Source organism: Bradyrhizobium sp. CCBAU 11361 (genome assembly GCF_028128935.1).
Lineage (GTDB): Bacteria > Pseudomonadota > Alphaproteobacteria > Rhizobiales > Xanthobacteraceae > Bradyrhizobium > Bradyrhizobium niftali.
In genome coordinates this window covers 1-43,829 of sequence record NZ_LBJZ01000158.1, presented here as the reverse complement: position 1 = coordinate 43,829, position 43,829 = coordinate 1, and the positions used below count along the sequence as shown (strand labels likewise).

General features: G+C 61.0%; 40 protein-coding genes, 1 tRNA gene and 2 pseudogenes. 18 read left to right on the top strand and 25 right to left on the bottom strand.

Annotated elements, in window-relative coordinates; all coding sequences use genetic code 11:
* Positions 1 to 177: 177 nt before the first annotated feature.
* Together XI08_RS14790 and XI08_RS14785 are read right to left on the bottom strand one after the other, a co-directional pair.
* Positions 178 to 762 (bottom strand): annotated as a pseudogene (locus tag XI08_RS14790) (transposase); the annotation flags it as partial.
* A gap of 394 nt (positions 763 to 1,156) precedes the next feature.
* Complete coding sequence (locus tag XI08_RS14785) at positions 1,157 to 2,065, bottom strand: GntR family transcriptional regulator (RefSeq protein ID WP_271574941.1); 909 nt, start codon at positions 2,063 to 2,065, stop codon at positions 1,157 to 1,159.
* A gap of 88 nt (positions 2,066 to 2,153) precedes the next feature.
* Between XI08_RS14785 and XI08_RS14780 the strand changes: the two genes are divergently transcribed.
* The 5 genes from XI08_RS14780 to XI08_RS14760 are packed head-to-tail and all read left to right on the top strand — an operon-like array spanning position 2,154 to position 7,088.
* Entirely contained in the window at positions 2,154 to 3,089 is a 936-nt protein-coding gene (locus tag XI08_RS14780) for a hydroxymethylglutaryl-CoA lyase (protein ID WP_271574940.1), read from the top strand.
* Positions 3,086 to 4,300, top strand: a complete 1,215-nt coding sequence (locus XI08_RS14775; protein ID WP_271574939.1) for a CaiB/BaiF CoA transferase family protein — start codon at positions 3,086 to 3,088, stop codon at positions 4,298 to 4,300. The genes XI08_RS14780 and XI08_RS14775 overlap by 4 nt, the downstream gene beginning before the upstream one ends.
* A 42-nt stretch (positions 4,301 to 4,342) precedes the next feature.
* The gene (locus XI08_RS14770) at positions 4,343 to 5,389 is read left to right on the top strand and encodes an ABC transporter substrate-binding protein (RefSeq protein WP_271574938.1); all 1,047 of its coding nucleotides are present in this window, start codon (positions 4,343 to 4,345) and stop codon (positions 5,387 to 5,389) included.
* Positions 5,386 to 6,234 carry an ABC transporter ATP-binding protein gene (locus XI08_RS14765; protein WP_271574937.1) on the top strand — a complete coding sequence of 283 codons (849 nt, stop codon included), beginning with the start codon at positions 5,386 to 5,388 and terminating at the stop codon, positions 6,232 to 6,234. Before XI08_RS14770 ends, XI08_RS14765 begins: the two co-directional genes overlap by 4 nt.
* Before the next feature lie 2 nt (positions 6,235 to 6,236).
* On the top strand, positions 6,237 to 7,088 hold the full coding sequence (locus XI08_RS14760) for an ABC transporter permease (protein WP_271574936.1): 852 nt from the start codon (positions 6,237 to 6,239) through the stop codon (positions 7,086 to 7,088).
* 91 nt (positions 7,089 to 7,179) lie between these two features.
* Here the strand turns inward: XI08_RS14760 and XI08_RS14755 are convergent, their stop codons facing one another.
* The 7 genes from XI08_RS14755 to XI08_RS14725 form a co-directional block, all read right to left on the bottom strand.
* On the bottom strand, positions 7,180 to 7,353 hold the full coding sequence (locus XI08_RS14755) for a hypothetical protein (protein ID WP_271574935.1): 174 nt from the start codon (positions 7,351 to 7,353) through the stop codon (positions 7,180 to 7,182).
* Between the two features lie 120 nt (positions 7,354 to 7,473).
* Complete coding sequence (locus tag XI08_RS14750; protein ID WP_271574934.1) at positions 7,474 to 8,973, bottom strand: CoA-acylating methylmalonate-semialdehyde dehydrogenase; 1,500 nt, start codon at positions 8,971 to 8,973, stop codon at positions 7,474 to 7,476.
* Between the two features lie 37 nt (positions 8,974 to 9,010).
* The gene (locus XI08_RS14745) at positions 9,011 to 10,525 is read right to left on the bottom strand and encodes an ABC transporter ATP-binding protein (RefSeq protein ID WP_271574933.1); all 1,515 of its coding nucleotides are present in this window, start codon (positions 10,523 to 10,525) and stop codon (positions 9,011 to 9,013) included.
* A gap of 40 nt (positions 10,526 to 10,565) precedes the next feature.
* Positions 10,566 to 11,492: an ABC transporter permease gene (locus tag XI08_RS14740; RefSeq protein ID WP_271574932.1), complete on the bottom strand. Its 927-nt coding sequence runs from the start codon at positions 11,490 to 11,492 to the stop codon at positions 10,566 to 10,568.
* A gap of 3 nt (positions 11,493 to 11,495) precedes the next feature.
* Positions 11,496 to 12,506, bottom strand: a complete 1,011-nt coding sequence (locus tag XI08_RS14735; RefSeq protein ID WP_271574931.1) for an ABC transporter permease — start codon at positions 12,504 to 12,506, stop codon at positions 11,496 to 11,498.
* Positions 12,507 to 12,581: 75 nt separating this feature from the next.
* Positions 12,582 to 13,694 (bottom strand): BMP family ABC transporter substrate-binding protein, encoded by a 1,113-nt coding sequence (locus tag XI08_RS14730; RefSeq protein ID WP_271574930.1) that lies wholly within the window; start codon positions 13,692 to 13,694, stop codon positions 12,582 to 12,584.
* A gap of 23 nt (positions 13,695 to 13,717) precedes the next feature.
* Positions 13,718 to 14,686, bottom strand: coding sequence for a dihydrodipicolinate synthase family protein (locus tag XI08_RS14725; protein WP_271574929.1), 969 nt, complete (start codon positions 14,684 to 14,686; stop codon positions 13,718 to 13,720).
* Between the two features lie 173 nt (positions 14,687 to 14,859).
* Between XI08_RS14725 and XI08_RS14720 the strand changes: the two genes are divergently transcribed.
* Positions 14,860 to 15,672 (top strand): FadR/GntR family transcriptional regulator, encoded by an 813-nt coding sequence (locus XI08_RS14720; protein ID WP_271554379.1) that lies wholly within the window; start codon positions 14,860 to 14,862, stop codon positions 15,670 to 15,672.
* 60 nt (positions 15,673 to 15,732) lie between these two features.
* Here XI08_RS14720 and XI08_RS14715 read toward each other — a convergent pair whose 3' ends face one another.
* Complete coding sequence (locus tag XI08_RS14715) at positions 15,733 to 15,900, bottom strand: hypothetical protein (protein ID WP_271574928.1); 168 nt, start codon at positions 15,898 to 15,900, stop codon at positions 15,733 to 15,735.
* Between the two features lie 636 nt (positions 15,901 to 16,536).
* Between XI08_RS14715 and XI08_RS14710 the strand changes: the two genes are divergently transcribed.
* The 6 genes from XI08_RS14710 to XI08_RS14685 all read left to right on the top strand — a co-directional run bounded on the left by XI08_RS14710 (position 16,537) and on the right by XI08_RS14685 (position 23,844).
* Complete coding sequence (locus XI08_RS14710; RefSeq protein ID WP_271574927.1) at positions 16,537 to 17,973, top strand: ABC transporter substrate-binding protein; 1,437 nt, start codon at positions 16,537 to 16,539, stop codon at positions 17,971 to 17,973.
* Between the two features lie 62 nt (positions 17,974 to 18,035).
* Positions 18,036 to 18,959: a carbohydrate ABC transporter permease gene (locus tag XI08_RS14705; RefSeq protein WP_271574926.1), complete on the top strand. Its 924-nt coding sequence runs from the start codon at positions 18,036 to 18,038 to the stop codon at positions 18,957 to 18,959.
* Positions 18,956 to 19,795, top strand: coding sequence for a carbohydrate ABC transporter permease (locus tag XI08_RS14700; RefSeq protein WP_271574925.1), 840 nt, complete (start codon positions 18,956 to 18,958; stop codon positions 19,793 to 19,795). The genes XI08_RS14705 and XI08_RS14700 overlap by 4 nt, the downstream gene beginning before the upstream one ends.
* Before the next feature lie 10 nt (positions 19,796 to 19,805).
* Positions 19,806 to 20,909 carry an ABC transporter ATP-binding protein gene (locus XI08_RS14695; protein ID WP_271574924.1) on the top strand — a complete coding sequence of 368 codons (1,104 nt, stop codon included), beginning with the start codon at positions 19,806 to 19,808 and terminating at the stop codon, positions 20,907 to 20,909.
* A gap of 34 nt (positions 20,910 to 20,943) precedes the next feature.
* Positions 20,944 to 21,834, top strand: a complete 891-nt coding sequence (locus tag XI08_RS14690) for an SMP-30/gluconolactonase/LRE family protein (RefSeq protein WP_271574923.1) — start codon at positions 20,944 to 20,946, stop codon at positions 21,832 to 21,834.
* A gap of 366 nt (positions 21,835 to 22,200) precedes the next feature.
* Positions 22,201 to 23,844 carry a tannase/feruloyl esterase family alpha/beta hydrolase gene (locus tag XI08_RS14685; protein ID WP_271574922.1) on the top strand — a complete coding sequence of 548 codons (1,644 nt, stop codon included), beginning with the start codon at positions 22,201 to 22,203 and terminating at the stop codon, positions 23,842 to 23,844.
* Between the two features lie 49 nt (positions 23,845 to 23,893).
* On the opposite strand, the gene XI08_RS14680 is transcribed toward XI08_RS14685, so the two are convergent.
* From XI08_RS14680 to XI08_RS14660, 5 genes are all read right to left on the bottom strand, one after another.
* On the bottom strand, positions 23,894 to 25,747 hold the full coding sequence (locus tag XI08_RS14680; RefSeq protein WP_442869610.1) for a TRAP transporter large permease: 1,854 nt from the start codon (positions 25,745 to 25,747) through the stop codon (positions 23,894 to 23,896).
* 35 nt (positions 25,748 to 25,782) lie between these two features.
* Complete coding sequence (locus tag XI08_RS14675; protein ID WP_271574921.1) at positions 25,783 to 26,808, bottom strand: TRAP transporter substrate-binding protein; 1,026 nt, start codon at positions 26,806 to 26,808, stop codon at positions 25,783 to 25,785.
* Positions 26,809 to 27,001: 193 nt separating this feature from the next.
* Positions 27,002 to 28,012 carry a transketolase family protein gene (locus XI08_RS14670; protein WP_271574920.1) on the bottom strand — a complete coding sequence of 337 codons (1,011 nt, stop codon included), beginning with the start codon at positions 28,010 to 28,012 and terminating at the stop codon, positions 27,002 to 27,004.
* On the bottom strand, positions 28,009 to 28,860 hold the full coding sequence (locus tag XI08_RS14665) for a transketolase (RefSeq protein ID WP_271574919.1): 852 nt from the start codon (positions 28,858 to 28,860) through the stop codon (positions 28,009 to 28,011). Before XI08_RS14665 ends, XI08_RS14670 begins: the two co-directional genes overlap by 4 nt.
* Positions 28,861 to 28,884: 24 nt before the next feature.
* On the bottom strand, positions 28,885 to 29,634 hold the full coding sequence (locus XI08_RS14660; RefSeq protein ID WP_271574918.1) for an SDR family NAD(P)-dependent oxidoreductase: 750 nt from the start codon (positions 29,632 to 29,634) through the stop codon (positions 28,885 to 28,887).
* Positions 29,635 to 29,742: 108 nt separating this feature from the next.
* On the opposite strand from XI08_RS14660, the gene XI08_RS14655 reads away from it, so the two are divergent.
* Positions 29,743 to 30,639, top strand: a complete 897-nt coding sequence (locus XI08_RS14655) for a LysR substrate-binding domain-containing protein (protein WP_271574917.1) — start codon at positions 29,743 to 29,745, stop codon at positions 30,637 to 30,639.
* Between the two features lie 50 nt (positions 30,640 to 30,689).
* Here the strand turns inward: XI08_RS14655 and XI08_RS14650 are convergent, their stop codons facing one another.
* The 4 genes from XI08_RS14650 to XI08_RS14635 form a co-directional block, all read right to left on the bottom strand.
* The gene (locus XI08_RS14650) at positions 30,690 to 32,036 is read right to left on the bottom strand and encodes an alpha/beta hydrolase (protein ID WP_271574916.1); all 1,347 of its coding nucleotides are present in this window, start codon (positions 32,034 to 32,036) and stop codon (positions 30,690 to 30,692) included.
* 12 nt (positions 32,037 to 32,048) lie between these two features.
* A complete protein-coding gene (locus tag XI08_RS14645; protein ID WP_271574915.1) occupies positions 32,049 to 33,113 on the bottom strand; it encodes a S1 family peptidase in 1,065 nt (354 codons plus the stop codon).
* 110 nt (positions 33,114 to 33,223) lie between these two features.
* Positions 33,224 to 33,799 (bottom strand): M12 family metallopeptidase, encoded by a 576-nt coding sequence (locus tag XI08_RS14640; protein WP_271574914.1) that lies wholly within the window; start codon positions 33,797 to 33,799, stop codon positions 33,224 to 33,226.
* A 103-nt stretch (positions 33,800 to 33,902) separates the two neighbouring features.
* Positions 33,903 to 35,006 (bottom strand): hypothetical protein, encoded by a 1,104-nt coding sequence (locus tag XI08_RS14635; protein ID WP_271574913.1) that lies wholly within the window; start codon positions 35,004 to 35,006, stop codon positions 33,903 to 33,905.
* A gap of 423 nt (positions 35,007 to 35,429) precedes the next feature.
* Between XI08_RS14635 and XI08_RS14630 the strand changes: the two genes are divergently transcribed.
* Positions 35,430 to 35,903, top strand: a complete 474-nt coding sequence (locus tag XI08_RS14630; protein WP_271574912.1) for a hypothetical protein — start codon at positions 35,430 to 35,432, stop codon at positions 35,901 to 35,903.
* A 1,219-nt stretch (positions 35,904 to 37,122) separates the two neighbouring features.
* Here the strand turns inward: XI08_RS14630 and XI08_RS46290 are convergent.
* The 4 genes from XI08_RS46290 to XI08_RS14615 form a co-directional block, all read right to left on the bottom strand.
* A complete protein-coding gene (locus XI08_RS46290; RefSeq protein WP_442869819.1) occupies positions 37,123 to 38,010 on the bottom strand; it encodes a hypothetical protein in 888 nt (295 codons plus the stop codon).
* Positions 38,004 to 38,288 (bottom strand): hypothetical protein, encoded by a 285-nt coding sequence (locus XI08_RS14625; protein ID WP_245570273.1) that lies wholly within the window; start codon positions 38,286 to 38,288, stop codon positions 38,004 to 38,006. Before XI08_RS14625 ends, XI08_RS46290 begins: the two co-directional genes overlap by 7 nt.
* 72 nt (positions 38,289 to 38,360) lie before the next feature.
* Positions 38,361 to 38,720, bottom strand: coding sequence for a helix-turn-helix domain-containing protein (locus XI08_RS14620; protein ID WP_271574911.1), 360 nt, complete (start codon positions 38,718 to 38,720; stop codon positions 38,361 to 38,363).
* A 24-nt stretch (positions 38,721 to 38,744) separates the two neighbouring features.
* On the bottom strand, positions 38,745 to 40,178 hold the full coding sequence (locus tag XI08_RS14615) for an IS4 family transposase (protein ID WP_271574910.1): 1,434 nt from the start codon (positions 40,176 to 40,178) through the stop codon (positions 38,745 to 38,747).
* A 102-nt stretch (positions 40,179 to 40,280) separates the two neighbouring features.
* On the opposite strand from XI08_RS14615, the gene XI08_RS14610 reads away from it, so the two are divergent.
* Both XI08_RS14610 and XI08_RS14605 read left to right on the top strand, forming a co-directional pair.
* Positions 40,281 to 40,736 carry a hypothetical protein gene (locus XI08_RS14610; protein WP_271574909.1) on the top strand — a complete coding sequence of 152 codons (456 nt, stop codon included), beginning with the start codon at positions 40,281 to 40,283 and terminating at the stop codon, positions 40,734 to 40,736.
* A 246-nt stretch (positions 40,737 to 40,982) separates the two neighbouring features.
* Positions 40,983 to 41,049: transfer RNA gene (locus XI08_RS14605), tRNA-Ser, on the top strand.
* A gap of 273 nt (positions 41,050 to 41,322) precedes the next feature.
* Here the strand turns inward: XI08_RS14605 and XI08_RS14600 are convergent.
* Positions 41,323 to 41,808: a hypothetical protein gene (locus XI08_RS14600; protein ID WP_271574908.1), complete on the bottom strand. Its 486-nt coding sequence runs from the start codon at positions 41,806 to 41,808 to the stop codon at positions 41,323 to 41,325.
* A gap of 543 nt (positions 41,809 to 42,351) precedes the next feature.
* Between XI08_RS14600 and XI08_RS14595 the strand changes: the two genes are divergently transcribed.
* Both XI08_RS14595 and XI08_RS14590 read left to right on the top strand, forming a co-directional pair.
* Complete coding sequence (locus XI08_RS14595; protein WP_097669953.1) at positions 42,352 to 42,597, top strand: hypothetical protein; 246 nt, start codon at positions 42,352 to 42,354, stop codon at positions 42,595 to 42,597.
* Between the two features lie 15 nt (positions 42,598 to 42,612).
* Positions 42,613 to 42,903, top strand: a complete 291-nt coding sequence (locus tag XI08_RS14590; RefSeq protein WP_143279434.1) for a hypothetical protein — start codon at positions 42,613 to 42,615, stop codon at positions 42,901 to 42,903.
* Positions 42,904 to 43,282: 379 nt separating this feature from the next.
* Here XI08_RS14590 and XI08_RS14585 read toward each other — a convergent pair.
* Positions 43,283 to 43,710, bottom strand: a pseudogene (locus XI08_RS14585) (transposase); the annotation flags it as partial.
* Between the last annotated feature and the right edge of the window lie 119 nt (positions 43,711 to 43,829).

Below are 43,829 nucleotides of genomic sequence, written 5' to 3'. Positions count from 1 at the left end.
CAGTGGGTGTCGCCTATGTGCCGCTCCCGAAATGGGCTGCTGTTGTCCCGACGCAGAGAGCAAAGATGGTCCATAAAATGAATGTCGTCATTCCGTAGTTAATCAGAGTTCTCGCGCGAGTGTGTCATTCGGCCTGCAATATTGGCTCTGACGCATATTCGATGATCGTGTTTGTTTTTATGGCGCGCCAATCAGCCTAGCCTGAAGGAGATCGAGCTTAGCGCGCCCGTACATTTGCCGTTTGACCAGCTTGAGCTTGGTGATCTGAGCTTCCACTTGGCCATTGGACCATGGTTGCGTGATAGCCGCGTGCACCGCGCCCTTATCGTTGGCAATGCCGTTCGCGAACGAGCCAATGAGGCTCTGCTTGGATTCATCTATCCAAGGTTCGAGCTCGATCTCGGCCCTCTTTCGGATCATCGCGTGGAAGCGGCCAACGAGAGCGTGGGCATCGGCCAGCATAGGAACGCTTTGTTCAATAGCGGCAACCGTGACGGTCTCGGCCTTAGTTAGGTGGTCGCGCCTCGTCGTCATCAACTGCGCTATCGTCCTGGCGGCGGGGACCTTCTGCAATTGTTGACGGCTGATAGTCTCGGCGCGTCGCCGTCGCGTGGCCCATTCCGCCACCACGCGCAGCGATCCCTTAAAGCCTTGCCCTCTCAAACGGCGCCAGAGTTCGGCACTGTTGCGACAGCCGCCTGACCACTGCGCGTCCCGCAGAAAAAGACGTTGTGTCGTAGACAACATATCCTGCCGGCTTCGTCCCGAATGCAGCCGTGTGACATCCGGGCCGCCCGCAGCGATCAGTTTTGGTTCAATCTTCAGATAATCCCATGGCCTGTCCGTTCCCGGGACGGCCGCATCAGCATTCACCTTGGCGATCGCATTGGCGATAGTCTTGCCGAGGACCGGGTCCACGATGCCAGTAGATACGACCATCACGGCGGACGCCTTGTTCATTTCGGCGAGCCAGTAAAACTCATCACGCTCGGTCTGTGCGAAGGCGGATGAGCTGCAAACAGCAAGCCAGAGGACGCTGAGGAAGATCAGGAGGAAAGGATTCATAGTACATGCCCTTCGTACCCGACCGAAGCAGGCGTTTCCTGCGGCCGCGTTCTGCACGATATCCAATTTACTTGCCGATCGCACTCAGGTGTCAAGACAGACCCGCCACCAGCGTGCGCTGCAGGTGTTTGGCCATAAGATCGGCCGCCTCCGCATAACGCCGCGCTTCCAAAACATCGAGCAGACGCAAATGCTCGCGCACGTGTCGCCGCATGCCGTCGCGGTTGGCGAAACTGCGATAAGCGAACAGCCGGCGGATCGAATTCACGCGCTTGAGCGCTTCAACGAAGAAGGGATTGCCGGCACCGCGGATGATTTCTTCGTGGAAGTCGCAGCCGGACTGATAGATCTCGCCGATCGTCATCTTCTCGAACTCGCCGTCTAAGATCCGTTGCTGGCGTTCCCGCAATCTCGTGATTACCTCGGGCGCCAGGGCATAATCGGGCTGCGCGATCGCAGCCGGTTCTATCACTGCGCGAAATGCCGCCGCCTGGAACTGCGCTTCGGGGCTGGAGACCGTTTCCGCAAAGCGCCAGCCGTAGCCAGGCAGGCGCGCGATCCAGCCTTCGGCCGCGATGCGGTCGAGCAACCGCTGCAGCTCGGCCCGGCTCAGATCATAGCGGCGCATCAGCTCGGCCTCGGTCACGTCTGCCGGTAGCCGGCTCGCGAGTACGTCGCCTGCAATCGTCGCATAGATCTGCTCGGCGCGCCTGACGGCCGCGAGCGCCGGTTGGGCTGCGCCGCTGGTCGGATTCTTCGCCAGCACGAAGCCGCGGTTCGGCTCGCCGCGCGCCAGCCCCGCCGCTTCCAGAGCCTTCAGGCCGAGCCGGATCGGAGCGCGCGAAAGATCCAGCGCGTCCGCAAGCCTTTGTTCAATCAACCGATCGCCGGCCTTCATGCCCTCGCGCCGAGCAAGCGCCATGATCAGGCCAGCGAGATGTTCGGCTCGCTCGGCACCACCGTTTCGGACGGCGCGCAGTCGGGAACTGTCGGACGTCATTGCAGTGCACACACGTTTTAGAGCTTGACACAATGTCTCACAAATTGTTCTTTAACGCAATAATATACAATCAAGCAGGGAGATCCCGATGGCGCGCGAGCCTGAAGTCCATATTTGCGAAGCCGCTCCCCGCGATGGCCTCCAGAACCTGGACATGTTCGTTCCCACCGAAACCAAATGCGCGTTGATCGACATGATCGCCGCCGCTGGTGTGCGCGAGATCGATGCCGGATCATTCGTGCCGCCCAAGGTCGTGCCACAATTCGCCGATGTCGATGCGGTGATGGCGCACGCACTCGCGCACAAGACCGCGGCCATCGGTGCACTCGTGCCGAACGTGAAGGGCGCCGAACGCGCCATTGCCGCTGGCGTCGACGCCATCTACTTCGTCATCTCCGCCAGCGAGACGCACAACCGCGCCAATGTGCGCCGCTCGATCGAAGAGCAGCTCGAGGGGTTTCGCGCGGTCCGCGCCGCGATCGACGCTCAGCCCGTGGACCGCCGGCCGCACCTGATGGGTGCGATCTCCACCTCCTTCGGCTGCTCGTTGGAAGGCGAGGTCAGCGAAGCGGCCGTGTGCCGGGTCGCGCGCGCCTTTGCCGAGGCCGGTACCGACGAGATCGGGCTCGCCGACACCGTCGGCTACGCCACTCCGAAACTGACCAGGCAGATCGTCGAAGCCGTCAGGCGCGAAGTCGGATCGCAGATGACGCTGCGGCTGCATCTGCACGACACGCTCGGTGCTGGCCTCGCCAATGCCGTCGCCGGTCTCGAAGCGGGGATCCGGCGTTTCGACGCCGCGGTATCCGGCCTCGGCGGCTGCCCCTTTGCTCCCGGTGCGCGCGGCAACATCGTCACCGAGGATCTCGTGTTCATGCTGGAGCGCATGGGCCTCTCCACCGGCATCGACCTCGACCGCCTGATGCAAACGCGCGCGATTCTCGCCCGCCATATCCCGGCAAAACATCTGACCGGGCATCTGCACGAGGCCGGCATTCCCAAGGTCCTGCGGAGAGCGGCGTGACGGCGGCTGCGCACCAGGCGGCATCGGATCTTCGTCCGCTCGCCGGCATTCGCGTCATCGAGTTCAGCCAGATGGTGATGGGGCCGAGTTGCGGCCTGATCCTCGCCGATCTTGGCGCCGACGTGATCAAGGTCGAGCCGCCCAAGGGCGACCGCACCCGCTATTTCAAGGGGGCCGCCGCCGGCTTCTTCGCCACCTATAGCCGCAACAAGCGCAGCATCGCGCTGGATACATCGACCGCGGAAGGCCAGAACGTCGCGCGGCGGCTGATCGAGAGCAGCGACGTCCTGATCGAGAACTTCCGGCCGGGCCTGCTGAAGCGGATCGGTCTCGACTACGAGTCGGTCGCCGCTTTTGCGGCACACCTGATCTACTGCTCGCTGAAGGGCTACCTGCCGGGCCCTTACGAGAATCGTCTCGCGCTCGATGAGGTCGTGCAGATGATGGGTGGTCTTGCCTACATGACCGGCCTGCCGGGGCGGCCGATGCGCGCCGGCGCCTCGGTCAACGACATCATGGGCGGCATGTTCGGCGTGATCGCGATCCAGGCTGCGCTGGCCGAACGGCAGCGCACCGGCCGGGGCCGCTACATCCAGAGTGCGCTGTACGAGAACAACGTGTTCCTGATGGCGCAGGCCATGATGTGCGAGGTGGTCAGCGGCCAGCCCTCGATTCCCTATTCGATCAAGGACAGCCCGTGGCCGGTCTACGATCTGTTCGACACCAGGGACGGCTCGAAGCTATTCGTCACCATCGTGGGCGAAGAACAGTGGGAGGCGTTCTGTCGGGCCTTCGATTGTGAAGGCTGGCTGAATGATCCGCGCTTTGCCACGAGCAACGGCCGCGTCGATCACCGCAGCTGGCTGATTCCCGAGATCGCAAAGATATTCAAGCAATGGGACAAGGCCGATCTCGCCGCGCGCCTGGAGCAGCTCGAGCTGCCCTATGCGCCCGTGAACAAGCCCGGCGATCTCTTCGACGATCCGCATCTCAACCAGTCGGGCGGGCTGACCAACATTCATTTGCCTGACGGCCGCGTGGCAAAAACGCCGCTATTGCCGATCTCCATGGAAGGTCGCCGTCTGCCCAACCGCTACAATCCCCCTCAGATCGGCGAGCACAGCCGCGAGATCCTGAGCGAGATCGGCATGTCGCCGAATGAGATCGAAACGCTGCGACAAGCAGGGACGATCAAGGCCGCGCCGTCCTAATCGATCGGCGCCATCGAACAAGAATCAAGGGAGGAGGAGCACATGAGCATTACCAGGCGACAGGCGTTGATCGCGGGCTCCGCATGGGCCGGCGCATCGCTGCTGCCGGGGCAGTCGCGCGCCGAGCCCAAGCAGGTCTCGCTCGCGTTCGGGCCGGTCTCGCCGGTCTACGCCATCGGAATGATCGCGGAGCTCAAGGGGTACTTCAAAGACGAAGGACTCGATTCCAAGCTCGTCACCGGCAATGCCGGCACATTCGGTCGTCAGACGCTGGCGGCTGGGCAGGCAACGTTCGCCCATGGCGATGCTAGCCATCCGCTCCAGCTCGGTGCGCGCGGCAAGCCCTGCAAGATCCTGCTCGCGACCGAGATGGTGTGTTCCTACGCCAACATCATGGTCCGGCAGGACCTCTACGAAAGCGGCATCAATTCGGTCGAGAAGCTCGCCGAATACAAGCGGGCGGACGGCGCCAAGCCGATCGTCGCCGCGACCGCGATCGGGTCGGGCACCTGCGTGTTCGGCACCTATGTGTTCGAAGCGCGGGAGCTGGGCGGCAAGGTGAACTGGGTCGCGGGTGGCGGGCCCAATACGATGTTTCCTTCGCTTCAGACCAAGCAGTTCGACGCCATCATGGCGCCGCCGAGCTGGATCGTCGAGGTCGAGAAGAAGGGCTTTGGCAGGACGATTTACGACGCGTCGAAACCCGGCGTGTTCGAGAAGGATTTCGGCGGCACGCTGCCCGTGCTCGTGATCTACACGCTCCAGGACACGGTCGAGCAGGACAAGGCAATGGTGCAGGCCTATGTCAACGCGATCCACCGCGCGATGGCTTTCGTGAAAGCAGCGCCGCTCGCAGACGTGCAGGCACTGGTCACGCCAAAATATTTCTCCGGCATCGATCCCGATGCGGTCAGCGCCGAGCTCGGCTTCGACAAGTCGACCTGGGCCTATGACGGCATCATCGACAAGCCCTCCTTCGAACGCGGGGCCAAACCCTGGTACCGCAAGGGGACCGACATTCCGGAGACCAAATATGAGGATGTCGTCGACATGAGCTTTCTCCAGGCGGCTAGAGCGAAATACAAATGACGCCCGCACTCAGCCCGGGCCTGGCGCGCGCGAGAGACGACGATGACACGGCGGCGGCGCGCACGCGCATCGCCGTGCAAGGTCTCGCAAAACGCTTCAACGCGAGCGGCCGCGAGTTCGTGGCGGTCGATGACGTTTCCTTCGAAGTCAAGCCGGGCGAGTTTGTCGCGCTGCTCGGTCCGTCCGGCTGCGGCAAGAGCACCATCCTCAACATGGTCGCGGGGCTGTTGCCGCGCTCGGGCGGACGCATCCTGATTGATCAGGACACGGTCGAGACCGGCAAGGTCAACCCCAGGGTTGGCTATGTCTTCCAGCGCGACACGCTGTTTCCCTGGCGAACAGTGGAGCAAAACATCGGCTACGGGCTGGAGATCGCGGGACTGCCGAAAGCCGAGCGCGCCGGGCGCGTCGCATCGGCCGTCGAGAAGGCCGGTCTTTCCGGCTTTGCGCAGAGCTTTCCGCGCATGCTGTCCGGCGGCATGCGCCAGCGCGTCGCCTTGATGCGCACGCTGATCCTTGAGCCCGAGATCCTGCTCATGGACGAACCGTTCGGCGCGCTCGACACCCACACCAAGCTCGAGATGCACAAGACGCTGCTGGAGATCTGGGAGCGCGAGCGGCAGACTGTTCTATTCGTGACGCATGATCTCGGCGAAGCCTTGACGCTGGCGAGTCGCATCATCCTGCTCTCGGCCCGGCCCGGGCGGCTCAAGGAAGATTTCGACGTCACGATCCCGCGGCCGCGTGATCCTGTGGCCGTGCGCGAGACTGCCGAATTCGGCCGTCTCTACTCTCACATCTGGCATTCACTCGGCGAAGAATTCCGCCGCACCAGGGCCGACTGACCATGTCCAGCAGCCGTACCGTCATCCTGTTCTGGCAACTGGCCATCCTCGCATTGGTTCTCGTTGTCTGGCAGTGGGGCTTTGAATGGAGCAAGGCGCTGTTGCCAAAGGCCTATGTGCCGAAAATCCTCGATCCGTATTTCGTAGCTAAGCCATCGTTGATCTGGCAGAGCTTCCTGCGGCTTGGCTGCTTTGCCGATTCCGCCGGCTTCACCGCCTGCATCAAGGGCAACGACAACAATCTATGGCTCGCCACGCTCGTCACGCTGAAGAACACATGGTGGGGGTTTCTTTTCGGTTCAGCGAGCGGAATCGCGGCTGGCCTGGTCCTCGGCCGTTCGGACTTCCTTGCCCGCGTATTCGGCCCCTACATCGTGGCGCTCAACTCGATACCGCGCATCGCGCTGGTGCCGCTCGTCATCCTGATCTTCGGCCTCGGTGATCTCTCCAAGATTGCCACTGCCTGGCTGGTCGTGTTCTTCGTGGTGTTCTTCAACACGTTCGAGGGAACCCGCGCGGTTGATCGAGACCAGATCGCCGCCGCCCGGCTGCTGGGGGCCGGCGAGTTCACCGTGCTGCGCACCGTTGTGATCCCCTCTGCACTCGCCTGGGTGTTCGCTTCGCTCCTGCCGGCGGTCTCTTTCGCGCTGATCGGCGTCATCGTCGGCGAGTTCATCGGCGCCGAACGCGGGCTCGGCAAGCTCATCATCGAAGCCGAAGCACGCGCCAACGCCAGCGAGATGATGGTAGCCATCTTCGTCATGATGTTCGTCGGGATTCTGCTTGCGGTCGCCGTGCGCTCGCTGCAGTCCTACCTCTTGCGATGGCAGCCGCAATTCGAGCCTTCGGCATAATGCCAATCGATAACCGGCATAGACTCTACGAGCTTAGCAAGGCTGTTGAAGAATACAGCTGCGCTCGCAAACGAAGTCTGAATCGTCGCCGTTATATACGGCCGACGAGCCTGGCAGCGGTGCCGATCAGCGCGGCGGACGGGTCACGTTCCGACGGCTTCAGGATGAATGTGCTTTCGCAGGCGAGCGCGACCGGCTGGCGCATGCCGCCTGAAGGGGACGATGGTTTGGAAATCTCGAGGCTACGCCGGGCAAAGGTCGCCAATCGACCGCTGAGCTCCCGACGCCGGCGTGCGCTCATGTGGCAATGGCCTGGTCGAAAAAAAACGAGGGCCGATGGCCCTCGCAGTTTGGGAGAACAGACAAACGCGGTACCCGGGCGCCATCATGACATGGTTGGCATGACGAATTCCGCCCCGGCTCGTATCCCGGTTGGCCAGCGGCTTGTCACTGTCTTCATTCGCGTGTTGAAGCGGACGCCTTCCGGTCCATGCATGTGATGATCGCCGAAGATTGACGCTTTCCATCCACCGAAGGAGTGGAAGGCCATCGGGACCGGAATCGGAACGTTGATGCCGACCATGCCGACCTTGATCTGGTGAGCAAATTGACGCGCAGCATCGCCGTCACGTGTGAAGATCGATGTACCGTTGCCGAATTTGTGTTCATTGATCAGGCGCGCGGCCGTTTGGTAGTCCGGCGCTCGCACCACCGACAGCACGGGCCCAAAGATCTCCTCTCTGTAGATCTTCATGCTGGGCTTGACCTGGTCGAACAAGGTCCCGCCCATGAAGAAGCCGTTCTCATAGCCCTGCATGTTGAACTTGCGTCCGTCCACGAGCAGCTTCGCACCATCCGCGACGCCCGCATCAATGTAGCTCCGGACCTTCTCAAGATGCTGCTTCGTGACAAGAGGGCCCATCTCAGCTTCGGGATCGGTACCCGGCCCGACCTTCAGCCCGCGGACCTTCGGCTCCAAGGCGGAGATCAGCTTATCTGCCGTCTTCTCGCCGACCGGTACGGCAACAGAAATCGCCATGCAGCGTTCGCCGGCGGAGCCGTAAGCGGCGCCTATCAGCGCATCGACCGCCTGGTCCATATCGGCATCGGGCATCACGATCATGTGGTTCTTGGCGCCACCAAGCGCCTGGCAACGTTTTCCGTTGTTCGCGGCGGTCGAATAGATGTACTGCGCGATGGGCGTGGACCCTACGAAGCTGATCGCCGATACGTCCGGATGATGCAGCAGCGCGTCGACGGCCTCTTTATCACCCTGCACCACATTGAAGACGCCATCCGGCAGGCCGGCTTCCTTGAGCCATTCCGCCATGACCAGCGAGGCGGACGGGTCACGTTCCGACGGCTTCAGGATGAACGTGTTTCCGCAGGCTAGCGCGACCGGAAACATCCACATCGGGACCATGACCGGAAAGTTGAAGGGCGTGATTCCGGCGACTACCCCGAGCGGCTGGCGCGTGGAATAGCTGTCGACGCGAGTCCCGACATTCTCGGTAAGCTCGCCCTTGAGCAGTTGCGGCGCAGCCGTCGCAAACTCGACCACTTCCATCCCGCGTTGAACTTCCCCGAGGGCGTCGGAACGAACCTTACCGTGCTCCGATACGATCACGTCGGCGAGCTGTCCTGCGCGATCTTCAAGAATCCGCAGAAAGCGATTTAGCACGCGAGCCCGTCGCAGTGGCGTCGTATCGGCCCAGCCCTGCGCTGCCCGGTTGGCCGCAGCCACCGCGTCCGCCACATCGGTCGCGTTGGCGGCCGCGACAGATCCCGTCTGCTCGCCCGAGGCCGGGTTGAAGACAGGCAACCTCCGTTCCGTACCGCCCGGCACCCGCTTGCCATTGATGAAATGATTTATCTGCGTAACCACGAGCAGTCTCCTTGTACGTTCCGATACGCTCCTTAGGTCAGGCGGCTTTCATTCCCGCCATGTATTTTCCGATCACGCGCTTGTCGGCGCCGTCGGCCGCAACTTCATGGACGATGCGCCCCCCGCTCATGACGAGGATCCTGTCGACCAGGCCAAGCAGTTCGTCGAGGTCTTCAGAGATCAGGAGCACCGCAGCGCCGCCGTTCCGTGCCTCCATGATCCGGCGGCAGGTCTCTTCGCAGGCAACGAAATCGAGTCCGAAGGTTGGATTGGACGCGATCAGCAATCGGACGTTTTGGGTGAGTTCTCGCGCAAGAACCGCCCGTTGCACGTTGCCTCCGGATAGCGCGCTCATGCTCGCCGTCAAGCCAGGGGCTTTGACACGAAATTGCTTCACGAGCTTCTCGGCCTGCTCCGTGAGCGCTCCGTAGTTCATCGCGATACCGCGACAGAGTGGCGCCCGATCGAAGTTGCGCAGGGCAAGGTTCTCCGCCAGCGACATCCGATCGATGCAGGCGTTCTTCAGCGGCTCCTGCGGCAACCCGTAGACGCCGAGGCGGGCAATTTCCCTTCGCCTACCGTTGAACGCGGCGCCGGATACGGCGATCGCTCCGCTGCGATCGCGCTGGCCCATCAAGGTCTCGACCAACTCCAACTGTCCGTTTCCGGATACGCCGGCAATCCCGACAATCTCGCCTTCGCGCACCGCGAGCGAGAGATCCTTCACGGCCGGAAGACCATTGTCCCCGTTCACGCAGAGGTCCTTGATGGAGAGGACAATGTTGGGCTTCGGCGGTGATTTCGGCGCGTGCTGCACCATCTTGCTGACGGGTTCGCCGATCATCGCTTCGGCGAGCGCATCGTCCGACAGGTCCGCAACGGCTCCCGTTCGCACTGACGCGCCGCGCCGCAGCACCGTCACGTCATCGGCGTATCGGCGGACCTCGTGAAACTTGTGGCTGATCAGAACGGCGCTGAGCTCTCCCGCCCGTGTCAGGCTGCGAACGTAGCCGAGCACCTCATCTGCCTCGGCCGGCGTGAGCACCGAAGTCGGCTCGTCCAGAATGAGAAGCTTGCGCCCGAGATAGAGCTGCTTGACAATCTCGGCCTTCTGCTTCTCGCCCGCAGAGAGCTGCGAGACGCGCACGTCGAGGGGAACGTGAAAGGGCAGTTTCTTCGTGACGTCCGCCAGCCGCTTCAGCTCGCTTTGCCAGTTGACATAGGCCGGCAATCTCGCGCCGCTGATAACGAGATTCTGCGCCACCGTCATGGACGGAACCAGCGTGAAATGCTGATATACCATACCGATGCCGAGCGCGTCGGCATCCTTCGGTGAGTTCAGCCTGTGCTCGCGCCCGTTGACCTGGATATGGCCATCATCCGGATGGTAGAAACCCACGAGGCATTTGACCAACGTGCTCTTTCCGGCGCCATTCTCCCCGAGCAGCGCATGGACAGTGCCCGACCGGATCAGCAGCGACACGTTGTTCAAAGCGAGATTCGCTCCGAAACGCTTCGTCATGTTCAACAGTTCGACTTGCGGAGCGGTCATCGGACGATCCTCAGGGGATGTATTCCTGTCACAGCGTTTCTCATCGGTGCAGCTTGAGTTCGCCGGGCGCATCGGCGAACGGAGCCGCGCGCGACGTCGAGGCCACCATGATCGCCAGCGTCAGGATGTAGGGAGCCGCGTTGAACAGGTAGTAATAGCCGGTGACGCCAACACCCTGCAGTGCCGGCCCGAGGGCGCCTGCACCGCCGAACAGAAGTGATGCGCCGAGGGCGTTGATGGAACGCCAACGCGCAAAGATGACGAGCGCCACCGCCATGATTCCCTGCCCGCTGGACAGACCCTCACTCCAGCTCCCGGGATATGAGAGCGACAGGAAGCTGCCACCGATACCTGCGAGGAAGCCGCCGGCCATCGTCGCCAGGATGCGCACCCGCAATACCGGAAAGCCAAGCGCGCGTGCCGCATCCTCGCTGTCTCCGACGGTGCGCAGCATCAGTCCCCAGCCAGTCCTGTTCAGGAAGATATAGACTGCAAAGGCCAATAGAATTCCGACAAAGAACAGCGCGTTCACGTCCAACGCTGCTCGCACTTGCGGCGTGCTCGACCAGAATCCGAGAGATATCGAAGCAAGCGCTGGCGCCTTGGGTTCGATCAAGGGTTTGCCGAAGAAGAACGCCAGGCCTGTGCCGAGCACGATGAGGCTGATACCGATCGCCGTATCGTTGACGCGCTTCACGCTGCAGAGGAGACCGTGCAGCAGGCCGAAAGCGGTTCCGGCCAGTCCCGCTGCGAGCACGCCGAGCCAGGGCGAACCAGAAAGATAGGAGACCCCGTATCCCGCCATGGCGCCCAGCATGAGCGTGCCTTCGAGACCCAGATTGATGCGCCCCGATTTTTCGGTGATGAGCTCACCGATGCTGACGAAGATGAAGGGCGTGGAGACACGGATCGCTCCTCCCAGAATTGCGAGTGGCAGCGTGAGCCAGCCGATTGATGTCACGTCCATGCCTTACCTCCGCGTGTTTTCTCGGAGTTGTTGCGCAATTGCATCCGCGACGAGGACGCAGACGAAGATCAAGCCCTGAAACACCAGCATCGTCGCGTCGGGAAGCTCGAGGCGCCGTTGCAGCAGGCTGGCGCTTGCCTGCATGCCGCCGATCAAGAGCGCGACTGCGACAATCGCAAGCGGCTGGTGGCGCGCCAGGAACGCGACAAGGATTCCGCTGTAGCCATAGCCGACGATGAGTGAGGAGTTGGCCGTCCCCTGCACGGCCGCCACTTCGATCGCGCCGGCAACTCCTGCCATTCCGCCCGCCACAAACGTCGCACCGATGACCCAGCGATTCACGGTCAGGCCGACCATCCTCGCGACCCTGGCGCTACCGCCGACCACGCGCAGCGCAAAGCCCCATCGTGTGTAGCGCAGCACGACGTGGGCGACGATGGCCAGCGCCAGGCTGACCGCAAGCCCAGCATGAACGCCAACGCCCCGCAGCATGGGCAACATGTAGGACGGATCGATCGGATGGGTCGACGGCTTGTCGAGGCTCGCGGGATCCCGGAGCAGGCCTTCCGTCAGATGGTGAAAAATCGCGATCCCTATGTAGGACAGGAGCAGGCTCGAGATCGTTTCATTCACACCGCGATATTGCCGGAGCACAGCGGCCAGACCGAACCAGAGTCCTCCGGAGAGCGCGCCTGCGGCCAACATGATGACTTGCATCGGAAGTGCGTGCGTCCCCGCAAACGGCAACGTCACGACGGCCCCAGCAAGTCCTCCGAGCACCAGAGCGCCCTCGCCGCCGATGATCACCAGCCCTGCCTGTGCGGGTATGGCAACGGCCAAGCCAACCAAGATCAACGGTGCGGCCCGCGATAAGGTATCCTGCCAGGCGAAGCTGCTGCCGAAGCCGCCTTGAACGATCAGGCCGAATACCGCGAAGGGGTTCTGCCCATACAGGGCAACGAAGGCCGCGAAGACCGCCGATGCGAGCAGCACCGCCAGGATGGGCAAGGCCACGCTGAGCTGGGCTGCGGTTCGCGGCTGGCCCGAAGGCACGGGCTCGACTCCCGAGATCGAAGACAAGCTCGCCTCCTAGACTTGGCCGATGATGCCTTCAACGAGGTAGTTGATACCGTCGAGCGCGCGGTCGTTGCTGCTCTGCATGACGCCGGCAGGAATGACGACGTTGCCCTTGTTGTCCTTGAGCGGGCCGCCGTAGATCACGAGCGTGCCGCCGATAAGGTCTGCTCGTGCCTTCTCGGCGCCCGCGCGGGCCTCGGGCGTGACGAGCTTTCCGAAAGGACTGTTCTTGACGAAATGGTCGGAGATGCCGGCACGCAAGTAATGCTCCGGCTTTTTGCCACCCCGGACGCTGCCGGCATACACAAGATATGGCGTGATCCAGTTCCACTCGGCTCCCGTGAGATAGCCGTTGGGAGCGACATCCGCCTGGCTCGAATGGTAGCCGCACGACATGACGCCGCGCTTCTCGGCCGTCTCTATCACCACCTTCGGGCTGTCCACCTGGGCCGCGATGACGTCGGCGCCCTGATCGACGAGCGTATTCGTCGCCTCTGCTTCGCGCACGGGAAGCACCCAATCGCCCGTGAAGATGACCTGCACCTGGATGGCCGGATCGACCGAACGGGCGCCGATCGCGAACGCGTTGATGCTTCGCAGAAGATTGGGCGTCGGCTTCGCGGCGACGAGGCCGAGCTTCTTGGTCTTGGTCATATGGCCCGCAATGATTCCCGAAATGTACTGCGCCTCGAAAATGTAGGCGTAGAATGTGCCGATGTTTTCGGGCATGCCCGCTGTCCAGACGCCGCCGGTGTGAGCGAAGGTGACATCCGGATATTTGGCCGCCATCTCCAGAACGTGAGGCTTGAAGTAGCCGAAGGACGTCGCCAGGATGAGCTGCGCGCCATCCTGGCGGATCATCCCTTCCATGCTGCGCTGGGCGGCGATCGTTTCGGGAACGCGCTCCTCTTCGACCACCTTGATGCCGGGTAGCTTCTTCAGCGCGGCTGCGGCCTGCGCATGAGACTGGTTGAAGCCATAATCCTGTTTTGAACCGGAATAGAGGATCCCGACCGTAAGGGGCGTTTCCGCCTGCGCAGCCTGAATATCGAGAATGAATGGTGCGGAGCCGGCAGCGGCCAGCATCTGAAGGAACGAGCGACGGTCGAAGGGTCTCAAGGTCATTTTTCTCTCCCTGGATGATCAGGCTATGACGAGGTTCGTTCGGCGGCAGAGAGCAGGCCTGGCGCCTCGCATGCGACGAGGTCTGCTTCCAGTTCTCTCCGTTCGGCGGCGGACAGGGGGGTGACGGGCGCGCGCACGGCGCCACCGGCTATGCCGACCAGATCGCACCAGTGCTTGACCGCCGCGTTCGGCATGTGACCGCGCTTCAGCGGGTCCATGATCCACTTGTTGAAGACGGCCCGTTGCGGTGCGAGTGACGCGCAGATGCGCGCCGCCTCTTCCGTTTGTCCGGACGCCAGCAGCGCCACGTAGTTCGCGATCGGACGAAAGTCCCCGCGTTGGTAAAGGTAGGGCTCAGGGTCGGCATACAGGATCGACTGACCTTCGCCCTGCATGTTGACGAAGAAGTTTTCTTCCAAAGGATCGGAGACGAGCACGCCATTGCGCGCGGCTTGGCGAAGCGCAGCGTTCTCGGCTGTAGTGCCGGTCGTCTTCAGCAGCTTGAGATTGGGCAGCGAACAAAGCTGCGTGAAAACGGCAGGATCCAACGGGCTGCCTGCAGCGGTTCGGGCGTTGAAGATGACGATCGGCATCTCCAGACGTGTGCAGATGTGGTGCAGATATTCGAACTGCTGCGCAGGGGATCGCGGCCCTGAGGTCGGGACCATCAGCACGGCGTGACTGACGCCGAGTCGACGCGCGTGCTCGCCAAGCTCGATGGTCTCTTCAACCGAAGGACCCGAGATCACCACCGAGATCCCGAGACGGCCTCCGGCCTCATCGGCGATCACTTCGACGACGCGCTGCCTTTCTTGCAGCGTGAGCGACCAGACCTCGCCGATCAGTCCATTGCAGAACACCCCCGCCAATCCGGTTGCGATGTAGTGCCGGACGTTCCGACGGATCCCGGCCTCGTCGATGGCGCCGGAGTCGTCGAACGGCGTGTGAATCGCCGCCCAGATTTCAGGGATTTCTCGCCCCATCACCATCATGGTCCCTCGCCCAATGATCCGTTTTATTATATTTATTATGATAAACCGGATTTGCATGAATATGCAGACCGTGGGAGAAGTGTCAATCGGCGACTCGAATCTTTTCTTCGGCGCGCTGCGCGATCCGTGGACGGATGTGCCGCCAACTTGCTGATCGCTCTGGAGATTTTCGAATGACGACGGAACTGGAAAAAATGCCGAAGCCTCCAGGCCGGCTGAAAATTCAAAAGCGCGCCGATCTCGTTACCGAGGAGATCAAGCAGTTGATCACGCAGAAGAATCTTCTCCCGGGAGCCAAACTTCCGATGGAAAAGGAGCTTCAGCGGCTGTTTTCGGTCAGCAAGAGCACCATCCGCGAGGCGCTAAAATCGCTTGAGGTCCAAGGACTGATCACGGTCAGCACCGGTCCTACCGGCGGCGCAACGATTATCGAGGTGCCACTCGCGCGCACGTTTCAACTGTTGCAGAACTATCTGTTCTTCAAGGAAGTCAGCATGGAGGACATCTATGCAGCGCGCCGATTGCTCGAGCCGGAACTGGCCGCCGGCTCGGTGCCATTTCTTTCCGACGAGCAGCTCGATGCGCTCGAGCACAACATCGAGACCTGCCAACCGACCTCGCAGGAGCCCTCTCTTCTGGTCCGCCAACGCCAGGCGGATCTGGATTTTCACGACATCCTGGCTGCAGCAAATCCCAATCCCTTCCTGCGCTTCGCATGTGAGCTGATCAACGAAATGCTCCGACGCCTGGTCGTCTTCAGCACGCAGACGCCTCCGGAAGAACACACGAAATTCGGGTGCGCCAACGTCAAGATTCATGCGGAGATCGCGAAAGCCGCTCGCGCGAGAGACAGCGAGCGCGTGCGTGCGCTCATGAAGGCGCATATGGAAGAGGCTTCCGAGTACGTGAAGCGTCTGGACGGCCGACTCGATGGACGACTGATCCTCGACTCGGAAATGGCGCCGCGCCCGCGACCGCTCTCCTAACGAGGTTTGCCGACCCAGCACGACCTGGTGAGTTCGCGCTTTTGGCACCTTGTCGAAGCGTTAGGCCGCCGTCTTGGTAATGGCTACAAGCGCGAACGCCCGTACGTCGGCGCTGTCGTGATCGCCGCGAGCGGGCGGATCTTTATGCTTGGCGGCGATCTCGATCTGTGCGCTGGCACCGCGCGCGAGCGATTGACGAGTTGACTGCGACGTACGATCGACGGCCATTATTTTGTGATCTAGCGTTTGACCAGCATCGATGCGCAGTGATCGCCACAGGCGCGGCGGTGGACTAAGCCTGCTCTACGCCGCCTACATTGCAGTGGCGGTCGATGATGCCCGCGGTCTGCACTCGACAACGGCGCTGAGCCTGACGACCGATGGCGGCAGCACTTGGTTCGTATCACGCATGCTTAGCAACGACGTGCGCAGGAGCGCCGCCTCGCAGATAGAACTAGGCGGTAGAGCAAGTCCGAACTTGTCTTGCTTCTGAGAGCCGCAGGCTGGACAGGTGAATGTAGCTCACCCATGCCTGCAAAGTTCTCATTTGTCGAAGAGTTCTGCGACAACGCAGACTAGCTCAAAATCAGAGCTAACAGCGTTTTTGGGGAGGATGCGTGCTTCAAGGAAGCCAAATCGCGTTCATTCGGGAAGCCCAGTCTGGCTGATGCAGACCTGGCCGAAAGATGCCTGAGCGGCAATTCTCGCCATAGATAAATGGATTTGCCCGCAGCATCGGTTCCGCCCGACCGAGCTCGCGCTGCGGGGCGATATCCGCACCTGCTGATCAGCCAAAAGTTCGCGTGAGAAGCGCTCCAAAGCCGCCTGCCGGTCTGCGGACGCCCAGGAGAGGAGGAAGATGGGATGAAGTTCAGGACGTTTCTCGGAGCGGCTGCTGTCCTAGCGCTCACTGGTGCCTCGGCGCCTGCCGCCGATAAGGATGCTGCCGACATCGCGGTCGAAGCAGCAAAGAAGTATGCGGGCACGACGATCAGCATCGTCTGGGAGGCCGGCCTCCAATCGCTCGACCCACTGAATTACTCGGGTCCCAAATGGGAGAAGCTCACCGGCATCAAGGTGAAAGTGGTCGAAGTGCCCACCGACCAGATGTTCACCAAGATCATGCAGGATTTCAAATCGGGCGCCGGAGCCTACGACGCGCTGAACGTCATTCCGTCCTGGATGCCTGATCTTGCGCGCGCCGGCGCGCTTGAGCCACTCGACAAGTATGTCGACAAATTCGGCTATCGCGACGAGTTGCAGGACATCGCGGCGGCCTACCGCGACAACCAGATGCAGTACGACGGGAAGATCTTCGGCTTTCCGGACGACGGCGACGTGATGCTGCTCTACTACCGCAAGGACCTCTTCGAGGATCCGAAGGTGAAGGAGGAGTTCAAGGCCAAGTTCGGCTACGAACTTGCACCGCCGAAGGACTGGAAGCAGTTCGACGAGATCGGTCAGTTCATCACCGACAAGATGGCGCCCAAGGTTTACGGCGCCGGCTTCTTCCGCACCGCGCCATATCCGCAATACATGTTCCAAGAGCGTTTCCGCATGGAGGGCGGCAAGTTCTTCAATGCGGAGACCATGAAGGCGACGGTGAATGGCGAAGTCGGCCTCAAGGTGTTCAAGGAAATGCTGGCGGAAAACAAGTTCATGCCGCCGGGCGTGGAGCAGTGGAATTTCGTCGACAATCTCGCGGCATTCCTCCAGGGCACGACCGCGATGACCATCTCCTGGCCGCCGTACGGACGCTGGGCTGCGGGCTACGGCTCGGGCGAAGAAGCGCTGAAGTGGGTGCCGAAATCGCAAGTCGCCGGCAAGGTCGGCTACGCGCTCACGCCTCTCGGCCGCCCCGAACTCGGCGTCGGCTTCGACTTGTCGGTGTCGGCCACCAGCAAGAACAAGGAGGCGGCCTATCTCTTCATCCAATGGCTGAACAGCAAGAAGACCAGTCTCGAGCGCGTCCAACTCCCCTACACGCTCCGCGATCCCTTCCGCCTCTCGCACTATGCGAGCGAGAAATACAGCGCGCTCTGGCCTGACGCCCCTGCCTATCTCGATACGATCAAGACATCCGGCGAGAAAGGCCTGCTCGATCTGTCCCTGCTGCAGCAGGACAAGTACGACGAAGCGATGACCAAGGCGATTTCGAGCCTCTGGGCTGGCGAAGATCCGAAGGCCATCCTCGACCGCATGGCGCAACAATTCGACGCCATCACCGACAAGGTCGGCGTCGACAATCAAAAGGCCGTCTACAAGGTCTGGGCGGCCAAGCCCGGCGCCTATCCCCAATAGCTGCTTTGGACACCGCATGGGAGGCATCGTCCTCCTATGCGGTGTCGTTTCCTGGACCCATGATGACGCTTTCCGCAAGTCTCAACGGTGCCGAGCAACGCCGCCCGAGCCGCCTCGGGCGCACGCTCGAGGATCGCCTGCCCTATCTCATCGTCGCACCGGCCATTCTGATCCTTCTCCTGGTCGGCTTGTTTCCCCTGATCTACTCGCTCATCGTGAGCTTCCAGCGCATCACGATGACCGAGAACGACACGTCCTTCGTTGGCCTCTTGAACTATGCGGAGCTGTTCAGGGATGCCCGCCTCTGGGCCTCGCTCGGCCACACCGTCATCATCACCGCGGTCGCCCTCCCCCTCGAGTTGCTGATCGGTTTCCTGATGGCGCAGCTCTTCATCGATCGCATGCCCGGACGCCAGCTCTTCGTCGCGCTGCTGGTGCTTCCGACTGTGATCTCTCCGATCGTCGCGGGAGCGACCTGGCGGCTGATGTTCGACGTCCGCTTCGGTCCAATCGGTGAGATCCTCAGCTTCATCGCCGGCGAGCCAGTGCGAATCCTTTGGACGGTCAATCCCGCCTACGTCTATCCCGCGATCATCATCTGCGAGGTCTGGCAGTGGTCACCGTTCATGTTCCTGCTGCTGCTCGCAGCCTTGTCGAACGTCGACCAATCGCAGCTCGAGGCTGCGGAAATCGATGGCGCATCATACTTTCGCGTCCTTCGTGCGATCGTTCTGCCGGCAATCGCTCCCGTTGTCGCTGTTGCCTGCTTGATCCGGGGCCTCGACCTTGTCCGTATCTTCGACATCATCTGGGCTCTTACCGAAGGCGGCCCGGGCTCGATGACCGAGACCATCTCGCTCTACACCTATGTGCAGGGCTTCTCGCAATTCGAGACCAGCTATACGGCCGCGATCTCGTTCCTGGTAATTGCGCTGCTTACGCTCATCACCACCCTGGTTCTCAAGCGCACGGACCTTGCGCGATGAGGGGCGGCAAGCTTCCGGCGAGAAAAGCTCGCATCCTGGCGCTTCGCTATCTCGGCGCCGGCGTCGTCACCCTGCTGTTCCTGTTTCCGGTCTACTGGCTATTCATGATTTCGTTCAAGACGCCGGACGAGATCTATCATGTGCCGCCCTTGTGGATCCCCGGTCAGATCCAGTTTTCGAACTATTACGTGTTGTTCAAGGACGGTGACGTCCTTGCCATCCTGAACAGTCTGATCCTCGCCGGCGTCAGTTCCGGCATCGCGATAGTCCTGGGGACGCTCTGTGCCTACAGCATCGCCCGCTTCGGCACCGGCGGCAAGAACCTCGCGATGTGGATCATTTCCCAACGCATGATCCCGCCGATCGCGGTCGTTTTCCCGATCTTCCTGATCTACGTCTATTTTGGTCTCGTCGACGGCTATTTCGGGCTGATCCTGCTCTACACGGCGTTCAATCTCCCATACGTCATCTGGATGATGCGCGGCTATATCGTCGACGTTCCGCTGGAGCTCGAGGAAAGCGCTCTCGTCGATGGCCTGAACCGATGGGAAGTGATCTGGAACGTCGTCTTTCCAATGGTGCGCGCGGGACTCATGGCGACGTCGGTCTTCACCTTCGTCTTCGCCTGGAATGACTTCCTCTTCGCGCTGGTTCTCACGCGCACTGAAGTCATCACGTTTCCCGTCATGCTGACGCACTACTTCGGCGGACAATCGAATTTCTGGGGAAAGATCGCGGCGATGTCCGTATTGGGGACCTTGCCGATCTTCGTCGCAGTCTCGGTGATGCAGCGCTATCTCGTGCGCGGCATCTCCTTGGGAGCAGTCAAGGGTTAGGGAGAGCGGAGTGGCTGATGTCAAGCTGTCCGGGGTACACAAATACTATGGCAACGTGCACGCGGTTCGAGGTGTCGATCTCACCATCGCCGACGGCGAATTCGCAGTTCTTGTAGGACCATCGGGCTGCGGCAAGAGCACGCTCTTACGAACAATAGCCGGTCTTGAAGACCCGGACGGCGGAACCATCACGATCGGTGGGGCGGTGGTCAACGATCTGCGCCCGCGCGAGCGCAACATCGCGATGGTATTTCAAAATTACGCGCTCTACCCCTATTTGACCGTCAACGACAACATCGCCTTCGGTCTGCGCGCCCGCAAGACTCCAGAGATCGAGATCAGGAAGCGGGTCAGCGAAGCCGCCGACATGCTCGGCATCGGAAATCTCCTTCAGCGCTTTCCGCGTCAGCTCTCCGGCGGACAGCGTCAGCGGGTCGCGATCGGACGCGCCATCGTCCGCAAGGCGGACCTGTTCCTCTTCGACGAACCGCTCTCGAACCTCGACGCTCAATTGCGCGACGAGATGCGGACCGAGATCAAGCGTCTGCATCACGAGATCACGACGACGATGATCTACGTCACCCACGATCAAGTCGAGGCTATGACGCTCGCTGACCGCATCGTGCTGCTCCGCGATGGAAAGATCGAGCAGCAAGGGGCCCCGCTTGAACTTTTCGAGCAGCCGCGTACGGGCTTTGTGGCCGGCTTCCTCGGGTCTCCGTCGATCAACCTCGTCCCGGCGACCTTCAAGACGAGCGGCGGCTGCGCCGCAGTTGTGTTTCAGTCCGGCGGTGCGCTGACGCTTCCGAGCGCAAGAGCCAAATTGCTCACAGGTGCGGATGGCCAAGAAGTTCTCGTCGGCATTCGACCCCAGCACTTCAGCCGGGCTGGCGGCGGACCTCTGCGCGACGGGGTGGTCTCCTATTCGGCCGTTGCCGATCTCATTCAGCCGACGGGGACCCGTACATTCACCACCATCAAGATCGGCGGCGTCGATGCGGTCGCGGAGCTGCAGGCTCATGACGTCAGCAGCCATGGCGAGCGGATCGACCTCGCCATCGACCTCAATCGCGTGGTGCTGATCGATCCGGCCAGCGGCCTGGTCATCTCGTAACGAGCGCCGGCAATCTGGAGAACGGGAGGAAAAAATGGCGTCGAGACTGTTTGCCACCGGAATTGGAGCTCCGGAGGGGCCGGTGTGCCTGCCCGATGGATCGATGTATGTGACCGAAATGTCCGCGTCGACCCTTTGCGTCACACGGCTTGATCCTCGCGGCAATCGCAGGGTGATCCGGACGACGGGCGGGCGTCCGAACGGGTTGACGACTGATGGCCATGGCCGGATCTGGATCGCGGAAGCAGGGCTCCGGGCGCTGATCTGCATCGACGAACGCGGAAACGAGATCCGACGCATGCAGGGCGAAGGTACGGACCGCTTCCTGTTTCCGAACGATCTCTGCTTCGGTCCGAATGGACTGCTCTACATGACAGACTCCGGCAGGGCGGCCGAAGATTTCATCAACGGCCAGGCCTTCGTCGACGGTTATATGGACCTTGATTGGGACGGCCGTGTGTATGAGATCGATCCGGCGGCCCTGAAGGTGCTACGCGTGCTCGATCGCAAGATCCGCTTCACCAACGGCATTGCTTTCGGTCCCGACGATTACCTCTATGCCAACGCATCCTTCACCGGCGAGATCTACCGATACGACGTGTTCGGCGAAGCCTCGCCTGAACGCGAGGTCTTCGGCAACGTGCTGCAACCGGATGCCAATCCCGATTTCAAGGGGCCCGACGGGATGGCCTTCGGCACGGATGGCCGCCTGTATTGCACGGTCTACAACCAGAAGAACGTCACGGTACTAGACCGACGGGGTGAAGTGGTGGACCGGCTGATCCTGGATGGGCCGCAGCCGACGAATTGTGCCTTCACGCTCGAGGGCAAGAAGCTACGCGTGACTGAAGTCGGCAAGGGGCAGGTCGAGGAGATCGATATGCCCTGCGAGGGCCTGCCGCTGCATCTGCCGAAGTTCGCCTAAGGGAGGGCCCCCGCGCGTAGCGGTCCACGAACACGCCCGCGGCTTTGTACGCTAAGATCGGTCGTGTGGTGGATCGACGACATCAGGCGCAATCCCAAAGAGTACCGTTCGACGCAGCGGTCTCAAAAATTCAATTCGCCTTTACCGCAACGCTTGAGCGGTTCGACAGAAACACCATCCTGAGCCCATCTCAGACATTTGACAGGTTGGCATCTTCGCGGGAGTATTTTCGAGTGCGTCCGGCTCTGCGCAACAGCAACACCGCTAGGAAGTGAAAACATGATATGCAGAAACAACGGCCACCCTGCTCGCGCAAGGCGGCTCCGATCGGCCGCTGCTTTCAGCCTGGCGCTTGGCGCGCTCGTTGTGCTGCTGACTGGCGGACCCTCAGTCGCCGGCGAGATATTTCAGGACAGCTGCCTGGGACTTGCTGATCGGACCATTCCAGCCGCATTGATCGGGCTTCCCAGCGGGAATGCCGTTGTCGCCTCTGCGAGTTTTGTCGCGGCAGCGGCGCAGGCGAAGACGCCCGCGACGCCCGCCTTCTGCAAGGTGTTGGGTACCATTGCCCCGGTTGATCCGACGGCGCAGCTGATCAATATCGAGCTCAATCTGCCGGCCGCCTGGAACGGCAAGCTGTTGCAGTATGGCGGCGGCGGCTACAATGGCAGCTTGATCACCGGTCTGGCGCCCCTCCGCGATGCAGCGCCCGACGATATCCTGCCGCTTGCGCGTGGCTATGCGACGGTCGGCACCGATTCCGGCCATCAGTCTTCGAGCTACCCTCGCGACTCGATCGGTAAGTTCGGTCTCAACGACGAAATGCTGACCAATTATGCTTATGCGTCCTACAAGAAGGTACGCGACGTCGCCGTAGTGCTTAGCGAAGTACTTTACCGCAAGCGGCCGGTGAGGATCTACTATTTCGGCGGTTCTGAAGGTGGCCGCGAAGGACTCACCATGGCCCAGCGCTTTCCGGTCGACTATGACGGCGTTGTCAGCGTCGTGCCGGTAGTGCAGCTGTCTATGCTGTTCCAGTCCTACATCCCGAACGTGCTGCCGCAGTTCGAGGGCGGCTGGCTCAATCAGGCAAAGACCGAGATGCTGGCAAAGTTCGTAATGGACGCTTGCGACGAGCTCGACGGCCTACGCGACGGTATCGTCAGCAATACATTTGCGTGCCAGCCCAAGGTGAACCTCGCCGCATTGCGCTGCCCCGGCGGAACAGATACGGGCGACAACTGCCTGTCGGACCCGCAGATCGCCTCCGTCCGCGCGGTGCATGCGCCGCATCCCTTCCAGTTCGCGATGGCGAACGGCATCACCGCCTATCCACAATGGCTCTATGGCAATGAGACGACACCCGACCCAGACAGATCGACCATGGCGCGCTGGGTTGTCGGCACGGCCCCGCCAAGCGAGCCACTTGATGTGGCCACGGCTTCGCAACACTGGATCTACGGCGCGAACGCCGTGCGCTTCATGATCGCGCGTGACGATAAGTTCGATGTGCAGAGCTATCGTCCGGAAAATTTTCGTGCCCGCGTCGAGGAAATCTCGAAGCTGCTCGATTCCACCAATCCAGATCTGTCGGCTTTCTTCGCCCATGGCGGCAAGCTCATCATGCGAGAGAATTTGGCCGACCTCGCGCAGAGCCCGCTCGCCGGTATCAACTATTTCCAGTCAGTCGTGGCCAAACTCGGTCAGACCACAGTCGATGCCTCTGCGCGCCTCTATCTTTCGCCTGGCTCGACCCACACCGGCAACGGCGCAACCGTACCGGACGGCACCGCGATCCCGACCATGGTCGATTTGCTCGACCCGCTCGACCACTGGGCCACCGACGGCATCGCGCCGGCCGACGCGCTGATCCAGACGGTGAAGGAAACCACGCCGCCCTTTGCTCTGAAGGCGTCCCGTCCGATGTGCCGCTACCCCAACTACCCACATTATGTCGGGGGCAATAGGAGCGTGGCAGAAAGTTACGACTGCAGAGAAACCGCACCATGAGAAGCAGCAGGGCCGACCGAGAAGCCTCCGGAGGCGTCCCGCCGATACATCAAAGAAAGCCGATCGATAGCCAGGGTACGGCTGCGACGATCAGTGTGCCGATCAAGAGCGCGATCATGTAGCCCACGATCGGCTTCATGCCCTCGTCCGGATTGATGCGGCTGATGGCGCAAGCCGCGTAGTAGCCGACGCCGAACGGTGGCGCGAACAGGCCGATGCCCATGGCCAGAACGACCACCATTGCATAGTGGACATCGTGCACCCCGACCTGCCGCGCGATGGGGAACAGGAGCGGGCCAAACAGGACGATGGCCGGGATCCCTTCCAGGACGCTGCCCAGGATCACGAAGGTCACGATCGTCACCGCCAGGAACACGGGGACTCCGCCAGGAAGGCTGGTCATGAACTTTGCAAGAGAGGCAGAAAATCCCGACTGGGTCAGCGCCCAGGCCATGCCCGTCGCCGCGCCAATGATGAGCAGGATCGCGCCCGACAGCGAGGCCGTCTCGACCAGCATCGGATAGATGCGGCGCCAGTCGAACTGCCGATAGATGAAGAGACCCGCACAGGCCGAGTACAGGATCCCGATGGTCGAGACCTCCGTTGCCGTCGCAACGCCTTCGACGACGGCAGTCCGGATCACGAATGGCAGCGCGATGGCCGGTATCGCGATCACAAAGGCGCGGCCGATCTGCCGCCCCGTCGCCCGTTTGACGTGAGACAAGTCCTCGCGGCGGTATCGCCACCACACCACGGCCGCGAGCATGACCGCGAGCACCACGCCCGGGAGCAACCCGCCGGTGAACAACGCCGAGATCGACACACCGGTCACCGAGCCGATCGTGATCAGAACGAGCGACGGAGGAATCGTCTCGGTCTGCGCCCCCGTCGCGGCCAGGAGCGCAACGAGATCACCCGGCTTGGCCCCACGCTGCCGCATCTCGGGAAACAGGACCGGCGCAACAGCGGCCATGTCCGCCGCCTTGGAGCCGGAGATGCCTGAGACCAGATACATCGCCCCGACCAGCACGTAGTGCAGCCCGCCACGCACGTGGCCCAAAAGGCTTGCCAGGAAGCTGACCATGGCGCGCGCCATGCCCGTCATCTCGATCAGAAGGCCGAGAAAGACGAAGAGAGGCACGGCGAGCAGGATCAGGTGGCTCATTCCCTCATCCATTCGTCCGATCATCACCACGTCGGGCGTATTGGTCGTTAGGGCGAGATAGCCCACGGTGGCGAGGCCGAACGCAAACGCGATCGGCACGGCCGCAAAGACCATCGCGCCGACGACGAAGACGAAGAAGATCAGAAGGTTCAGATTGCCGAGCGGCTTCAAAACTGGGGCCAGTAGAGCGAACGTCGCGATGACGCCCGCGACGATTGCCAGGGAGGCCAGCAAGCTTCGCGGGCTCGCGATGCGAATGAGCCGGAGGACGGCTGCGATCAGCATTAGCCCGATCCCGATCGGCAGCGCGGCAGCACGCCAGGTGTTGACGATCTCCAGCGCCGGGGTCGTGACGAATGCCTCGTCGGCGGCGAATTCATAGGCCGGCCAAACGACAAGCACGAGAAACGCCAGCGATGCCGCTGCTGCCACGACGTCCAGGAACGCGCGGAGTTCCGCACTGAGAACGCCGACAATGGCGGTCATGCGCATATGCTCACCGCGCTGGAACGCAATCACGGATCCGAGCATGGCAAGCCAGAGAAAGAGAATGCTGGCGAGCTCGTCGGACCAGACGATCGGCGAGCGGAACACGTATCTGCCCACAATGCCCGCGGACAGGACCGCGATCTCCGCCAGCACGAGCAATGCCGCCGGGACTGCGACGACGTGGCCCAGTAATGTGTTGGCCCGCACCACCCATCTGCGCGGGGTCGCTTGAGACGTACCGGCCGCCATCCCGGCATCGACATGCGGCGTATGGCTCACGCTGGTCATGATAGCTGGCCCGCGGCTTTTTCAAGGTGAGACCATGCCTCCTCGCCAAACTTGCCCTTCCAGTCGGCGTAAAAGCTGGTCTTAGACAGCGCCTGGCGAAAAGCGGCACGATCGACGTCGATGAACTTGAGCCCTTTGGCCGACAGATCGGCGCGCAGCGACTGGCTGAGCTTTGCGATGTCTGCCCGCTGATCGACCGCGGAGCGATCGAGCTCGCGCGTCACGATCTCCTGCAGGTCCTTGGGCAGGCGCTCGAAGGCGCGCTTGTTGCCCAGGATCCAATAGCCGTCCCAGACGTGCCCGGTCAGGCTGCACGTGCTTTGCACTTCATAAAGACGCGCGGTCGCGATGATCGGCAACGGATTCTCCTGGCCGTCGACGACCTTGGTCTGCAACGCGGAATAGACCTCGTTGAAGTTGATCGGCGTCGGCCCGGCTCCGAGCGCCTTGAACAGCGAGGTCAGCAATGGCGCGGGCGGCACGCGGATCTGGAAGTTCTTGAGATCATCCGGCGTTCGCACCTCGCGGCCGGACGAGGTCACCTGACGAAAGCCGTTGTCCCAGGCCTTCGACACCACCATGATCGGCGTCTTGGCGATCTGCGCCCGGATGTAGGTGCCGAGGCCGCCGTCCATCGCCTTCCATACGCTGTCGTAGTCGGCGAATGCGAAGCCGGTGTTCACGATGCCCGCACTTGGGACCAGGGTGGCAAGAATCGAGGACGATTGGTTGAAGAACTCGACGCCGCCGCTGCGAACCTGGGTCAAAAGCTCGGTGTCGGAGCCGAGTTGATTGGCCGGAAACAGCCGGATCTCCAGCCGGCCGCTGGTCGCTTCGCGAATACGGTCGATGGCCTCCTGGGCCCGGACATTCACCGGATGCGTCGGATCCTGTCCGGTCGCGAACTTATAGACGTACTCTGCGGCAGACGCCGGACGGGTCAGAATCCCGCAGAGAGGTACGGCCGTGGCTGCCATCAACAGCGAACGGCGGCTGATGCTTCCGGGCTTCGATACTGTCATGTTTTCCTCCTGGTCCTTTATTGACGTTGCTGCCCGCTGCATCAGCGCACGCTGGCGTGCAGCTTTCCGGGTTCTCCGCTTGCCGGCTCTAGATCACAGACATTTGGGCAGGAGCAATCACTCGCCGCCACAACATGCGACGGGCGTAGCTCCTCACCTGAGCTTGGCTCGATTGGCGCTTAGCGCCGGTATCCTAAAGCCACTTCTTGATCTGTCGTGCGACCTCTACAGTGGAAATCCCGTAGCGGTCGTGCAGCGTCGGAAGTGCACCAGCATCAAGAAACTCGTCCGGCAATGCGATCTGGCGGAAGGGCGGATGGACGCCGGAACGCATCAGAAGTGCGGCAACCGCCTCGCCGAGACCGCCAATTGTTGTGTGGTTTTCGGCAACGACGACGAGCCGGCCCGGCCTGCCGGCTTCGCGCAAGATCGTCTCGGCGTCGAGCGGCTTGATGGTTGGCACATGCAGCACCGCAACATCGACGCTGTCGTCCTTCAAGGTCTGCGCGGCCTCAAGCGCACGCATGGTCATGATGCCGGAGGAAATGACCAGGACGTCCTTCCCGTCACGGATCAGCGCGGCCTTGCCGAGCTCGAACTTGTAGTCATATTCGTCCAGCACGACCGGCACCTGGCCGCGCAGCAGACGCATGTAGACCGGCCCGTGAAGCGCCGCGATAGCAGGCACCAGTTGCTCGATTTCGTGGGCATCGCAGGGATCGATGACCGTCATATTCGGCATCGCGCGAAACAGCGCGAGGTCCTCCGCTGCCTGATGGCTCGGGCCGTAGCCCGAGGTCAGGCCCGGCAACGCGCAGACGATCTTCACGTTGCGGTCTTCCTCCGCAATGGTCTGGTGAATGAAATCGTAAGCCCGCCGAGACGCGAACACGGCGTAGGTGGTGGCGAACGGCATGAAGCCTTCGGCGGCAAGGCCGGAGGCCGCGCCGAACAGAAGCTGCTCGGCCATGCCCATCTGGTAATAGCGGTCCGGAAATTCCTTCGCAAAAATATGCAGGTCAGTGTACTTGCCGAGATCGGCCGTCATGCCGACCACATCGGGACGGCTGCGCGCGAGCTCGACGAGCGCGTGTCCAAAGGGCGCCGGCTTCGTCTTCTGTCCTTCGGCCGCGATCGAAGCGATCATCGCTGAGGTGGTCAGGCGCGGCTTGCCCGGCGGCGGTGCTGATCGGACGGTCTTCATGCCTGCCTCCCGGCTTCCAGCGCGGCAAGCGCGAGCTGCCATTCGTGCTGCTCGACGCGGATGAAATGGCTCTTCTCGCGCTGCTCGAGGAAGGGAACACCCTTCCCCATCAGCGTGTCGGCGACGATCATCCGCGGCTTGGGCTCGGGATGAGACTTGGCGGCGTCGAAGGCGGCAACCACGGCAACGAGATCGTTGCCGTTGACGCGCTGCACGAACCAGCCGAAGGCCTGAAGCTTCTCGACCAGCGGCTCGAACGCCATGACCTGTGTGGAAGGACCGTCCGCCTGCTGATTGTTGACGTCGACGATGCCGATCAGATTGTCGAGCTTGTAGTGGCCTGCCGACTGGATCGCCTCCCAGACCGAGCCTTCGTCAAGCTCGCCATCGGAAAATAAGGTGTATACCCGCGCTCCGGATTTCTTGCGTTTGAGTCCCAGGCCCATGCCGACGGCGATGCTGAGTCCGAGCCCGAGCGAGCCGCCCGACATTTCCATTCCGGGCGTGTAGGAGGCCATGCCCGACATGGGCAGGCGGCTCTCGTCGCTGCCATAGGTTTCGAGTTCTTCCTCGGGGACGATCCCCGCCTCGATCAAAGCAGCGTAGAGCGCGATGGCATAGTGCCCGTTCGAGAGAAGAAAGCGGTCGCGTCCTTCCCAGGACGGGTCCTCCGGACGATAGCGCATCGCGTGGAAATAGGCGACGGCGAGAACGTCGGAGATGTCGAGCGCCTGTGCGATATAGCCTTGGCCTTGGACTTCGCCCATGCGCAGGGCATTGCGGCGAATATTGTAGGCGCGGTCCGCCAGCTTGGGCGTGTTCGTAAGCGTCTTGGTCGAGGTTTCCATCGATCTGGCCCTTGTCTCGCTGGCTCAGTGGATGAGCATGCCGCCGTTGACGTCGATCACGGCGCCGGTCACGTAGGCGGAGAGATCCGAGGCCAGGAAGGTGTAGATGCCGGCGACGTCTTCCGCCGTGCCGAGACGATTGAGCGGAATGCCTTCCAGGATCTTCGCCCTCATCTCATCGGTCAGCTTGCCCGCGGTGATATCGGTGCCGATCAGGCCGGGCGTGACGCAATTGACGCGGATGCCGTCCGGGCCGAACTCACGGGCCATCGCCTTGGCGAGACCAAGCACGCCGGCTTTCGCCGCGGAGTAGTGGGGGCCGCCAAAAATTCCTCCGCCGCGTTGGGCCGAGACGGACGACATGCATGCAATCGATCCGGACCTCCGTGCGCGCATATGCGGGATCACGGCCTGGGAGAGGAACAGGATGCCCTTGAGATTGACGTCCTGAATGCGATCCCAATCGGCCGCCGAAATGTCCAGGAACTTGACGGGTTGGGTGATGCCGGCATTGTTGATCAGGACATCGATGGCGCCGAAGGATTCGATCACGCGGGCCACCGCCTGCTCGCAGGACGCCTTGTCGGCGACGTCGCACCCTAGTCCGATGTGGGAGTTTCCGAGCGATGCCGCAGCATCCGCCGCAGCGCCGGCGTCAATATCGAGAATCGCGACCCGAGCTTCCTCGGCGGCGAACCGCCGGGCGGTGGCAAGCCCGATCCCGCGCGGCGAGGCCGCGCCCGAAATGATGGCCGTCTTACCGCTGAGCAGCATCAGTTCCTCCCGCAAATTGTTCTTCCTTGGCGCTTAGGAATGACCCGCCGACGGCCAACGGACAAACGCGCAGTTGTCACGGATCGATGAATCTGGTTCACTTATGGAATGCTGTCGAATATCCCCATATCGGCAATTCGTGCCTTTGAAGCCGCTGCCCGCACCGGATCGTTTCGCGATGCGGCGAATGAGCTTCACCTGACGCCGAGCGCCGTCAGTCACGCAATCCGCAAGCTGGAGGGCACGCTTCGGACCGTTCTGTTCGAGCGCAGCGCGCGGTCCGTGCGGCTCACGCCGGCCGGCGAGAACCTCATGCGTCACACGGGAGCGGCATTCGATCAGCTCCGCCGTGGCCTCGAGGAAGTTGCCGCGCGCGGACCACAGTTGGTGCGCGTCCATTCCGCACCCAGCTTTGCTGCGCAATGGCTGGCGCCACGGCTTGCACAGTTTCTCGCTGCTTACCCGAAGCTCGAGGTTCGGCTGGCTGCAAGCACGGACTATGCGCGCTTCAGCAACGATGATTTCGATATCGACATCGTCTACGGTCCGCCGCGCGCCGAGGGTGTCGAAATTGTTCCTCTGCCGGAGGAGACGGTCACGCCGCTCTGCTCGCCCTCGCTCGCAAAATCGATCAGGAAGCCTGCCGATCTCCTCGATCAGACGCTCATCCGCTCCGACGTGAAGCGGGTGCAGTGGCATCAATGGTTCACCGCGAATGGATTGGAAGCACCTGCGCTTCACGGCATGAGATTCGACCGGAGCTTTCTTGCGATTGCAACAGCTGCGGAGGGATTGGGCGTGGCCTTGGAATCAACCCTCCTGGCCGAGCGCGAACTCGCGAGCGGACGATTGGTCGCTCCGCTGGCAGGACGCGCTAACGATATCCGCTACGTCGGTCACCGCCTGATCTACCCGCGCGCCAGCCGACAGCGAACAGCCGTGCGAGCGTTTGCAGATTGGCTCGTGTCGCAACTTGAGGGGCAAAACACGCGCTCCTCAGAGTGACTGCAACCATGGCCCAGCCTATTGGCTTAAGCACAGCCGAAGAGCCAATTTTAATAGGGATACATCCAATAAGTCGTGGTGGAATCGTCGGGCATCGATCGCAAGGTCGGGGTCCGCTGCGGGGGTTTAAGATGCGTCGAAGAAGAGATGATCCGGCCTATATCATCGAGAACAGCGCGGCTGGTTGAGTACGTACTGTGATTTAGAGCAAACATTTCGCTCCCCACCGCGGAAACATCAATCGTTTCGATACCGGGCACGAGAGTCGGCCCACTCTTGGATACGAACCCCATTCGCGAGGTGGATTGCGCTTTCTTCATGGAGGCCAGCAAGGCGAGATCCGTCGAGGAGGCGTATAGGGTGACCGCGCCTGCTGCAGATTTGATCTGGTTAGCTCTTTCCAGATAGAGGTCGCGATCAACATCCGGCGCCGCAAAAATCAGCTCGGTAATGCCTAGCGTCGTCTGGCTCAGCGCGGCTTGTTGCAAAGCTCCCAATACCACCTCGCTGCCCAAGCTGTGTGCGATCACGATAATCCTGGAAACTTTCGCTTCCTTCTTGATGAGCTGAAGGAGATCGAACAAGCCGTCCGGCGCATAGAGTGCGCTTTCGCGATCGTAGTCATAATCGAGCAGCCCGCCCTTGGACGGCCAGGAATACATCATGACGCGACCTTTGTAGTTCGCATCGAAAGCAATCTGCGCTGCCTTAAATGCAGCGTCGGAAAAACCGACGTTGTAGCCATGCACAAAGAGCATCATGCTGTCGGCGGGATTTGCGATAGCGGAAGCGAACTCTTCGCGAGACAGACGATATAGCTTCTGGATTCGGAAATGCTTTCTGTCGTCTTCCGCCTCCTTGCGTAGCCCAAACCAGCTCGTCTTCGGCGTCTCAACTTCGCCCATCTTGTGAACGACGGGAATACTGACGGTCACGTAACCAAAAGTGTTGGTGGCAGAACGAGCATAGGAGATCTGGCTCAATTCGAGACCAGGCCCGCCCGTCACCATGCGATTCGTGGCGAAGTAGACCGGCACCAGACCCTTGATAGCCGACTTGTTGACCACAACCTCGGCACCGGTGGTGCTCTTGTCAGGCGGCGCCTCCTGGCTCGCCTCACCGGTTGTCGGTCGCCACGGCCGATAGCCATGATAGTGACGGACATGATGGTAATACCCGGGGCCATAGCGATAGCCGAATCTCTTGAACGCGCTCCCATGTTTCTGCGGAGCTTTGTGGACATGCGGCTTGGCAGGCTGTGAGACCGGACCTTGGTGGGCGCAACCGGTGGCGAGCGCGCAGAACAAGATAACGAGCCCTGTCCGAACGTGCTGGAACGCGTGGCGGAGCCAATGTAACCGGTTCGAAGCGTGGGTTGGCAGGGCGAGCATAACCATCCGGTCCGTTACCTACTTCGCTAGGATCTGGGAAAGATTGACAGTCGCGCCCAGCCATCCGCGGTACCTGTCGACGGCAGGTCCGCTGGTGAGCTTGTAGGTGAAACGAGCCTGCGCCCCGCCGCCGTTTATCGCGCAAGCAATATTGCCGGCACCATTGGCGGTCTCCACGTGCCAGGAGCACCCCGTGATTCGGTACCCAGGTTCAGCCGCGAAGGTCTCAGCGTAATCAGCCGAGTGCTCCGCAAATACGACAGGGTGATCGTCCTTGGTCTTGTCCACCGTAAACGACCGCTCGATCTGCTTTGGCTCGACGAGTTGCGATACCGGAACGTTCACGATCAGTCGTCGGTCCTCCGGCAGAAGAGTGTGGATCGCTCCGGCAAGAATTTCGGGAATTTTCACGCCGGCATTGGCTTGCGTCTGCACATGCGTGGAATTCAGCCTGCTCCAGTTCTCAAACGAGATCGTCGTGTCGACCCACTTCGTCCAGCAAACAGAGGGCTGGGGAATGGCCGTGATCATGCTGTAGAGCGGGCTGGCGGTAATCACAGTGGCTGGAATGATGAAGTTGACGCCAGAAACCTGCGCATCGTTCCACTTAATAATGCCACCGACCGCAATCCCCAGCAGTGCGCCGAACTCGTTGAATGCGGGTCCCCCGCTGTTGCCGACGTTCATGACCGTGTCGGTCTGCCAGCGACCATTCGGGCTAGTCTGGTTGCTTATCAGACCGCTCGATATGCTGAGATCCAGATCGAGGGGATATCCGAGCAGATACAGCTGAGTCCCCATCGGGGCTTGCTGGTTGTCGTCGATCACCGGCATCGGGCAACGCGATGCGCCACCGCTGTTGTTGACGGGCTGAGACAATTCGAGGAGCGCCAGGTCCCTGGCATCATCGCGATGAATCGCGGTGACTTTGATCGGGTTCGCATTGCGCGATCCGAGACGAGCATTGACTTCGAAGCTCTTGTAGTTCTCCTCGCGTCCGATCACATGGCTGTTGGTCAGCACGAGGCTGTCGCCGATCAGCAGCCCGGAGCCGCCGCCGACCTCCTGCTTGTCGTTGTACATGACGCCAACATACTGGACGTGAACCGTCCTGACATTGTACCGCGCAGCAACCTGCACCGCCGCGCGGTCCGCTTGCGCCGGCGGGCAGAAGAATAGAGACAGGCCAAATGTCAGGAAGGATAGAATGTTCTGACAGCGGCGATGTCGAGCGGGCTGAGTTGTCCGTTTCCGTTCCATGCTGGATTACAATAGTTCATGATGGAATTGGGGTCGTATTTGGTGACTTTATAATCGCCGACCGAGCCAGACGCTTTCTCGTTGCGGCACTGCTCCGGCGCATCGTCGCGGTTCTGTTCATGCGTGAAACCAAGCGCATGTCCGAATTCGTGGACCGCAACCGCACGAATGCAGAACTCGCGTCTATCTCGACAGCCTTTGCTCCAATGATTGAAACTGAAATTGAGAGTCATGCCCGATGGCTTGCGGTCAAGGTATTTTCCGACGACATCGGTGTGAGCGCCCTCATCAGCGACCCGCACGTGCACACCGGGCGCGCCGTCGGTACACAACGACCAGGTCTTCGAAAACCACACTCCGCCTTGCGCCGCAGACTCCCAGGTCTCCGCAACCGCTTTTCGAACTAGGTCGGCATACTTTTGATCCTTCGGCTGCAGATTCTCCCAGCAGACGGGGATTTCCTTAATCTCCCATTTCGATCCGCGAATGACCGTACCGTACAGCTCCATTTCGGACACTCCCGAAGGAAGCGCAGGCTGAGCATTCGCGCCCAAAGAGATCGAGAGCGCGAGCAGCAGAACGAGTCTGGGCAACCAGAGGCGAACCATTGTCCTACTGCGTCGGGGTTGGGGTCGGCGGGAACACAGGCACCGGCGCCACGATGAATCCATTTGTCCGGGGTCCGCCGCCCGTACGGCGTCCGGCGCCTCCCGGGAATTCCTGCGACTTCTCTCCTCCCGGCGAGGGAGCTGTGTAAATTGGATTGTCCTTTGATCCAAGCGGCGGCGTCTTCGCCGCGTAGCCGGCGGACCCGGATTTGGCTCCGTTGGCAAGCACCGCATTCGGACCGTTGATGTAGATTCCGAGATTACTGAACTGCTGAGCGGAGGCAGACGCCTGAACTGCAGCAGGCGTCCAACGCGACGACGTGAGGGAGTACTTTGCCTCGACGCCGCCGGTAACCTGGATCGAAAACGTGTAAGTCATCTGCGCCGGCTCCGCGCTCTCCGAAGGCATGGCCGGCGTGAGATTGTTAGCGGCGATGAGAATAGCATTGTCCCGCAACCAAGCCGCCAGTGGCTTGGACGCATCGACAATGATGCGCTTATAGGCGGCGCGGTCCGGGTACTTGTTCTCGGCGAGTCCCTCGAGCTCGATCAGGTCCGTAGGCGTTCCTCGATAGCAGCCACGCTCGTACGTTGCGGGTCCCGCGGCAGCCGGCGTCGAGTCGGACGCAAGCTGGGCGTTCTGCTTCATCAGGAATGACCAGATCAGGTCATAGGTGTCCTGGGCTGAAGCAGTGGGACCCACATGGGTGATCTCACTACTGGTCGCGCTCAGAATCCGCTTGTAATCGAACGCTGTACCGGATCCGAGCCCGCCCGTATCGGTCACCTTCAACTCCAGGAAAAAGGTGCCATACAGGAACGGGTCTATGTCGAAATGAGCGTACCTGTCGAAGGCCTCTTCAGGCCTGGCCTTGTAGATCTTCAGGTATTCCTTCCGCCTCTCCCGTTCGATCTGGTAAAAGGTCACGACCTCACATCGGATCGACTTGAGGAAATACGGCAGCTCACCGGCCGTGATCACGCCTGTCTGCGGATCATGAATATAGTACAGGCTGGTACACCCGCCCATGGCGAGACAAATGCCAACGCATGCCGCGCCTCGGCTAAAATTCCACATATGACCGCCCCCGTCCGCGTCGCTAAGCACGCGCGGATCTCCCGCCCAGATTGAAAAACAGTCCGTATGGGTTCGTCAATAGCATCCTGACCACAATGCAGCTTTTCGTTGTCCCCGCTAGGTTTCGCGCAGCTTTTCCCTGGGGCCATATACTTCTAAGGAAGCGTGTTGGGCATGGCCGCTCGGCACGGGCGAAGAAGTGTGAGCAACGAACAGAGCCGATTGCAAATCGGGCGGCGCACGCCTATCGATGCAACATATTACTCCTGTCATTTGGACGAATATTTTGCCTGGGCCCGTGGTCAGCCGAGTCGAAACGTCAGCCTTTGAGGCCTGGAAGAAGGAGGCGCGAGAGCTTGCCGAGCGCCAGGAGCAAATCACGAATGCCAGTCGGGACGATCTCAGGAAAGCTCTGATCGATTCGACACGCTGTTTCGGAATGCTCCGGGAAGCGTGCACAAGGCCTACCGAAATCTTGCGGAAAAGCGAATCGAGGAGGCACGGGAGAGCTTCACCGACTCAATAGGAGACGGCCATCTCTCGTGGTCGCTGTCCGACGAGACGCCTGAGCTGGCAGCGTTGAGGATGGGCGGCCTCATACGGGAGATCGACCGGGTGCTTGCTGAGCGGCGGTCTCAGTGGCCGATCGCGCCGAGTGAGTGGCACCTCGAGCAGCTTGGATGCTGGTTCATCCCACGGCAGGGCGTGAGCGCATTGCGACCGGCTCGAAGGCTGCAAGCCTATTCGAAGCGGGGCCTGCTCTTTCATCGGATCCTGAGCGCAACGCTCGGGCCAAGGAATGCTGCCTACGCGGAGCGCTTCAGAGCATTCTACGATCTTTTGCAGATGTCGATAAACACCTCCAAGCTCGCACGACCGAGCGAGGTCACCCGCCGCCACGTCTCGGACCATCTCGCCTATCAGTGAGCGCAGCCCGCGCGAGAGCCGCTGTGTCGGCCATGTTCAACTGGGCCATCCGGGAGGGGCTGGACCTTCCGGCCAATCCGGTGCTCGGCACCAACCGTCCGCCTGCGCCGGCATCCCGTGATCGGGTTTTGTCCGATGCGGAGCTAAGAGCGATCTGGCTGGCATGCCACGATGACGACTATGGCCGCATCGTCCGGTTGCTGATCCTCACCGCCCAGCGCCGCGACGAAGTGGGTGGCATGCGATGGCCTGAAGTTGCTGAAGCGACGTGGACCATTCCCGGGGGCCGGGTCAAAAACCATCGCGAGCATATCCTCCCCCTCGCCCCTGCGGTTCTGGCCTTGATCCAAGCCCAGCCCCGGCGCATTGATCGGGAGTTCCTCTTTGGTGACTTTGAATTACCCACATCTGCCGCCTCAAGGCCGACACCGCTTTTGTCATCGAGGTCGTCAGCATCTTGTAAGCTCAGCCCCGCAATCTACCGTAATCAAAAGACCGGCTGTGACGGTTCCCAACGGGAGACGAGGCATGGATTCTATCGACCGAGCTTTGGCCGCACGCACTGTGCCAACAATGATCGAAGAGGGAGAAATCCGGCGTTCGAGTACGGAAGCTTCCCCACCAGCCGATCCAACGGACTCTCGCCAGCAGCCAAGCGCGCTGAGAATGGTCGAACCATCCAACGGGGGGGACAATTCGCTGGGCAGTATGTCCGGGGAATTCCGCGCAGTGCTGGCCGGGGTACAGGAACGTCTCCCGTATTCTCGCATGAATCGCCCCTATCGTGAGTCCGCGTTGCGTGACGGTCCTCGCTTTGTGCGCAACCCGTCGCCGGGCCGCGCTAGCGACAGCTCTGAGGGGATTCTCGACCGCAACGCCGTTTTAGACTCCTCGGGCGGTTTTGCCTCAGAGGCTGATATTAACGATTATCGCCAGTGGTGTGCTGAGCGGTTGGCCAGCAGTAGCCTGGGAGCCAATCCACTGGCCTTGTCCGTTGCTTCGGCGGAGTGGTCGCCGCTTGCGTTGCCTAACGATGCTCGCCTTGTGCCGCATGATGGGGCCCGTGAACCGACCACCCCGGGTCAGCAAACCCCTTCATCGCCTTCCATCGCGCCTGTGCGTCATCACCAGGCCCACGCCTTGGGGCGTCGAAGCGACACCGTCGACACTTTCGAGAACTACATTGAGAGCCAAGACGACACTAGCGACAGCTTGAGTTTCACTGCGTCAGAGGAGAACCTGCGTCGCCAGCGCACCCTCCTCGAGTTGGCTCGACTGGAGCCCTCCCGTGACAGAGTACGCAGCGACGACTCAACGCTGCGCGAATTCGCCCACGCATTCGCGCTTCAGCGCGACCAACGAGCTGGGCCGTCTGTCGTGGGCCCGGCCCGCGAGCCCGGCTTTCAGAATCAGGAAGCCGCCGGGCCCTCGTCTTCCGCCGAGCCTTCACGCCATCGCCAGCGACTGGATCGCGCAGCAACAGGACCAATGAATAACTCCGGGCCACCGGATTTCGGGCCTGTTGTCGGCCCGAACTGGGTCCATCGTGATCAACCGGCCCCCGATCCCCTGATTCTTCAGTTAGATCGGCACGGCTTACTGCCGAATTCGAGCGAGCCACAGAGGAGCATCGACATCTATAGCGTGCCCTATACAGTTGTGCGGGGTCCGGGAGGACCACGGGACATTCGCCTCTTCCGTAACCGGTATGTTCCGCCGCCGCAATCTCGTATCGCCACGCCGTGAGCAGCCCGCGTGCGGATTCCAATGATCGCGCGCAGTTATTGATCGGGGTAGGGGGGAGCCTAGCAGCTCCGCCCCTCCCACACGACGTTGCGAACGGGTCCGTACACGGCGGTTCGAGAAGTTGCGCTAACACGATCGGAACAATGATGTCAGGCCGAGCGATTTGAAGTATGCATTTGAGAGCCCAGTAGAGAGCGGGCGAGATACCAAGGACCGCGGCCGCTGCCGGCCGTGTTCCTTCAGCCCACTCTGAAACCCCATTTGCGATGAGTGCTGCGCAGCGGCGCCGTGGAGTTTTCCATTGGCGCCACAGAGCGGCCCGCAGTCGCGGTCGGACCCAGCGAGTGAGGGCTATCAGCACCTCGGGCGTTTCACAGAAGCCGAAATAGCCGCGCCAGCCCGCATATAGGTGGCCAGTTCTTCCATTGTCGTCTTGATGCTGGCGTCCTTTGCCTTTCGCGTGATCTCCCGGATTCGCTGTTTGAAGCGTTCCAGAGATTTCGGCGCGATCGTGCGCTTGATGCCTGGACCAGCGGTGAAGCTGAACCCGAGAAACTTCTGCTCCTGCGGTCGTGCCGCCGCACTCTTCGCCTCGTTTACCTTGAGCTTTTGTGAGATGAAGCGCGAGATGCTCTCCATCGCCCGCTGACCCGCGCGTTCGCTGCAAACGTAGATGTTACAGTCGTCCGCAATCAGCTGCGCGCGCCCTATTCAGTTGAAGCCGACAGTAGCCCATAGTCGGTTCTGCAGTGCCCGCCGATCGATGATGAGATCGTTGTCGGTGACGTCGTCGGGCAACGGCCAGGTCAGCCCCGCCGCCTCGAACCGGCGGATCGTCAACCGCACCGTCGAAGGCGCCGTTCCGACCCGCCGCGCTATCTCGCGGGTCGGCATCCCGGCCGACTTCAATCTGATCACATCGCGCGCATGGCGCATCGCAAGCCTCTCTGTCGGCATCCAGGTCCCCCTTCGCAAAGCCGAAAGGCGGGACCGTATCGGAGCCAGAAGAAGCCTCATCATCCCGGGCGAGATCATCTCGGAATGGTGGGCGACATCGAGCGGAATCAGCATTTGTGTAAGCGTTTAGCCGCACTTTCAATTACCCATAGTTGTAGCCTCGATTGCGGCTCCAAGTTCGATGTCGTTCAGCCGCGATAGTCCGCGCCAGATCACGGTGTTTCCTGGAGGCGGATCGTTGGCTCGGGCCAAGTATCCTCCGAGCCGCGCGATCTTGACGACATAGTGCGAGAGCGTGCTTCGTCGAGAGCAATCACCACCCCTGTGTTTCACCAAATGATCAAGAAGCCTGATTTCGGGATCTGTCAGCGCCATTTGCGGTACGGCATTCGGCGAGGAGCGATTGAGCATCGTCATCCAGAAGACGCGCCAACTCACAATGCAGAAGACCGCGATCAGATTGACCAGACGCTCAGCAGTTCGCAATTTTGAGTCCTCTGCTTTGCAGCCCGATTTGAGGATCTTATGGAAGACTTCGATCTTCCACCTCAAGGCGTACCATTCGATTTTATTGATGGCGTCCTTGCGCGATTGGACTGGGAGATCGGTGAGGAGCTTCCACTCGATTTTCTTTCGCCGCTTCGGCCTTCCCCGCTCTTGAGCATGGATCACGGTCAGAGTGAGTGCGGGATATTTCGTCTGTTTGCCAATCGGCGGCAGGACTCGTATCTTGCGGTACCTGATCTCAAGAACGGCGTCGTCGGGGTCCCCTTTGTCGTCCTTGACCTTGATCCGATGTAGACCCTTGATCGTAACCTCGTCCATTTCATCGGCAATTGTATGATTGCCGTCCCCGGCAAGCCGATCAACACAGGTTCGCACCAGGAAATGCGTTCCAGCCTCCTGGGCCAGGCAAAACAGCTCATAGATGTCGCTCTCGCGATCACCAATATGAACGCATCGTCCAGGGGCAGCGAGAAGGTCGGTCGATTGCCGTAAGTTCTCGAGCCAGCGGATGCTCTCCTTCTGCTCGATCGGCGCCCGTGTCGGATTGATCTTTCGCTTCAGCGCCGTCGTCCCCTTGAACTTCTTGCGGGTCCAGAACTTGATTGCCGACAGTCCGAGCGGAAGCCCCTCGGTCGTCACGGCGAGACTTGAATGCATCAGGATGCCGCACTGCGTGCGTCCTGCCGTCTTGCCCGTAAAGCCGATCAGATCCGGCTTCTCGCGCTTGAAGCTGAATTCCGTCGTGTCATGGAGGACGAGGATCGGTCCCTCCGTCGCCGCTACGCGCCCGCGCGTCGCCTCGAAATGACCGCAAAGAATATCCGCCTCGTCGACCCGCTCGTTGGAGAAGAAGCGATAGGCGGCCTTCGTGTTGGCCCAATCCTGACAAACAAGCGGGATGCTTTGACCCATGTCGCTCCCGATTTGTGCGAGCAATTTGCAGAACCGGCGACCAAGCCGCTCATCCTTAAACTCGCATCCCGCAACTTCCCGATCAACCCACGTCTCGATACCGGTCGTCAATCGCTGAGCACGCGCCCCCGCGCGTTCCTTCACCAAGCCCATCGAACACCCCGCGCTTCCGAATCAGGTGCTCAACAACGAATCACAACAGATTCTACCGATTCAAGATTTCGCCCGCGGCGCCTCGCTCAAATCCGACGTCAAATGTGGGTAATTGAAAGCTTTGGTGATGGGCCTCGACGCAAAGGTGATGACAAGAAACGCGGTTTCTCCGGCTGGTCGAAGTCGAAGGCTGCGCTTGATGCGCGCATTCTTGAGGCCCAGGGCGAGGCTCTGCCCGCATGGACCGTCCACGACATTCGCCGATCCGCTGCCACGGCAATGGCGGATCGGCTCGGGGTGTTACCGCACATTGTAGAAGCCGTCCTGAACCATGTTAGCGGACATCGCGCGGGCGTCGCAGGCATCTACAATCGAGCTCGCTACGCCGAGGAGATGCGCGACGCGTTGGAGCGCTGGAGCGAACACGTGGCGGCCATTGTTGGCGATGCAAGTCGCAAGCTGCCGCCCGCTCACAAATTTGAGGCGTCGTTGGGGGTGGAAGGATCTCCCGACGGCACTTCCGGAAGTGAGCGTATGAATTGCTTCACTTCGCGATAACCCGCAAAACTCGGCGGCTCGGTCGTCTCCGACGCAAGCTCAAATCGCGGACACGCAACACCCGATTATTGCGATTGGTCGAACAGGAAATCCCCCGTCTTGTTGCATGAAAGATTCTCTGCGTCCCGAACGTAAGTAGCAATCGAAAAGACCAACAAAAACAAAAGAGTTTGCGCTTGTTTGATGTCCTATGGCGCGGTTTGTTCACGGGATTGCAGTGGCCAATCGGTGGCTAAGCCGAGGCGGGGTGTCTTGGCCGAATAGCGGATTTCTACTCCGCGGGTTGCAGGTTCGAATCCTGCCGGGATCGCCAATAAAATCAATGCCGTAGGTCTTAAAATCTTTGAGAAGCCGTGTCTCATTTGGTCCTAGAAAAACCCTTTGATTTCAGGCTTTCCCGATTAGTCTCGCTCAGTGGTGAGACACGGATCGTACACGGCGCTTCTGGCTTTGTTCTTCGCAAATAACGAAAGCCCCGCTCAAAACAAAGCCCGCCGGCCGAAGCCGACGGGCGCTACTGCTCAGAGGTCCTGCCGCCGCACTAACCGCACGCATCGCCTTTTGACGGGCGCGCAACGACGTGAGCCTACGTTCTCGCTGGCTGGTCTGTGGCGAGCACCGTTTGAAGCGCGCGCGCCGCGGTTTGCCGAAGTTGATAATGCCATCCGTCTGGGCCGATCGTGTCGGTGTCTGGCCACTCCACGCCCTGGTCCTCCACCTCGTTGGCGTAACGAAGCAGTGCCGCGACGCCGGCAATGGAAGTCGGCATCGTGTTGGCGAGCGCCCACTCCAGATCTTGGCTAGAGTCGCATAGCTGCGCGACTCGTTCCTCGGCGTAAGGAAGGCCGATTTCTTCCCGCTTCGCCCAGATCTCAAACCTGTCGCGATCGAGATCGGCGTGTAGCTGGGCCTTGATTTTGGGGGAATGTCGGCTTCCGGCGACAAGACAATCGTCGATTTGCTTGTGAGAATGCAGATAGTACGGATTAACCCCGTCCTTCATACCCCATTGCACGCGCCCCGGCCGCCGGAACTCCTCCGGTACGATTTCCTCGAGTTCGTCGCGAGCCATCAGGGCGGCCTCATAGGCCCGCTCCTCGGCGCGATGCCGGGAGATCAACGCGAAGATTGGATCGACGTCAGGGATGCTAGGGCACCCGCTGGCGCGCCCACGGCTGCTGCTGGCGGATTTGTCGCCAGCGATAGAACTGCACCGCTGACGGCCACGCTCGCGGCGTGGGATAGGAAGCGGCGCCGCGTCGAAACTGCCGGCATAGGTGTGCTATTCTCTGGATTAACCTGAGCCATGACTTACCTCATGATTTGGGCCAGGCCTGTCGCCGTGCTTCCAACACGGTCGGCGGGCCGCTTGTTTTCCAAGCCTGAAAACGGTAAGACCGAATTGTGAAAAAGGCAATACCAAAGCGTGTCGGCGGGAAAAGGCCCGGCGCAGGTCGCCCTGCAACGGGCAGAGACCCCTCGCGCACATTCCGCCTCTCCGATGAATTCATGGCAAACCTCGATGCGTGGGCGGCACAGCAGGCCGACAAGCCCGCTCGCTCCGAGACCATCCGCCGACTGGTCGAGATCGGACTGAAGGCGAAGGGCTAGCTGGATGTCCGATCGAGACGCAGGCGCGGATACGCTCAAGAAGGAAGCGACAGTCAAACAACTGTTGCGGCGCGCGGCCAGATGCACACGCCCCAGCCAGGTCTTTTCAGTCGTACCTCATGGGCGTGAGACAGACGCGAACCGCGAGTTTGCGTCGGATCGCGATGGCGATGCGGTCGCATGGTTTTTGGGCGCGCTCCCAATATTTGTGATCATTCATGTGATCTGCGTGAAAATCGGCGCGATCTAGCCTGCAAGGAAAGTCATGCGCGATGATAGGCTTTCGCTCTCGGTGTTCACAATCGAGGTCGATCGAAAGCCGGTTGTTGCTTTCGCTGCTCGAAAATATTCGGATGCTGAGGCGATCTGTGCCGACCAAAGAATACGCGCCAAACTCAACGCGGCGCGGTCGGGCGGAAAGCCTCTTTGCGACGAATTGGCTACCTTGCGCGTTCGACTTGCCAATCCCGAAGAAAAGAACCGCTACCGAGAGCAGACTTCAGCGCGATCTGCAGATGCTGGTCTGCCAGTATATTTGGTCGATCTAGATCGGTAGCTGATTGGGAATCAGCCAAAGCGAAAGCCGTAAAGCGTCGCTCCTACGCTCATCTCCACCAAACCGCAGAATTGCGCTGTGGAAGGGCGCCCCTGACGGGGCAGAGCAGCGGCTCAAATGCGGCGGCTCCACAAATTTGTAGCGCGTCAGCTCACTTGCACTCGCGCAGCCGTTGCGAGAAGATACCGCTTTTGAGGCGGCATTTATGAACCAAGATTGAAGTTCCGAGACCTATTCTCAATAGGCCACTCCAATTCAGCGCGATCGATGAAGTGCTTCTGTTCCTGGAGAAGGAGAAGCGGCTTTGGGAGTGGACCACCAGCCAAAACATTCGAGGGCCAGCTGCGGAGCTGATCAGGGGATTTCAACCAAATACATGGCAGATCTCCTTGATCCGAGCTTCGAGGGCCGCCTGGCCGGAGCGACGGGATTTGTAGTGGTAGGTCGAGCGGTCGAACTCGAGGGCCGCACAGGCCTTACGGATCGACACCTGCCACTCACCGCAAACCTCATCGACGAGCTTGCGCTTCCGACCAGGCTTCACAGCTTTCGGCGGATCACGTCCTGCAGCATCTCCTGGTCGAGCGACAGATCTGCCACCAGCTTCTTGAGCTTGGCATTCTCGTCCTCAAGCTGCTTCAACCGGCGCATCTCGGTCGGCAGCAGTCCGTCGTACTTCTTCTTCCAGTTGAAATAGGTTGCCTGACTGATCTCGGCCTTGCGGCAGATGTCCGCAACCGCGACCCCGTCGTTGCCTTGCTTCAGGATAAACGCCTTCTGGGCGTCCGAAAATCTCGAGGCCTTCATGTCATCCGCTCCTCCCAGCCGAGGGGATTCGGCAGCGCAAGACTCTAGAACCTATCTCAAAATTGTCGAAACAGGATCAGCAGGCAAGCGAGCTGGACGAAGCCGAGGAAGTTTTGCGG

Bases quoted from the DNA above. Each gene is read 5' to 3' on its own strand.
- XI08_RS14625 (WP_245570273.1), bottom strand. From the start codon at position 38,288: ATGGAGAGCATCTCGCGCTTCATCTCACAAAAGCTCAAGGTAAACGAG.
- XI08_RS14780 (WP_271574940.1), top strand. From the start codon at position 2,154: ATGGCGCGCGAGCCTGAAGTCCATATTTGCGAAGCCGCTCCCCGCGAT.
- XI08_RS14660 (WP_271574918.1), bottom strand. From the start codon at position 29,634: ATGCTGCTCAGCGGTAAGACGGCCATCATTTCGGGCGCGGCCTCGCCG.
- XI08_RS14700 (WP_271574925.1), top strand. From the start codon at position 18,956: ATGAGGGGCGGCAAGCTTCCGGCGAGAAAAGCTCGCATCCTGGCGCTT.
- XI08_RS14645 (WP_271574915.1), bottom strand. From the start codon at position 33,113: ATGTACAACGACAAGCAGGAGGTCGGCGGCGGCTCCGGGCTGCTGATC.
- XI08_RS14590 (WP_143279434.1), top strand. From the start codon at position 42,613: ATGCGCGATGATAGGCTTTCGCTCTCGGTGTTCACAATCGAGGTCGAT.
- XI08_RS14715 (WP_271574928.1), bottom strand. From the start codon at position 15,900: ATGGCCGTCGATCGTACGTCGCAGTCAACTCGTCAATCGCTCGCGCGC.
- XI08_RS14765 (WP_271574937.1), top strand. From the start codon at position 5,386: ATGACGCCCGCACTCAGCCCGGGCCTGGCGCGCGCGAGAGACGACGAT.
- XI08_RS14730 (WP_271574930.1), bottom strand. From the start codon at position 13,694: ATGACCTTGAGACCCTTCGACCGTCGCTCGTTCCTTCAGATGCTGGCC.
- XI08_RS14770 (WP_271574938.1), top strand. From the start codon at position 4,343: ATGAGCATTACCAGGCGACAGGCGTTGATCGCGGGCTCCGCATGGGCC.
- XI08_RS14655 (WP_271574917.1), top strand. From the start codon at position 29,743: ATGCTGTCGAATATCCCCATATCGGCAATTCGTGCCTTTGAAGCCGCT.
- XI08_RS14600 (WP_271574908.1), bottom strand. From the start codon at position 41,808: ATGGCTCGCGACGAACTCGAGGAAATCGTACCGGAGGAGTTCCGGCGG.
- XI08_RS14620 (WP_271574911.1), bottom strand. From the start codon at position 38,720: ATGCTGATTCCGCTCGATGTCGCCCACCATTCCGAGATGATCTCGCCC.
- XI08_RS14720 (WP_271554379.1), top strand. From the start codon at position 14,860: ATGACGACGGAACTGGAAAAAATGCCGAAGCCTCCAGGCCGGCTGAAA.
- XI08_RS14670 (WP_271574920.1), bottom strand. From the start codon at position 28,012: ATGAAGACCGTCCGATCAGCACCGCCGCCGGGCAAGCCGCGCCTGACC.
- XI08_RS14675 (WP_271574921.1), bottom strand. From the start codon at position 26,808: ATGACAGTATCGAAGCCCGGAAGCATCAGCCGCCGTTCGCTGTTGATG.
- XI08_RS14745 (WP_271574933.1), bottom strand. From the start codon at position 10,525: ATGACCGCTCCGCAAGTCGAACTGTTGAACATGACGAAGCGTTTCGGA.
- XI08_RS14610 (WP_271574909.1), top strand. From the start codon at position 40,281: ATGTGGGTAATTGAAAGCTTTGGTGATGGGCCTCGACGCAAAGGTGAT.
- XI08_RS14760 (WP_271574936.1), top strand. From the start codon at position 6,237: ATGTCCAGCAGCCGTACCGTCATCCTGTTCTGGCAACTGGCCATCCTC.
- XI08_RS14785 (WP_271574941.1), bottom strand. From the start codon at position 2,065: ATGACGTCCGACAGTTCCCGACTGCGCGCCGTCCGAAACGGTGGTGCC.
- XI08_RS14710 (WP_271574927.1), top strand. From the start codon at position 16,537: ATGAAGTTCAGGACGTTTCTCGGAGCGGCTGCTGTCCTAGCGCTCACT.
- XI08_RS14680 (WP_442869610.1), bottom strand. From the start codon at position 25,747: ATGGCGGCCGGTACGTCTCAAGCGACCCCGCGCAGATGGGTGGTGCGG.
- XI08_RS14615 (WP_271574910.1), bottom strand. From the start codon at position 40,178: ATGGGCTTGGTGAAGGAACGCGCGGGGGCGCGTGCTCAGCGATTGACG.
- XI08_RS14690 (WP_271574923.1), top strand. From the start codon at position 20,944: ATGGCGTCGAGACTGTTTGCCACCGGAATTGGAGCTCCGGAGGGGCCG.
- XI08_RS14740 (WP_271574932.1), bottom strand. From the start codon at position 11,492: ATGGACGTGACATCAATCGGCTGGCTCACGCTGCCACTCGCAATTCTG.
- XI08_RS14595 (WP_097669953.1), top strand. From the start codon at position 42,352: ATGTCCGATCGAGACGCAGGCGCGGATACGCTCAAGAAGGAAGCGACA.
- XI08_RS14650 (WP_271574916.1), bottom strand. From the start codon at position 32,036: ATGGTTATGCTCGCCCTGCCAACCCACGCTTCGAACCGGTTACATTGG.
- XI08_RS14665 (WP_271574919.1), bottom strand. From the start codon at position 28,860: ATGGAAACCTCGACCAAGACGCTTACGAACACGCCCAAGCTGGCGGAC.
- XI08_RS14640 (WP_271574914.1), bottom strand. From the start codon at position 33,799: ATGGAGCTGTACGGTACGGTCATTCGCGGATCGAAATGGGAGATTAAG.
- XI08_RS14725 (WP_271574929.1), bottom strand. From the start codon at position 14,686: ATGATGGTGATGGGGCGAGAAATCCCTGAAATCTGGGCGGCGATTCAC.
- XI08_RS14705 (WP_271574926.1), top strand. From the start codon at position 18,036: ATGACGCTTTCCGCAAGTCTCAACGGTGCCGAGCAACGCCGCCCGAGC.